Source organism: Alkalicoccobacillus porphyridii, assembly GCF_007293315.1.
Taxonomy (GTDB): domain Bacteria; phylum Bacillota; class Bacilli; order Bacillales; family Bacillaceae_D; genus Alkalicoccobacillus; species Alkalicoccobacillus porphyridii.
The window spans coordinates 346,029-403,699 of the sequence record NZ_VLXZ01000001.1 but is presented as its reverse complement, the minus strand read 5'-3'; the positions used below and the strand labels follow the sequence as shown (position 1 = coordinate 403,699).

At 42.5% G+C, this 57,671-nt stretch carries 47 protein-coding genes and 1 riboswitch (2 of these 48 cut by a window edge); of the genes, 44 read left to right on the top strand and 3 right to left on the bottom strand.

Annotated elements, in window-relative coordinates; all coding sequences use genetic code 11:
- The 9 genes from secA to FN960_RS01855 all read left to right on the top strand — a co-directional run.
- Window positions 1-1,109, top strand: partial view of a preprotein translocase subunit SecA gene (secA, locus tag FN960_RS01895; RefSeq protein WP_143846674.1) — the final stretch only. 1,414 nt of this gene lie to the left of the window's left edge; only the last 1,109 of its 2,523 coding nucleotides appear in the window; the start codon falls outside the window, past its left edge; the stop codon is at window positions 1,107-1,109.
- Window positions 1,110-1,144: 35 nt separating this feature from the next.
- Window positions 1,145-2,249 (top strand): peptide chain release factor 2 gene (gene prfB / locus FN960_RS01890; protein ID WP_143846673.1). Its coding sequence is split into 2 segments (ribosomal slippage): window positions 1,145-1,216 and window positions 1,218-2,249, totalling 1,104 coding nucleotides; the frame shifts between segments, so codons are not numbered across the junction.
- A 1,300-nt stretch (window positions 2,250-3,549) separates the two neighbouring features.
- Window positions 3,550-4,395 (top strand): YitT family protein, encoded by an 846-nt coding sequence (locus FN960_RS01885; protein ID WP_143846672.1) that lies wholly within the window; start codon window positions 3,550-3,552, stop codon window positions 4,393-4,395.
- A 295-nt stretch (window positions 4,396-4,690) separates the two neighbouring features.
- A complete protein-coding gene (gene ftsE / locus FN960_RS01880) occupies window positions 4,691-5,377 on the top strand; it encodes a cell division ATP-binding protein FtsE (protein WP_143846671.1) in 687 nt (228 codons plus the stop codon).
- Window positions 5,367-6,260: a permease-like cell division protein FtsX gene (gene ftsX / locus FN960_RS01875; protein ID WP_143846670.1), complete on the top strand. Its 894-nt coding sequence runs from the start codon at window positions 5,367-5,369 to the stop codon at window positions 6,258-6,260. The genes ftsE and ftsX overlap by 11 nt, the downstream gene beginning before the upstream one ends.
- 46 nt (window positions 6,261-6,306) lie before the next feature.
- A complete protein-coding gene (locus FN960_RS01870; RefSeq protein ID WP_143846669.1) occupies window positions 6,307-7,713 on the top strand; it encodes a murein hydrolase activator EnvC family protein in 1,407 nt (468 codons plus the stop codon).
- A gap of 120 nt (window positions 7,714-7,833) precedes the next feature.
- A complete protein-coding gene (locus tag FN960_RS01865; RefSeq protein WP_143846668.1) occupies window positions 7,834-9,498 on the top strand; it encodes a YndJ family protein in 1,665 nt (554 codons plus the stop codon).
- A gap of 107 nt (window positions 9,499-9,605) precedes the next feature.
- The gene (locus FN960_RS01860; protein WP_306461596.1) at window positions 9,606-11,078 is read left to right on the top strand and encodes a S41 family peptidase; all 1,473 of its coding nucleotides are present in this window, start codon (window positions 9,606-9,608) and stop codon (window positions 11,076-11,078) included.
- A gap of 175 nt (window positions 11,079-11,253) precedes the next feature.
- Complete coding sequence (locus FN960_RS01855) at window positions 11,254-12,438, top strand: PDZ domain-containing protein (protein ID WP_143846667.1); 1,185 nt, start codon at window positions 11,254-11,256, stop codon at window positions 12,436-12,438.
- Between the two features lie 117 nt (window positions 12,439-12,555).
- On the opposite strand, the gene FN960_RS01850 is transcribed toward FN960_RS01855, so the two are convergent.
- Complete coding sequence (locus tag FN960_RS01850) at window positions 12,556-13,428, bottom strand: TetR/AcrR family transcriptional regulator (RefSeq protein ID WP_143846666.1); 873 nt, start codon at window positions 13,426-13,428, stop codon at window positions 12,556-12,558.
- Window positions 13,429-13,567: 139 nt separating this feature from the next.
- Here FN960_RS01850 and FN960_RS01845 point away from each other — a divergent pair, with 139 nt between their 5' ends.
- Window positions 13,568-16,705, top strand: a complete 3,138-nt coding sequence (locus FN960_RS01845) for an efflux RND transporter permease subunit (RefSeq protein WP_143846665.1) — start codon at window positions 13,568-13,570, stop codon at window positions 16,703-16,705.
- A gap of 80 nt (window positions 16,706-16,785) precedes the next feature.
- On the opposite strand, the gene FN960_RS01840 is transcribed toward FN960_RS01845, so the two are convergent.
- Entirely contained in the window at window positions 16,786-18,399 is a 1,614-nt protein-coding gene (locus FN960_RS01840; protein ID WP_143846664.1) for a PucR family transcriptional regulator, read from the bottom strand.
- Between the two features lie 163 nt (window positions 18,400-18,562).
- Here FN960_RS01840 and uraD point away from each other — a divergent pair, with 163 nt between their 5' ends.
- The 11 genes from uraD to FN960_RS01785 all read left to right on the top strand — a co-directional run bounded on the left by uraD (window position 18,563) and on the right by FN960_RS01785 (window position 29,852).
- Window positions 18,563-19,057, top strand: coding sequence for a 2-oxo-4-hydroxy-4-carboxy-5-ureidoimidazoline decarboxylase (gene uraD / locus FN960_RS01835; RefSeq protein ID WP_260681892.1), 495 nt, complete (start codon window positions 18,563-18,565; stop codon window positions 19,055-19,057).
- 101 nt (window positions 19,058-19,158) lie between these two features.
- The gene (allB, locus tag FN960_RS01830; protein WP_260681891.1) at window positions 19,159-20,529 is read left to right on the top strand and encodes an allantoinase AllB; all 1,371 of its coding nucleotides are present in this window, start codon (window positions 19,159-19,161) and stop codon (window positions 20,527-20,529) included.
- Between the two features lie 39 nt (window positions 20,530-20,568).
- On the top strand, window positions 20,569-21,546 hold the full coding sequence (pucL, locus tag FN960_RS01825; RefSeq protein ID WP_143846661.1) for a factor-independent urate hydroxylase: 978 nt from the start codon (window positions 20,569-20,571) through the stop codon (window positions 21,544-21,546).
- A gap of 1 nt (window position 21,547) precedes the next feature.
- Window positions 21,548-21,904 (top strand): hydroxyisourate hydrolase, encoded by a 357-nt coding sequence (gene uraH, locus FN960_RS01820; RefSeq protein WP_143846660.1) that lies wholly within the window; start codon window positions 21,548-21,550, stop codon window positions 21,902-21,904.
- A gap of 30 nt (window positions 21,905-21,934) precedes the next feature.
- Window positions 21,935-22,960: an XdhC family protein gene (locus FN960_RS01815; RefSeq protein ID WP_143846659.1), complete on the top strand. Its 1,026-nt coding sequence runs from the start codon at window positions 21,935-21,937 to the stop codon at window positions 22,958-22,960.
- The gene (locus FN960_RS01810; protein ID WP_143846658.1) at window positions 22,957-23,574 is read left to right on the top strand and encodes a nucleotidyltransferase family protein; all 618 of its coding nucleotides are present in this window, start codon (window positions 22,957-22,959) and stop codon (window positions 23,572-23,574) included. The genes FN960_RS01815 and FN960_RS01810 overlap by 4 nt, the downstream gene beginning before the upstream one ends.
- Window positions 23,555-24,427 (top strand): FAD binding domain-containing protein, encoded by an 873-nt coding sequence (locus FN960_RS01805; RefSeq protein ID WP_143846657.1) that lies wholly within the window; start codon window positions 23,555-23,557, stop codon window positions 24,425-24,427. The genes FN960_RS01810 and FN960_RS01805 overlap by 20 nt, the downstream gene beginning before the upstream one ends.
- A 20-nt stretch (window positions 24,428-24,447) precedes the next feature.
- A complete protein-coding gene (pucD, locus tag FN960_RS01800; RefSeq protein WP_143846656.1) occupies window positions 24,448-26,706 on the top strand; it encodes a xanthine dehydrogenase subunit D in 2,259 nt (752 codons plus the stop codon).
- A complete protein-coding gene (locus FN960_RS01795; protein WP_143846655.1) occupies window positions 26,693-27,205 on the top strand; it encodes a (2Fe-2S)-binding protein in 513 nt (170 codons plus the stop codon). Before pucD ends, FN960_RS01795 begins: the two co-directional genes overlap by 14 nt.
- 172 nt (window positions 27,206-27,377) lie before the next feature.
- Window positions 27,378-28,619, top strand: coding sequence for an allantoate deiminase (allC, locus tag FN960_RS01790; RefSeq protein ID WP_143846654.1), 1,242 nt, complete (start codon window positions 27,378-27,380; stop codon window positions 28,617-28,619).
- A gap of 15 nt (window positions 28,620-28,634) precedes the next feature.
- Complete coding sequence (locus FN960_RS01785) at window positions 28,635-29,852, top strand: pyridoxal-phosphate-dependent aminotransferase family protein (RefSeq protein ID WP_143846653.1); 1,218 nt, start codon at window positions 28,635-28,637, stop codon at window positions 29,850-29,852.
- A 1,143-nt stretch (window positions 29,853-30,995) separates the two neighbouring features.
- On the opposite strand, the gene FN960_RS01775 is transcribed toward FN960_RS01785, so the two are convergent.
- Entirely contained in the window at window positions 30,996-31,958 is a 963-nt protein-coding gene (locus tag FN960_RS01775) for a DMT family transporter (protein ID WP_143846651.1), read from the bottom strand.
- Between the two features lie 171 nt (window positions 31,959-32,129).
- Window positions 32,130-32,269, bottom strand: a riboswitch (FMN riboswitch).
- Between the two features lie 240 nt (window positions 32,270-32,509).
- On the opposite strand from FN960_RS01775, the gene uvrB reads away from it, so the two are divergent.
- The 23 genes from uvrB to trxB all read left to right on the top strand — a co-directional run.
- Window positions 32,510-34,495: an excinuclease ABC subunit UvrB gene (uvrB, locus tag FN960_RS01770; RefSeq protein WP_143846650.1), complete on the top strand. Its 1,986-nt coding sequence runs from the start codon at window positions 32,510-32,512 to the stop codon at window positions 34,493-34,495.
- 4 nt (window positions 34,496-34,499) lie between these two features.
- Window positions 34,500-37,376 carry an excinuclease ABC subunit UvrA gene (uvrA, locus tag FN960_RS01765; protein WP_143846649.1) on the top strand — a complete coding sequence of 959 codons (2,877 nt, stop codon included), beginning with the start codon at window positions 34,500-34,502 and terminating at the stop codon, window positions 37,374-37,376.
- 86 nt (window positions 37,377-37,462) lie between these two features.
- Entirely contained in the window at window positions 37,463-38,554 is a 1,092-nt protein-coding gene (locus tag FN960_RS01760; RefSeq protein WP_143846648.1) for a DUF4097 family beta strand repeat-containing protein, read from the top strand.
- A gap of 50 nt (window positions 38,555-38,604) precedes the next feature.
- Window positions 38,605-38,799 (top strand): PspC domain-containing protein, encoded by a 195-nt coding sequence (locus FN960_RS01755; protein ID WP_143846647.1) that lies wholly within the window; start codon window positions 38,605-38,607, stop codon window positions 38,797-38,799.
- Complete coding sequence (locus FN960_RS01750; RefSeq protein ID WP_143846646.1) at window positions 38,799-39,152, top strand: phage holin family protein; 354 nt, start codon at window positions 38,799-38,801, stop codon at window positions 39,150-39,152. Before FN960_RS01755 ends, FN960_RS01750 begins: the two co-directional genes overlap by 1 nt.
- A gap of 186 nt (window positions 39,153-39,338) precedes the next feature.
- Window positions 39,339-40,274, top strand: coding sequence for an HPr(Ser) kinase/phosphatase (hprK, locus tag FN960_RS01745; RefSeq protein WP_143846645.1), 936 nt, complete (start codon window positions 39,339-39,341; stop codon window positions 40,272-40,274).
- A gap of 43 nt (window positions 40,275-40,317) precedes the next feature.
- Window positions 40,318-41,145: a prolipoprotein diacylglyceryl transferase gene (gene lgt / locus FN960_RS01740; RefSeq protein WP_143846644.1), complete on the top strand. Its 828-nt coding sequence runs from the start codon at window positions 40,318-40,320 to the stop codon at window positions 41,143-41,145.
- A gap of 18 nt (window positions 41,146-41,163) precedes the next feature.
- A complete protein-coding gene (ppaX, locus tag FN960_RS01735) occupies window positions 41,164-41,811 on the top strand; it encodes a pyrophosphatase PpaX (RefSeq protein WP_143846643.1) in 648 nt (215 codons plus the stop codon).
- Complete coding sequence (locus FN960_RS01730; protein WP_143846642.1) at window positions 41,808-42,302, top strand: acyltransferase; 495 nt, start codon at window positions 41,808-41,810, stop codon at window positions 42,300-42,302. Before ppaX ends, FN960_RS01730 begins: the two co-directional genes overlap by 4 nt.
- Before the next feature lie 168 nt (window positions 42,303-42,470).
- Window positions 42,471-44,150, top strand: a complete 1,680-nt coding sequence (locus FN960_RS01725; RefSeq protein ID WP_143846641.1) for a PucR family transcriptional regulator — start codon at window positions 42,471-42,473, stop codon at window positions 44,148-44,150.
- Window positions 44,151-45,304: 1,154 nt separating this feature from the next.
- On the top strand, window positions 45,305-46,498 hold the full coding sequence (locus tag FN960_RS01720) for a M24 family metallopeptidase (RefSeq protein ID WP_143846640.1): 1,194 nt from the start codon (window positions 45,305-45,307) through the stop codon (window positions 46,496-46,498).
- Between the two features lie 160 nt (window positions 46,499-46,658).
- The gene (locus FN960_RS01715) at window positions 46,659-47,870 is read left to right on the top strand and encodes a cystathionine gamma-synthase family protein (protein WP_143846639.1); all 1,212 of its coding nucleotides are present in this window, start codon (window positions 46,659-46,661) and stop codon (window positions 47,868-47,870) included.
- Window positions 47,867-49,069, top strand: coding sequence for a M20 metallopeptidase family protein (locus FN960_RS01710; RefSeq protein WP_143846638.1), 1,203 nt, complete (start codon window positions 47,867-47,869; stop codon window positions 49,067-49,069). The genes FN960_RS01715 and FN960_RS01710 overlap by 4 nt, the downstream gene beginning before the upstream one ends.
- Window positions 49,070-49,236: 167 nt before the next feature.
- Entirely contained in the window at window positions 49,237-50,427 is a 1,191-nt protein-coding gene (locus FN960_RS01705) for an ATP phosphoribosyltransferase regulatory subunit (RefSeq protein WP_143846637.1), read from the top strand.
- A complete protein-coding gene (hisG, locus tag FN960_RS01700) occupies window positions 50,420-51,052 on the top strand; it encodes an ATP phosphoribosyltransferase (RefSeq protein ID WP_143846636.1) in 633 nt (210 codons plus the stop codon). The genes FN960_RS01705 and hisG overlap by 8 nt, the downstream gene beginning before the upstream one ends.
- A gap of 2 nt (window positions 51,053-51,054) precedes the next feature.
- Window positions 51,055-52,335, top strand: coding sequence for a histidinol dehydrogenase (gene hisD / locus FN960_RS01695; protein WP_143846635.1), 1,281 nt, complete (start codon window positions 51,055-51,057; stop codon window positions 52,333-52,335).
- Window positions 52,328-52,924: an imidazoleglycerol-phosphate dehydratase HisB gene (hisB, locus tag FN960_RS01690; protein ID WP_143846634.1), complete on the top strand. Its 597-nt coding sequence runs from the start codon at window positions 52,328-52,330 to the stop codon at window positions 52,922-52,924. The genes hisD and hisB overlap by 8 nt, the downstream gene beginning before the upstream one ends.
- On the top strand, window positions 52,925-53,563 hold the full coding sequence (gene hisH / locus FN960_RS01685) for an imidazole glycerol phosphate synthase subunit HisH (RefSeq protein WP_143846633.1): 639 nt from the start codon (window positions 52,925-52,927) through the stop codon (window positions 53,561-53,563).
- Entirely contained in the window at window positions 53,560-54,294 is a 735-nt protein-coding gene (gene hisA / locus FN960_RS01680) for a 1-(5-phosphoribosyl)-5-[(5-phosphoribosylamino)methylideneamino]imidazole-4-carboxamide isomerase (protein WP_143846632.1), read from the top strand. The genes hisH and hisA overlap by 4 nt, the downstream gene beginning before the upstream one ends.
- A gap of 4 nt (window positions 54,295-54,298) precedes the next feature.
- Entirely contained in the window at window positions 54,299-55,057 is a 759-nt protein-coding gene (gene hisF, locus FN960_RS01675; RefSeq protein ID WP_143846631.1) for an imidazole glycerol phosphate synthase subunit HisF, read from the top strand.
- Window positions 55,054-55,680 (top strand): bifunctional phosphoribosyl-AMP cyclohydrolase/phosphoribosyl-ATP diphosphatase HisIE, encoded by a 627-nt coding sequence (hisIE, locus tag FN960_RS01670; protein WP_143846630.1) that lies wholly within the window; start codon window positions 55,054-55,056, stop codon window positions 55,678-55,680. The genes hisF and hisIE overlap by 4 nt, the downstream gene beginning before the upstream one ends.
- Window positions 55,681-55,948: 268 nt before the next feature.
- Window positions 55,949-56,983: a tetratricopeptide repeat protein gene (locus tag FN960_RS01665; RefSeq protein WP_143846629.1), complete on the top strand. Its 1,035-nt coding sequence runs from the start codon at window positions 55,949-55,951 to the stop codon at window positions 56,981-56,983.
- A gap of 107 nt (window positions 56,984-57,090) precedes the next feature.
- On the top strand, window positions 57,091-57,671 hold the 5' portion of the coding sequence (gene trxB, locus FN960_RS01660) for a thioredoxin-disulfide reductase (RefSeq protein ID WP_143846628.1). 364 nt of this gene lie beyond the right edge of the window; the window shows 581 of its 945 coding nt (coding positions 1-581); it begins with the start codon at window positions 57,091-57,093; its stop codon lies beyond the right edge, outside the window.

Here is a 57,671-nt window from a genome sequence, read left to right as displayed (position 1 = left end):
TTGAAAATGCTGGTCAAAAAGGTGCGGTTACAATTGCGACTAACATGGCAGGTCGTGGTACAGACATTAAGCTAGGACAAGGTGTCTTGGAGCTTGGTGGATTACATGTATTAGGTACGGAACGACATGAAAGTAGACGTATTGATAATCAACTGCGTGGACGTGCTGGACGTCAAGGGGATGCAGGTTCTTCACAATTCTATTTATCAATGGAAGATGAGTTAATGCGCCGCTTTGGTTCGGATAATATGAGAACGATGATGGAACGCTTAGGAATGGAAGAAGACCAGCCAATTGAAAGTAAAATTGTTTCTAAAGCTGTAGAAACCGCGCAAAAACGAGTAGAAGGAAATAACTTTGATGCTCGTAAGCAGATTCTTCAATATGATGATGTCATGCGAGAGCAACGTGAGATTATTTATAAGCAGCGTATGGAGCTCTTGGAATCTGATAACTTAAGTAAAATCGTTGAAGATATGATGACATCTGTGATTGAACGAATTGTCACACTTCATACACCTGAAAGTGAAGTACAAGAGGATTGGGATCTTTCAGCCATTGCTAATTATATGAATACGCAGCTCCTAACCGAGGGTGAGCTTACTGAAAGTGAAATAAAGGGTAAGGATACACCAGAAGTAATTGAGATTGTGACGGAAAAAGTTCTTCAGGCGTATAAGGCTAAAGAAGAGCAGTTCACGCCAGAGCATATGAGAGAATTTGAAAAGGTTATTCTTCTTCGTACGGTTGATCGTAAGTGGATGAATCATATTGACCAAATGGATCAACTACGCCAAGGAATCCATTTACGCGCGTATGGTCAAAATGATCCACTCAGAGAATACCGTTTTGAAGGCTTTGAAATGTTTGAAGCGATGATTGCTGATATTGAAGAAGAAGTTTCTATGTACATTATGAAAGCACAAGTGCAACAAAATCTTGAGCGCCAGAAGGTGGCTGAAGGAAAAGCTGTACAACAGAGTGTGGATGGAGAAGGTAAAAAGCCTAAAAGAAAACCAATTCAAAAGGGCGAGGTCATTGGAAGAAATGATCCGTGTATTTGTGGTAGTGGAAAAAAATATAAAAATTGCTGCGGCCAAAATCAATAAGATTCAGGTACGGTAATTGCGGGGGTCAAAAAGCAATGGACATGACGGAAATCAAGCAAGAGTTGGCTTTAATTGAGAAGCGTATTGTAGACTTTAGGGGGTCACTTTGACTTAGATGAAAAGCAAGAGCGAATTGCTGAACTTGAAGAGAAAATGACAGATCCTGAATTTTGGAATGATCAAGATGCTGCTCAATCGGTTATTAATGAATCAAATGGATTAAAGGAACAGGTAGATAAATTCCTTGCAATGGAAACTACGTATGAGGATCTTGAGGTTTCCTATGAATTAGTAAAAGAAGAAGGCGACAAAGAGCTTGAAGTGGAGCTTGCGTCAGGTGTAACTCAGCTCATCAAAGATATTGACCAATTCGAGCTTCATCTTTTATTAAGTGAGCCTTATGACCGGAATAATGCCATCCTTGAACTACACCCGGGCGCAGGCGGAACAGAGTCACAGGACTGGGCCTCCATGCTATTACGGATGTACACAAGATGGGCGGAGAAAAAAGGCTTTAAAGTAGAAACAATGAACTATTTGCCTGGTGATGAAGCTGGGGTGAAAAGTGTCACTCTTTTAATCAAGGGCCATAATGCGTACGGGTATTTAAAAGCTGAAAAGGGAGTTCATCGTCTTGTGCGAATTTCTCCTTTTGACTCTTCAGGACGCAGACATACCTCCTTTGTTTCTTGTGAAATCATGCCTGAATTAGATGAGAATGTAGAGATTGAGATTAACACAGAGGATTTAAAGGTAGACACGTATAGGGCAAGCGGGGCAGGAGGTCAGCATATCAATACAACGGATTCAGCTGTTCGAATTACCCACTTACCCACAAACACGGTGGTTACCTGCCAAAATGAACGTTCTCAGATTAAAAACCGTGAACAAGCCATGAAGATGATGAAAGCCAAGCTATATCAGCTTAAGATTGAAGAACAGCAGCAGGAACTTGCTGAAATTAGAGGAGAACAGAAAGACATTGGCTGGGGAAGCCAAATTCGTTCGTATGTTTTCCATCCGTACAGTATGGTTAAGGATCATCGCACAAACCATGAGATAGGTAACACTAGCTCGGTTATGGACGGCGACATTGATCCATTTATTGATGCATACCTTCGTTCAAGCTTAGCTCTATAAAATGTTGAGTCTGTCGACAAAGTATAAGTGTCGACAGGCTTTTTTTAATGGAGTCCTTCTATATATAGAGCTTCTGCACTTTCTCCCTCTAGGTATTCCATCTGCTTAGGGAGAGGATCATGTTATTTGAGGGGGTATAGCTTTGGTATGATCGCAGTTTTAAAAGTCTGATTAGCTATCACTTGCACTAGTTACGGTGTATGACCTTATGAAGGAGGCTTCGGCGCCGCTCCCTGGATAGGGGCACGCTTTCCTAGGGCGGGCGTTGAACTAAACTGGCTGGCGCCAGTTCATTTCAACTCTGCCCGTAAATCCCTTAGGAGTCGGCCCCTATCCCGTCCGCTGAGGGGGGAGGGTTAAGTTTATGTGGAATTTAGCTTTGGTATGATTGCGGTTTTCAAAGCTTATGCTAACAAGTTACTATTAGTTATGGAGTATGGTCTTATGATTAGGACTTCGGCGTCGCTCCCTGGATAGAGCACGTAACCGCGGGCGGGCGGTGAACTGACGTATTCAGCGTCTACATGTATTAACCTGAAACTTAACCTGAAGTGAGTAACACTTAATTAGAGTAGCCAGAATCCTAGAATCCTGCTCCTACGGGCAAGCACGAGTCTGGTCAAGTCCTTATTATTGTAAAAATAATCATCTCAATGCTTATCTAAAATAAGCGAACAAAATAGGAGGGCCGACATCTACGGGATAAAAAGGAGCGCACTGAAAAAGAAGCTTTTTAAGACTGTAAACCTTCATCAATTGGTTAAGTCAGAACATAGCGGAAGGAGAACCCGAAGACTCCTGCGGAACAGAACGCGTCTGAAGACATTGAAGTGGCGCCCTTCCACTTCAAGGGCTGAGGCCGTTCCCGCGGAAAGCGTAGGGTTCTCCTGTAGCGGCGCCATTCAGCTCATTTTCACATGACTTTTCAGTGACCACGATGTAGAGGTTCATTGAGATAAATCGACGGAGTCGGGTTAGCTCATTACCTTCCCGCGGTAAGTGTCCCCCCTATTTTGGGAGCGACGGACGAAGAACGAATCATGAGCAGACCTCTATTCATAAAACCTTAGATTCATTTACGCATAAATGGGTAGCCGTTCACTATGGAATAACAGTGACAGGCTGAAATTGAAGAGGTTGTCACTCTTACTTCTGTCTGATTTTCGGAGTGTTTGGTGAAACTAGTAATACACTACCATGCTAACGCGTCACCAAAGGCGCGTTTACAGCTCTAGTAGGCAATGCTATACTACTTTCGGACTTTTAATAATTATGTGATACATATAGAAGGAGCAGCAACATGAATTCGGTACAACGAAAGCTTATAGATTACCTATATATTTTAACGGGCTCTGCTATTGTAGCGATAGCGTTTAATTTGTTTTTGCTACCTAATCAAATTGCACCAGGTGGAGTTAGTGGTATTAGTACCATTCTAACGAGTCTCACAGGTATAGAGCCGGCATATATTCAATGGGCGTTTAACATTCCATTATTTCTAGCTGGGCTTATTTTGCTGGGCGGACTTAATTATGGTACAAAGACCCTTGCCGGAACACTTTTTTTGCCATTGGTAGTTTTTTTAACGCGAGATTGGGATGTAGGATTTACAGACCCTCTTTTAGGAGCACTGTTCGGTGGTATTGGAGTAGGAGCTGGATTAGGACTTGCCTTTAAAGCAAGAGCTAGCACTGGAGGAACAGATCTTGCTGCACAGATCTTACAGAAATATACAGGGCTCACTGCCGGTTTTTGTGTTGCATTAATAGATGGGCTTGTTGTCATTTCATCAGCTGTTGTGTTTGGGATGGAGCTGGCTCTATATGCGTTAATTTCCCTCTTTGTCACAGGGAAAACGATTGATATCGTGCAAATGGGCTTTGGCTACGCAAAAATAGCATACATCATCTCAAAAAAAGAAGAAGTTGTGAAAGAATATATTATCCGAGATATTGATCGTGGTGTTACAAAATTAAGTGGATATGGCGGCTATACTAATGAAGAAAGACCCGTGCTTATGTGCGTAGTCAATCAAACTGAAGTAACAAAGCTAAAAGAAGTCGTTCGCCTTGCGGATCCTACCGCTTTTGTCATAGTGTCGAATGCAACAGAAGTCCTTGGAGAAGGATTTAAAGAGCCGCATTAAATGACATGAAAGTATCAGATTGTGTTGATTTATGCGAAAAATTTAATGGGTATTTATTACTATTTAATATAAAGGATGTTTAAAGTCGGCCATGTTGCACAGTTGTTTAGTCCTGAAAAAAGTAAGGATTTACATAAAAACAATCGCTTTATGTCATAAACTGAAATAAAACTGTAATAAAACTTTTCGGCTATGAATGTTATAATAAACGTGCATTACGACAAGAGCTTTTACAATTAGTGTTTTTTCTACAATGACACACAAGGTTTAAGCATGACTGCAAGGAAGTGAATGTATGATTGAATTGAAGGATGTATGGAAGGTCTATCCAAACAATGTTAAAGCCATTAATGGAATGACCCTTAAAATAGAAAAAGGCGAGTTTGTCTACATAGTTGGACCAAGTGGAGCTGGTAAATCTACTTTTATCCGATTACTATATAGAGAAGAAAAAGCTACTAAAGGTGATGTCATTATTGACACAACCAAGCTTAATGCCATTAAAGAACGGCATGTTCCTAAGTTAAGAAGAAGAATAGGTGTCATATTTCAAGATTTTAAGCTGTTGCCAACTTTAACGGTCTTTGAAAATGTAGCCTTTGCACTTGAAGTTATCGAAGAACCCTCAACTTCTATTAAAAGAAGAGTCATGGAAGTACTCGATATCGTAAAGCTAAAAGGGAAAGCTAAATTTCTTCCCGATGAATTATCTGGTGGTGAACAGCAACGAGTTGCTATTGCTAGAGCCATTGTGAATCGCCCAGAGGTTTTAATTGCGGACGAGCCCACTGGTAACCTTGACCCTGATACAGCGTGGGGGATTATGGATATCTTAGACGATATAAGTCACCGCGGCACCACTATTATTATGGCTACCCATAATAAAAGCATTGTAAACACATTAAAACGACGAGTTATTGCAATTGAAAGCGGACGGGTTGTCCGTGATGAATTAAGGGGGAACTACGGTTATGAAGTTTAGAACCGTCGGCCGCCATCTTAAAGAAGGAACTAAGAATTTAGGGCGTAACGGCTGGATGACTTTTGCATCCATCAGTGCAGTTGCTGTCATGCTTTTAGTAGTAGGAATGTTTCTTCTGCTTATTCTGAACATGAACCATATGGCCACTCAGGTTGAAGATGATGTTGAAATCAGAACCTACATAGAGCTTACGGCGAATGAAGAACAGCAGGAAGAGTTAAGAGCAAACATAGAAGAAATAGGCGATGTACAAAGTGTTACCTTCTTAGGGAAAGATGAAGGCTTATCTAATTTAATTGATAGTTTAGGAGACGGAGGACAAGCATTTGAATCCGTTCGTGAAGAAAACCCGCTTAACGACATGTTTGTCGTAGAAGCAAATAGTCCACAGCTAATAGAGAGCGTAGCAAACGAGATCTCAGAGCTTGGCTACGTTGACACAGTTAATTATGGACAAGATGTTGTAGAAAGACTTTTGCAGGTAACAAATGTTGGTCGATATATTGGACTTGGGCTTGTTGTGGCGATGATGCTAACCGCTATGTTCCTCATAGCTAATACAATTAAGCTAACTATACTTGCCAGAAGAAAAGAAATACGAATTATGAAACTGGTAGGAGCAACAAATGGTTTTATCAGATGGCCGTTTTTTGTAGAAGGACTTCTGTTAGGTTTAATTGGTGCGCTACTACCAATTCTACTAGTGATATATGGTTATAGTTATATATACGATAATTACGGATCGCAGATTGAAGGTCAATTCTTTGCCTTGTTGCCAGTTTATCCATATATGCTACAAATCGCATTGTTGTTGTTAGCGGTTGGGCTATTTATCGGAGTCTGGGGCAGTACGATGTCCGTACGGAAATTCCTGAAAGTATAATCCAAAATTAATTATTGTGCAGATACCTTAAGGAGGAAATGAGTTAATGAAGAAGCAAGTAGGATATGTGACACTAGCTGCAGCAATTACGTTCTCAACGGTTGGGTTTGGTGGTTTAACAAACTCAGCCTTAGCAAATGATGAGATTAAAAATAAGATTGCTGATGTGCAAAGTGAACGCGAACAAAATCAAGAGCTAGCAAACCAAAAAGAAGCTGAGGTAGCAGGGCTTAAGCAAGAGATGGAAGCATTAAGTAATGAAATTCGTGAGCTTGAAAAACAAGAGGCTGAAACTGCTGAGAAAATCTCAGAAAAAGAAGCTGAAATTGCGGAAGTAGAAGCTCACATTGAACAGCTAAAAGAAGAAATCATTGAACTTGAAGAACGCATTGCTGAACGCGACGAATTATTAAAAGATCGTGCTAATACGATGTATAAATCAGGTGGCGAAGTAAATTACCTTGAAGTTATTTTAGGGGCAAAAGATTTTGGTGATTTACTTGACCGTGTGAACGCACTAAGTACTATTGCAACTCAAGATAAATCAATTCTTGATGCACATGTTGCTGATCATGAAGCCTTAGAAGCTGCTAAAGCAGAGGTAGAACAAGAGCTTAGTAATTTAGAAGGGCATCTAAAAGACTTAGAAGATCTAAAAGCAGATCTTGAAGTACAACGTTCTGAAAAGGACAACAAACGTGGCGACCTTCAACATAAGGAAGACGAGCTAGAAGCTGAACTTGGTGAAATTGAAAACGAAGATCAAATTCTTAGCCAGCAAGAAGCTGCTTTTGAGCAAGAGCTTAAGGAGTGGGAAGCTGAACAACAGCGTATAGCTGAAGAAAAGAAACGTCAGGAAGAAGAAGAGAAAAAACGCCAAGAGGAAGCGGCAAAAGCAAAAGCTAAGCAAGAAGAAGCTACAAGTAACAGCACAGCGTCTCAAAGTAGCTCTAGTGGTGGAAGCGGAAACTCAAGTTCTGGTTCAAGCTCTTCACAATCAAACCCTGCTCCTCAGGTGAAAAACGAAACAACGGAGCAACGCTCAGCAAGTGGATTCGTTAGACCAACAACTGGTTCTGTTACATCAACTTATGGACAGCGTTGGGGTAAAATGCATCACGGAATCGATTTTGGTAAAAATGGACGTACTGGTGATGTACCGGTTGTTGCCTCAAGAGAAGGAACTGTTTCTTCTGCTGGGTGGATGAATGGGTACGGTAACACAGTCATTATTACTCATGTGGTTGATGGTCGCACAGTCACTACTCTTTATGCCCATCTTGATCGAATTGACGTAAGTGCTGGTCAAAGAGTTTCAACATCGCAACAGGTTGGACTGATGGGGAATACAGGGCAATCATTTGGTGCTCACCTTCATTTTGAAGTTCATGAAGGAAGCTGGAATGGCTCAAAATCTAACTCTGTTAATCCGTTAAACTATGTATCTAGATAATTAATCTCATATAAAAGCAGACAAGCACTATCTACCATTTTTGATCTCCGCTTAAGGATGATACAATCATGGTGTAGATAGTGCTTATTTTATACGAATACATAATTCAGGGGGAAGCTTTTGATACAGAAACAATGGATTTTAGGGTTTGGTTTTTGGATTATCCTAGCATGGTTGATGCCAACCTCTATTCATATTTTATTATCTTTTTCGATTCTTGTTTTATTCCCGATGGTTTTGCTGCTTGCTTATCATAGAAGCAAGAAACATGATGCCTTTCTATTGATGCAGCCTCTGTTTTCACTTACAGGTGCAATTAGCTTACTTATTGAGCCTGGACTTTATGCTGCGATTCTTGCAAGTGTATGGTTTGCTTACACCCTATGGGCGGCCGCTAAAGGTTTCTCAAGAGCGGCGGTCAGGGGTTTTAGACGAGCTGAGGAGAATGCAATCGACGCAGCGTTCATATATATGCCCGCAGGTGGGTTATGGCTGCTGCTAAGTCAGTCAGGCATTGAGGGGCTGCCTTTTTCTCCTGTGATTGTGTTATTAACTGCTGTTCATTTCCATTACTCGAGTTTAGTTGTCCCTATTGCTGCTGGTATGCTTGGGCGTTATGTAGCTGCACTAAACATTCGAATAAAAGGGTTTGTATTTTTAACAACAGGAATCATAGTGGGGCCGATCCTCGTAGGATTGGGAATTACCTTGGGTGGTATCTTTGATATTAGCTTTGTTGTTTTTTATACAGCGATGATGATGTGGTTAGCAATAGAAAGCATTCGATTGATGTTAACTCAAAAAGGGATAATACTTGCGAGGATTTTCGTTGGGTTAGCTGCTAGTTTATCTGTGGCAGCGATGCTTTTAACTGTGATTTATAGCACGGGTATCTCTTTTGGAAACTCTTACATCGCTATTGATATGATGGTTAGATATCATGGATATGTTCAAGCATTTGGGTACAGTTTTTTAACTCTAGCTGGCTGGAGCTTGTTGAGGCCGCAACCACCGTTTCATTTTGGACAGTTTCGACTCAGTCAATTACGTGGAGGCTTTAAGATAGGTAACGGGTTTCTTGAGAAAAGTCGCATATTAAATAAAGAACGAGCTGTGTCTGGACTTGTAGATCGCTTCTCGGTTTTTAATCAGCCTAGCTTTAACTCAGAGGTTGTTGATCGTCGTATTCTTCAATTTTATGAGAACACCAATGATTATGATATGGTGGCTGTTACTTCTTGGCATGGGGTGTATAAACCGCTATCGCACATCTATTCTTTTGTTACTGGTAAGATAGCGCAGCTCCATCTGCAACCTAATCGAAAGCATCCTATGAAACAGAGAATGAAAGCTATAATTTATAACATAGATGAGTCAATTGACGGTCGACATCCAGTTAGAGCCTGGATTCGTCAAGATCATTCAACAGAAAAAGAAATCTTTGTGGCTTTTTATGCTTATTATCAAACAGATGAAAAAGTATATATGGATATTGCTCTTCCATTACCTGGATCCGTAATGACCGGTATATTGCGGCCTCAGCACGATTCTAACAATGGATTAATTTTAACTAGTTTTAGAAAAAAGAATCAATTAGGGGACGAAGGCGTGTACCTTACGATGTTTGGTAATTGGACATTGCGTTTACCTATAGAAGAATATTTTCATGTGAAGGCGCACGAGAATTCGAATCGACTTACGGCCGTTCATCAGCTATATTTCTTTAAACTAAGGTGTTTAACGATCGAATATGAAATTACATGTAAGCTGGAAAAACAGCTTTGACTTCAAACTATTGAACGTCTAAAATGGTAGTAATCGAGAAGCGACATAATCAGTACAAGCTGAGCATAAAATGAGCGAGTACCGTGATGTTTTAAATAGTGGGAGTGGTGAACTTGAACAGTAAACGATTGTTTATTGTTGTTTTACTTATAGCAATACTAGGTGCCGGAAGCTATATTTTTACAGGGATGTTTAGCTCAGAGGCAACACCGATCCTCCAAGGGTCCGGGGATGGTGAGCAAACAGAGGTTGTAGAATTAGACGACGATGAGCTTATGAAGAAGTTCGAAAAGGCATTAGAAACAATTGAAAGCCAGTATGTCGAGGAAGTAGATCGACAGAAGTTAATTGAAGGTGCTATCTCAGGAATGGTAGGGGAACTGGGAGATCCATTTTCTGATTATATGGATCAAGAAACAGCGAATGAATTTGTTGAATCACTTGGGTCCGAATTTCAGGGAATTGGTGCTGAAGTAAGTATGATTAACGGAAAAGTGACGATTGTCTCTCCATTTAGGGAATCTCCTGCAGAGCAAGCGGGCTTACAGGCGAATGATCGAATTATTGAGATTGATGGAGAAAATATCGAGGGACTGTCCGTTAACGAAGCCGTATTATTAATTCGAGGCGAAAAGGGTACAACCGTACGTTTAACCATTGAACGAGATGGTTCATCTGAGCTACTTGAGGTCCCTGTTGAGCGTGATACCATTCCAATTGAAACGGTTAGAACGGAAACATTTGAACGAGACGGTCTAACCATTGGTAAGCTGGAAATTACGTCGTTCTCTGAGGATACAGCGATTGACTTTAGAGAGCAGCTTGCTGAGCTTGAGCAAGATGGTATTGATGCTTTATTAGTTGATGTGAGAGGTAATCCAGGTGGGTATTTAAATGCAGTGGAGCATATAGGAGATGAATTAATTCCTGATGGTAAACCTGTTGTGCAAATTGAAGATCGTGAAGGTGCTCGTACCAGCTACACATCAAAGCTAAATGATGCCAAAGACTACCCGATTATAGGATTAATCGACGAACGAAGTGCATCTGCATCTGAGATTCTTGCTGCAGCTCTGAAGGAGTCTGGTGGGTATGATTTAGTAGGTACAACTACGTTTGGTAAAGGTACCGTACAACAAACGGTTGATTTAGGTGACGGTAGTGATCTGAAGCTGACTATGATGAGATGGTTAACACCAGATGGAAACAATATTAATCAAGAAGGTGTCACACCAACTATTGAAGAAGAGCAGCCTGAATATTTCACTTCGACGGCAGTTTCAGTCGGAGACGATCCCATTGCTTTTGATAGTCTGGGAGAACAAGTAAAGAATGCACAATTTATTCTTCGAGGCTTAGGTTTTGATCCTGGACGGGAAGATGGATACTTTGATCAGCAAACCGTTGAGGCCATTGAAGCATTTCAAAATGATGCTGGTATTGAAGTAACAGGTGAAATTAATCAGGAAACTGCCACTGCTTTGCAGGAGCAAATCGTCGAAGAAATTCGTAAGCCTGAAAATGATAACCAACTGCAAAGAGCCATTGAATTAGCAGTTGAACAAAGAAACCAAAATTAAAACGCTTTTTCTGTGAAGATAATAAGACTTATTGAGTAAGGCTGTTCTTATGGAAAGTAGGTTATGTCTCTGCATGCTCCTGCATTCAGGTTATGCGGAGCATGCTTCCATTGTAAGACGGCCTTACTTGGTTTTTATTGGGGAAGGTAGATTTTGAGGCTGGGGGAGGTCGTTAATGGATATACTCAATTCAATATTACTTGCGTTTGGTAGTTTTTTTGCCCATCCACTCTTGTATGTTGGCTTACTAACCCTATACATAATGGCAACAAGACGAGTTAAAAAAGAACGTTCTTTTTTTCATACACGGGTGTACAGTCGGATGGCTGATGTCGTGGTTCCCTTTTGGTCTTCACTTGTAGCCGGTATCATCTTGTCCGTACTTTTTATTCTAATAGGACTTGTTATAAGCTGGCCGGTACTCTTAGTGATAGCGGTCACTTACATCTTATTATTTCTAACCTTACAATTGCGGTGGTTATCCCCCTCTTATACATTAGGTCTAACCATCATCATCATCACATTATTACCGTTCATGAGAGAATTTGAATGGGTGGCTCCTTATTACTCAGCTGTACATATAGAAACGGTTCTACCGGGCTTGGTCGTATTAATGGGAGCTTTAATCTTAACAGAAGGACTCTTAATTAATCGAAACGGGGCAGTCTACACCTCTCCAAGACTTGAGAGAGCAACTAGAGGCAGATGGGTTGGCTTTCACCTAGCGGAAAGACTGTGGATTGTACCTGTTGTTCTCTTGATTCCTGGTGGGCTTATCCCTGCCTTAGATTTCTGGCCGGTGATCCCGTTTTTTGGGATGGACTTTCAGCCGCTGCTCCTTCCATTTTTAATTGGATTTAAACAAAAGCTAACATCTACTCTACCAATGACGGTTCTTCCGAAAGTGGGCAGGGACGTGGTCATATTAGGACTGATTTTACTAGCAGTAGCGGTTGGTACAATGTATGTTTCGTGGCTTGCTTTAGTAGCTGCCATCCTAGCAATTTTAGGAAGAGAGTTTCTTTGGCAGCGTACCACCTATCTACAGGCAAAGGGCTCCGCTATTTTTGCAGAGAAAACGGACGGTTGTACGATTTTAGGTGTGTTGCCAGGAAGTTTAGCAGAAAAAATGAATTTAGAAATAGGAGAAACCATAGTAAAAGTAAATGGCCAACATGTTTCGGATGAGACAAGCTTTTACGAGGCTCTTCAGCAGAACTCGGCATTTTGTAAATTGGATGTCCTTGATTATGATCAGGAGGTTCGTTTTGAACAAGGTGCGCTGTATGACAGTGAACACCATCAATTAGGAGTACTGTTAGTGAAGACAGATAAAACGTTATCGAACTCCGTAACATAAATTGTAGGAATATAAATAGTCAAAAAAACAGTAGGCGAACGATCCCATTTAGAGGGACGTTCGCCTTTTGGATTGTTTACATAGCTTCTATAAAAAGATAGTAAGTGCTATGACCGGTTAGTCAGTGAACAATGAGTCATTGAGCTGATAATGTAAAACTAGCTTTTGGATAGCGGGTTGTAAAACCTCTTCACTTCGCAAGTTAAGAAGCATCCCCTGAATAATGGGCAATCTTGGTGCAGGTTGTCCTAACTCCTCTTCTAATATTTCCATGGATACGAGTAATTCTTCCTTATTTTCTAAAGTAGAAATGCTTGATCGAATCTCGGAAAGAGCCAATGCTACAGTCTTTTGAGAAGGTTCATCAAAGAAATCAGATAAAAAAGGATCTATAAGTTCATCTGATAATAACGCATGTTCAGCTGAAAGGTTTTGGGCGATTGAATCAATTCGACCTAAAACAAACTCAACCATTTGCCGAACCTCTATCACAGGAGCGTAAATTAAAAACTTCAGATATGAGTGGAAGATGCCATCAATCATAAACGTCAAATCCCACCTAATCGATTTAGCTTCTTTCCCATATAGCTGGAGTAGATAGGACTGATGAAATTGCGTTAGTTTGAAGTTTAACTTTCGTAATTGGCTTGTCATCTCTTCGGTTAAAGGAATGGTAGGTTCCTTTAATTGAACCAAAATGAAATCTTTATGTTTAATAATAGACGAGAAAAGGTCGGTTAGCTTATGGATGTACTGATCTCTTGGCGTTAGCTTTTCGTAAGCATTTGTTTGAATCGTTTCAGTAATCATATTTGAATAATAGTCAATAATCGCAACAAGTAGGGCATCCTTAGACTTAAAATGAAGATAAAAAGCCCCTTTAGAAATGCCACTCTCTGTAGCAATATCTTGAATAGATGTTGAGGATATACTATTTTTTGAAAAAAGCTTGATGGCGTTTTCAATAATTAGCTGAGGTTTTTCAGACATGACGGTTCAGCTCCTTTGTCATTTTTTACTTGACTAATGACTATCCGGTCAAATAATATAAGAGAATATTGACTGTATGGTCATATTGTATATGTGTTTTTGAAAATAAGTCAAGATTAAAGGATCTGAGGGGGTTCTAATGAAAAAGATCATTGAGTTTTCTTTAAAGAATAAGTTTGCTTTATGGCTACTCACAATCATGGTAGTGGCAGCTGGACTTTATTCTGGATTGAATATGAAAATGGAAACAATACCTAATATTAATACACCTATCATTACGATTACAACTACTTATCCTGGTGCTACACCAGAAGAAGTATTAGATAAGGTGACAGAGCCAATCGAACAGAAGGTTGAAGGCCTAAATGGTGTGGCCAATGTAACTTCGAGTTCTTTCCAAAATGCATCATCCATACAAATTGAATATCGATTTAGCAAGGATATGGATGAAGCGTTAACTGAAGTGAAAGATGTGTTAGATGGAGAATCATTTCCGGAAGGCGTGTCAGATCCAAGCATCTCTCGACTCAGTCTATCCGCTTTTCCAGTTTTAACATTAAGTGCATCGAGTGAAGAATCATTAACAGATTTAACGGATTTGGTTGAAAATGAAGTAGCTCCTGCTCTAGAAGGGCTGGATGGCGTTTCTTCTGTTAGTCTAAGTGGGCAAACGGTAAAGGAAGTTCAACTTCAATTTAATGAAGAGGAGCTAGCTGAGAACGGTTTAGATGAAGAGACAGTGCTTCAAATCATTCAGGGATCTGATATAAGGTTTCCGCTTGGTTTATACACATTTGGAGACAAAGAGCAGTCAGTTGTTATAGATGGAGATGTTCACACAGTTGAGGATTTAGAAGCGATTTTGATTCCTGTAAGTTTGGGTGGCAGCCCTGAGGTAATGCCGGGGGCTGAGGAGATGGTTCCTGGTGGAGAGATCGATCCAGAAACACCAGTAGGATCTGAGCTACCGGCAAGCTTCGATATTCCCACGGTTACGCTTGGGGAACTTGCGAATATTGAAGTTGTAAATGAATCTCAATCGATTTCAAGAACAAATGGCAAGGACGCAATTGGTATCCAAATTGTAAGTAATGCGGATGCAAATACAGTGGATGTTGTGGACCGAGCAATGGAGACTGCCAGTGAGCTTGAGGAGAAGCATTCTGGACTAGAGATTGTATCGACGCTCGATTTGGGTGAACCAATTAAAGAATCGGTTGAAACCATGATTAGTAAAGCGTTGTTTGGCGCTTTGTTCGCGATGATCATTATTCTTTTGTTTTTACGTAATTTCAAAACAACGCTGATTTCGGTTATTTCTATTCCGTTATCCTTGTTAATTGCGATCTTACTATTAAATCAAATGGATATTACCCTAAATGTGATGACATTAGGTGCTATGACCGTTGCAATTGGTCGAGTGATAGATGACTCTATTGTGGTCATCGAGAATATATTTAGACGAATGGGCATGGCTAGTGAACCTTTAAAAGGAAAAGCATTAATTGTTGATGCCACAAAAGAAATGTTTATGCCGATCCTTTCATCAACAATTGTGACCATTTCCGTATTTTTGCCTTTAGGGTTAGTGGAAGGAATGGTTGGTGAACTATTTCTGCCGTTTGCTTTAACCGTTGTATTTGCTCTTTTGGCCTCGCTTTTAGTTGCGATTACGATTGTGCCGATGATGGCTCATTCAATGTTTAAAAAAGGGTTAAGTCAGGCCAATCAATCGCATGCTGAGAAACCAAGCAAATTAGCGAATGCATATAAACGTATTTTAAATTGGTCTTTAGATCATAAGTGGATCACGTCCCTCGTGGCCATTGCGTTATTAGTTGGCAGTTTGTTTTTAGTTCCAGCGGTAGGTGTTAGCTTCCTTCCTGCTGACGAAGAAAAAGCAATGTATGTAACATTTAATCCAGAACCAGGTCAGACAACTGATGAAGTTGAAGAGCTTGCGGGTCAGGCAGAAACCTTGCTTGAAGAACGAGAGGGCATTGAGTTAATACAGTTATCTATTGGTGGAGAAAACCCGTTAAGTATGGGGCCGTCAAACTCTTCTATATTTTACATTCAATATGCAGATGACTTTGTAGGATTTGCTGCTGAAAAAGACGAGGTTATGGATCAATTAACGGCTCTTTCTGACAAGGGTACGTGGGCAAATCAAGACTTTTCGGAAATGTCAGGGGCATCGAGTGAACTATCCGTTCAAGTTAGTGGTCCATCACTTGAAGTCATTCAGCCAGTGGTCACGGAAGTAGAACAGCTACTTGCCGCTCAAGAGGATTTATCAGATGTAGAGACGAGTTTATCTGAGCAGTACGAAGAATACAATCTCGTTGCAGATGCTGAAGAGCTTAGCAGAAACGGTTTAACAGCAGCGCAGGTTGGGATGACGCTTTCTAACTATGGGCAACGAGAAGTGTTAACAACAATTAACGAAGAAGGCGCAGAGCTTGACGTTTTTGTTGAAAAAGAAGAAGAATCCTATGCATCCATTGAGGAACTGCTTGATCGTACGATTCTTACTGCATTAGGAGAAGAAGTAGAGATTCGTGATCTTGTAACAATTGAAGAAGGAACAACACCAGATACAATTACAAGACGTAATGGCGAGATCTACGCAGATGCTTCAGGAAACATCACTAGTAATGATGTCGGTGCAGTCTCATCAGCGGTTCAGGCAGAGCTGGATGAATTAGACCTGCCAAGTGGTGTTGACGTATCGATGGGTGGAGTGTCAGCAGATATCGAAGAGTCCTTCACGCAGCTAGGCCTTGCGATGCTAGCGGCGATAGCCATCGTGTACTTTGTGCTTGTGCTAACCTTTGGAGGAGGACTTGCACCTTTTGCCATCCTCTTCTCCCTTCCATTCACAGTGATTGGAGCCTTGGTCGCTCTATTAATTGCTGGTGAAACCATTAGTGTATCATCCATGATTGGTGCATTAATGCTCATTGGAATTGTTGTGACAAATGCTATTGTGTTAATTGACCGTGTTATTCATCAGGAAAACGAGGGACTTTCAACAAGAGAAGCCTTGCTTGAAGCAGGATCAACTCGTTTACGACCAATTTTAATGACCGCTCTTGCAACCATTGGAGCCCTATTACCACTCGCATTTGGGTTTGAAGGTGGCGGATTAATCTCTAAAGGACTAGGAGTTACGGTGATTGGAGGGTTAACAAGTTCAACCTTATTGACTCTGTTAATTGTGCCTTTAGTATATGAATTATTAATGAAGATGAAAAAGCGTGCAGTTAAGGAATAGGACCTGAGCGTAAAGCGAGAGCCGAGTGATGATGTCACTCGGCTCTTTTTATATCTAAATACGTACCCTAGCATCGTTTCTTATCCTTCTATGATCTGTCTTATTCTCATGGCTGTTCGAATTTGTAGGGTGAACTCGGGATCTTTTAGAGAGGTCCTTAGGAGTTCTTCGCATTTTTCGAGTCGGTACACCACAGTGTTTCGATGAACAAATAGCTGTTTCGCCGTCTCTGATATTTGACACTGACACTCCATATACATAAACAGCGTATGTAGGAGGGTTTTATCTTCATCAAGTTGATCGAGTTTGAGCTGCTTAAAGGTTTGGTCATAGTAAGAAGAAAGTTCTTTTTCAGGGATCAACCTTAATAAACCGCTAATATCGGTGGTTTGGTAAAAATAGATAGAGGAGGGCTGTCGCCACCCACTTGCTGGTTGAAAGGCTTTTTGCGCTTCCTGATACCCTTGATGTACGGCAAGAAAGGAAGGGCAAACATGGCTAACACCAAATGACAATGTAAGATGGTAAAAGCGAGATAACCTTAATTGAAGTAGCTCAAGAAAAGAAGCACAGAATGGTTGCACATCTTCCGTTAGATCATTGACTGCAATTAAAAGAATTAGTTGCCCTCCTTTCGTGAACAAGTAACATGGTACACCCAAGGACTGCAATTCATTTTCAAGGAAATCATAAATTTGATCCAATTCCTTGTGATGGCTTTGATAGTTCCAAAATTCATTCTGTGGATCCATTTCACCAACTGCACAGATATATTCCTGATCTACGGGCATATCGAATTCATTTGCTTTATTTGTCATTTCTTCATCACTTGTGTAGCTTTGGTCGAGAAAATTTGCAAAAAATTCATTTCGTATTCTTCGTGTTGTTTGTTTAATGGCCTCTTCCCTTAATCGTTCAAAGGAAAGCACATTGACCGCCTGTTCAATAATGAGACGGCTCACATGGTCTGACTCGGAAATCGCTCCTCTCACAAAGAGAAGATCGGGTTGATTGGTATGTTTATGAACAGGGTAAACGGTGTAGTCGGTTTGAGTTTGAACATCTGAAAAACAAACTTCCGTAGAGTGTGGCAATAATAAGTATCCGTATTGAGCAAGCTCGGTGATATAAGGTAGCTGGTCTAGCAGATCAGACTTACCTGCGATAGGCGAAATGTATGGATTGGTTAATATGACTTCACGATTCAATAGCTGAGTAAGATGCTTCATAAGTGCGACTAGACCATTCCCATTCATGATGTGGGAAGTGAATTGCCGGTGTGTATCAATGGCATGTCTTAGTTCACTCGTTCGTTTGTCTAAAATAATCGTTAACAATTGATTCATGGTATCACCAAGTGACCATTCTTCAGGTAGCTCAATAATAGGGAACTGCATTTGATCAGCTGTCTCCAATACGCATTGGGGCAGGGTATGCAAAAATCGTTCCGTTTTTATAAAAATAGCGGAACAGTGGAGGTTGGCCATCTCCTTGATTAACTCAGTAAATACCTCCGGCTGATCCTTTAAGTGATAACCGGTTGTCAGCAGAAGATCATTCGATTTGAGATAAGGAATGATGTCTGGCGCATCCATCATCGTCACATGATTGACCTCTTGATGCAGTCCTTTATGACCAGCCAATATTTTCAGCTGAGAAAATGGTTTTTGTGACAGTAAGGTAGTAAGCTTCATTTCTTCCCTCCGAGCCTTTGTACTCTATATCCTTCATGGTAGCATAGTGAACTCCTGACTGGAAGAATTGCCTGTTTTTTTTAAAGATTTAGTGATTATAACCAATGACCTTAGAGCTCGATGCTTATAAACTAATAGAAATCCAGAATGGAAAGGAATCGCTATGGTGACACTGACGGAATTAAATGGTGCGAGTGACGAAGCGTTTGTTCAAACGTTATCTAGTATTTATGAACACTCAAAGTGGGTAGCTGAGCTGGCGGTGGAGCATAGGCCGTACTCATCCGTTTCGGAGCTCCGAGCAAAAATGAAGGAAATCGTAGACCAGTCATCTGTTGAACAAAAGAAGAGGCTGCTTCTGGCGCATCCGAATCTAGGGGAGCGTATTCAAATGACGGATCTGTCTAAGCAAGAGCAACAAAATGCTGGGCTGACAGACTTAACATCTACAGAATATGACCAGTTTCTGCGCTTAAACCAAACGTACATGGATACCTTTGGATTTCCTTTTATCGTTGCAGTGAAAGGCATGGACAAAGCAGCCATCTATCAACAAATGCAATCGCGGGTGAAGAATTCGGCGGAGGAAGAATTTTCAACTGCTATTGAAGAGGTTCATAAAATTGCTCATATTCGACTGCAAGCGCTTTGTTCATAAAAAACAGTGTGAGATTTTCTTATCCTGGACAAATGTTCTAGCGGTGAGGATGCTACGATAAATATATTTCAATAGGTTAGATGTTTTTAGGGGGAAATAAGATGTATGACGTTATTATTCGTAATGGATCAGTGGTATTGGATACAGGTATCTTACATGCTGAGATAGGTATCCAGAATGGCTCTATTGCTGAGGTTGCACCATCTATTAGTCAAACTGCAGCAGAGGAAGTGGATGCGAGTGGCATGTATGTCTTTCCAGGTGCGATAGACGTTCACGTTCACCTAGATGAACCAGGGCGGACTCATTGGGAAGGCTTCAAAACCGGAGCGGAGATGCTTGCAGCTGGTGGAGTTACCACATTTGTAGATATGCCGTTAAATGGCATACCCTCAACAACAACAAAGGATGCTTTAGTTACAAAAGCACAGCTCGGTATGGAGAAATCTATCATTGATTTTGGGCTTTGGGCTGGACTTGTACCGGGCAACACTCATGAGCTTTCTGCTTTAGCAGAGGCAGGCTGCCTTGGTTTTAAGGCATTTCTTTCTCCCACTGGAAATAAGGAGTTTGAGTCAGTGAATGACGAAGAGCTCTTACTTGGTATGAGCCATATAGCAGGGCTTGGCAAAGTGCTTGCTTTGCATGCAGAGAGTGGTCCGATGACGACGTTTTTAACAAATCAGAAACGCCAACATCAACAAGTAACGGCTGATGATTATTTAGAATCAAGACCAATTGCCGCAGAGGTTGAAGCAGTGGAACGAGCACTACATTATGCTTCCATCACCGGCTGTCCCCTACACTTTGTGCATATTAGTAGCGTCGAGGCTGTTGCTGTAATTGAAGGAGCCAAACAAAAGGGGATGGATGTGACGCTTGAGACGTGTCCACATTATCTTCTATTCTCTCATCAGGACTTGCATGAAAAAGGGAATCTTGCAAAATGTGCCCCGCCATTGCGTCATATCTCAGATCATAAAAAGTTGAGGGCGGCAATGAAAATGGGTAGGGTTGATTTTTTAACATCTGATCATTCTCCGTGCGATCCGGAACTAAAGGATGAAGAGAACTATTCCTTATTTGAAGCATGGGGTGGAATTAACGGTGGTGGCTGCACCTTGCTCGCTGCCCTTCAGTTTGCTCTTGATGAAGAGATTGATCTTCATCACGTCGCGCAATGGACTGCTAAAAAGCCCGCGGAACGATTCGGTTTAGCTGATCGAAAAGGCGACATAGCAGAAGGCAAGGATGCTGATCTTGTGATGGTTTCTATGAATCAGCATGTGGTGACGCTTGATAATTATTACGCAAAACACCCTTTATCGCTGTATACGGGGAAACAGTTCTCAACAAGGGTTGAACAGGTTTTTTCATCAGGTCAGCGAGTATTTACTAGGCAAGATGGTCCCATTCATTCGAGAACGGGGCAGTGGCTGAAGAGTCTAGAGTTAGCCAAAAATGAAGTATAAATAACCTTCATTTCTACTAATCGGAAAAGAGGTGTATTGATGGGAGAGTCAGAAAGAGGATTGTCGTACGGAAAGGGAAACGTGTTGGCTTATCGAACCTATCTTAAGCCTTTGGCAGGCGTATTAACCATTCCGGAATCAGATTTTACAGGTAGATCAAACATATTGTTTGCTACTAATATTCAGGTGACAATTGGAGGCGGTGCATTTCTCTCGTCCTTTACAGAAGGAGATAACAGCCTGGTTGTAGCCACCGATTCCATGAAGAACTTTATTCAGCGTCATCTTGGCTTATATGATGGTGCGACACTTGAAGGCTTTTTGGATTTTACGGCAAGAGCATTTCTAGATCAATACCCACATATATCAACGGTGGAGTTAGCAGGCAATCTGTTAAGCTTTGAAAATACATCTGCTTTAACAGGGGATAAAGCCAGGGAAGAGAGCTCTCTTGTTTTTAAGCAGTCTCATAATGACCACTCCACCGCATTCGTAAAAATGGAGCGTTCTACACTTGGTTACACGTTGGTAAACCAGAAGAGTGGACTTAAAAACCTCGAATTAATAAAAGTTCAGGGCAATTCGTTTTCAGGCTTTATCCGAGACGAATATACGACCCTGCCAGAGGATTCCAATCGTCCCTTATTTGTTTATTTAACACTGGATTGGACATACGAGCATGAGCATGAGGCGCTTGGTGATAACCCGAAAGTCTATGTGGCATCTGAACAAGTCCGCGATCTGATAACGTCTGTTTTTCATCAAACAAAAACAAAATCAATTCAGCATCTTATTTACGTCTTAGGGTGTGAAATTCTCACGCGCTTTCCGTCATTACGAGACGTCTCATTTCAATCGCAAAATCATACATGGGATCTTATTGTAGAAGACATTCCAGATTCTGATGGAAAGGTCTTCACAGAGCCAAGACCACCGTATGGCTTTCAAACCTTTACGGTCAAAAGAGATGATATAATGGCTGAACCGCTTGAACAAATAGCTAAGGGGCAGTCTTAATATGACAGAAGTGACCACACATGTCTTAGATTTGTCACGCGGCTGTCCAGCTGAAGAGGTTGAGATTAATGTATATTATGTCCTATCTGAGTCGCATAAAGAACATCTGACGAGAATAAAAACGAATGGAGACGGGCGTGTGAATCAGCCGCTTGTGAATGTAGAACAATTTCGTGATGGAGAATACGAATTCCACTATTCCGTTGGTCCATATTTTCGCAAGAACCAGCTCATTTTTGAAAGACCACATTTTCTCGAAGTTGTTGTTACGAGGGTGTTTCTATCTGAAGACGTGAATCAATACCACATCCCGTTGCTCATATCTCCATGGGGGTATCAGGTTTATCGCGGAAGTTAAACCGCTATTAACAAAAAAGGAGTGGTTTGCTTGGACGATTTTTATACCATTTTAGATGTGTTGGAAAGGATAGACTATCCTGCAACTCTGGCAACTATCGTACAGGTAGATGGATCAGCCTACAAAAAAGAAGGGGCCTCCATGGTTATTCAGCATGATGGAGAGAGGTTCGGCATCTTAAGCGCTGGTTGTTTAGAGGAGGATCTTACTGCACGCGTACTCCAAGGGGAAACCGCTCGAAAGCTAACGTATGATATGAGCGAAGAGGGTGATTTCTCCTATGGAGCCGGAGCGGGCTGTAATGGCACGATTCACGTCTTGCTTGAGCGGCTGGACGAACAATATGTCCAAGATCTAAGGAAGGTAAAAGAATGCTTGGATCGTGGACAGTCTGTTTTAATCGTTAAGCAGATTACGAGTGTAGGTCATTTGTTTTTACTAGATTCTGGTGAAGTGTTAGCCTCTAAACCTTCAATCGCAACTAGCGACATTACAAAGCTAGCTCAATGTTTTCACGATCCTCTTATTTTGAAGGGGATCAATACATCTGACTTTATAGAGCCCATTTATGTCCAGCGTGTATTGCCTAAGCCGAGACTTATCGTATTTGGTGCAGGTGAAGACGCCAGGCCACTAGTCTCAATGGCGGCCAAGATTGGCTTTGAGGTTTGGGTATCAGATTGGCGCCCTGCCCTTTGCAATAACGAAAGATTCCCCAGTGCAAAAAAGCTTGTTCAAGGATTCCCTGCAGAATTAATCCAATTGTTATCCATTAACTCCACGGATTCTATCGTCGTCATGTCCCACCATTTTCACCATGATCAAACATTCATTCAACGACTCAAACAAAAGAATATTCGCTACCTTGGTATTTTAGGCTCTTCAAAACGTACAGCTCGTCTTTTTCATGGTATGGGGGTGCCCGACTTTGTTTGTTCTCCGGCGGGACTTTCAATTAACGCTCAGGGTGCAGAAGAGATAGCTGTTAGCATCATTGCCCAGTTAATTCAAATTCATCGTACAATTCCCCAAGCTAAGCAGGTGTTAGCTCAATGAAGGTTATTGGAATCATTCTTGCCGCGGGTCAAAGCAGGCGAATGGGCATGGATAAGCTTTCACTTCCAGTAGGAAAACGGACTATGGTCTCGACAGTCATTGATACAGCGGCCATGTCTAATTTAACAAGCATAAAGATTGTGACGGCTATGAATAATCGTTCACAAACATTTGCTGGTCATTCACTCATTCCTTGCAGGGATTCTATAAAAGGTCAATCTCATTCTCTTCGCTGTGGCGTTGAGGAAGCGGAAAGGCAAGGAGCTGATGCAATCGTTGTGTTACTAGCAGACCAGCCTTTTATTCAAACAAATACCATTAATGCCCTCCTCGAGATGTTTAAGAACAATGGCGAGTTGGATTTTGTGGCTTCTCGCTTTAAGGGGATTGCACAGCCACCGGTTTTATTTTCAAAAAAAGCTTTTACCGTAATCAAACAACTACGAGGCGATAAGGGTGCCGGAGTCCTTATCAAAGGACCGTACCGTCTTCCAAAGGGAATGTATATTGACTATAAGGATCCAAAGATTTTAGCGGATATTGACACAAAAGAAGTATATACGCGCTATTGCTTAGACGAGGGGAGGACCACTCATGCAGCAACTATTTACTAACCAAATCAAGGTGTGGACTCCTCAAAGTGTGGAAGAGGCATGGAGCTTAAAACAAACATACGGGGAAGATGCAGAATATGTGAGTGGTGGGACACTCATTCAGCTACGAAGAGAACAAACAGGATTCATGGCCAAGCATTTAATTAGTCTTGATTTTATAACAGGTTTTCAAGAAGTGGCTCATGAGAAGAAGAGCTCTCAACTAACGATTGGAGCAGGAGTAAGGCTACGTGCTGGTTCACTAAACCCTGACATTCAGTCCATGTTTCCGATCCTTCATCAGGCATTACGAACAGTTGGCGCTCGTGCGATCCAAAACCAGGCTAGCGTGGGAGGCAATATCGCTTACCGTAAAGGCGATATTATCCCCGCTCTATTAGCACTAGATGCTCAGCTGACTCTGTATCATGAAACGGGCTATCAACTGGTGCCTATTTCTGAATACATGTCTACCCCCTTAAATTCTCCTGTCCTTATTACAGCCATTCATCTGCCCGTACCAAATAAGACCGCAGGCGAAATGTATTTTTTTGAAAAGCTTGGACGCAGAGAAGCCTTTGTTCCCTCTACATTAACCGTGAGTATATACATCAAATGGAATGAGTTAGGTGAAATCGTATATGCAAGATTGGCCGTTGGAGGAGGAGACCACTCCCCCCAACGATTAACGAACTGTGAGAGTCTTTTGATGCAGCAAGCGGTAAAAAGCATTGTTGTAAAACAAATACACCGACTGATTAAAAACGAACTAGTCATTGAAGGCAATGACTTTACGTCGGGAGACTACCAATCGATGGTAGCAGCTAACCTTATAAGTGCGAGTTTATCTGATGCGGCACAGTCAATTGGCTGACCAAGAGGGGGAGTGGATAGATGAGCTTCGATACACAAGAAAAGCGGAATAGACGCCGGCCGGATGGAAAAGAAAAAGTGAGTGGTACACTCAACTATTTAACTGATTTGGATGTTCCGAACATGGTTTATGGAAAAATTCTACGAAGCCCTCATCCTTATGCAAAAATCATCAAACTCTCGACTGATAAGGCTGAACAGCTACCAGGTGTCCACGCAATCATCACCCATAAAGATGTGCCGGGATTGAATGGTTTTGGCATCATTATGCCTGATCAACCTGTATTCTGTCATGATGTCGTTCGCTATGTTGGCGACGCCGTGGCAGCAGTAGCAGCAGATTCAATAGAGCTTGCTGCCTACGCACTACAATGTATTGAGGTGGAATATGAGGTGTTGCCTGTGATCGATTCAATGGAAAAAGCTCTTGCTCCAGATGCACTTGCCCTTCATCCAGGCGGAAACATCTTGCACCAAGCTTCACACGAACGCGGAGAGGTCGAACAGTCCTTTCAACAGTGTGAGGTCATTGTAGAGGAAACCTACGAGCTACCACGTCAGGTGCATGGATATATGGAAACAGAGGGGGGCGTCGTAGTTCCGGAGTTAAACGGCACAATAACCGTGTATATCGGAACTCAGCATGGGTTTAAGGATCAATTCCAGCTTTCACGTATACTGAATCTGCCCCAGGAAAGCATTCGTATTGTTTCCTCCCCTATGGGTGGGTCGTTTGGGGGAAAGGATGAACTGAATGTCCAGCCTTATGCCGCATTACTTGCTTTGAAAACCAAAAGACCCGTTAAAATACACCAGACGAGGAGCGAGTCGATTCGCTCAAGCATCAAACGACACCCCATGACGATTACTATGAAGACGGGAGCAGATGCAGCTGGAAACATTTTGGCGCATGAAACCTCTATTCTTGCTGATACAGGAGCTTACTCCACGTTAGGTCCAGCTGTTCTGGATTTTTCTGTTGAGCATGCTTCGGGACCATATCGAATTCCTTCCGTCAGGACAAAAGGCATGTCTGTTCTCACCAATAACGGAGTAGCTGGAGAATTTAGAGGGTTTGGTGGGAATCAGGTTACGTTTGCATTAGAGGGTCAAATTGATCGATTAGCTGATGCGTTAGACATCAACCCAATTGAGATGCGGCGGAAGAATTTACGAAACCCATCAGACGTTGGACCAGTTGGACAGCGAATTGCTGAAACAAATGGTGCAGCCCTCGTGCTAGAAGAAATTTCAAATCTTCAAAATCAGCATTCAAAACCAGTCACCAATCATAAGCATGTTGTAACGGGGGTCGGCACGGCTATCACTATGCATGGAGGTGGTCTCGGTTATGGGAGACTGGATCCAGCTGGGGGGAGGTTGTCCTTACAGCGTAACGGTAAGATCGAAATGGCCTTTGGCTTTGAAGAAGCGGGACAAGGAATTCTTACCGTCATAGAAACGATTGTCCTGGAGGAGCTAGGCTGTGGAGTGGATGATTTGTCTATTGTTATAGGAGATACATCTCATGTCCCTGCGTCGGGTTCAACAACGGCTTCACGTGGTACAAGTATGGTTTGGCAGGCCTTACAGAACCTCAAGAATCCATTTAAACAAAAGCTGATTGAGAAGGCGGCAACCCTATCTGGTATTCACCAATCAGAGCTCCGTATGGGGGGTGGTGGTATTTTTCTTATCCACGAAAAGGGGGACCAACCTGTAGTGACTTATTTAGATTTAGCAGGCAGCATAGAACCAAAGCTAGAAGTTGAAACAAGCTTTGATTTTCCAACATCTCCTGACCCGATTGAAGGCGGGCATTTTTTGTATTCTTTTAGTGGCGTACTGGCTGAAGTCGAAATAAATATGTTAACCGGAAAAGTCAGGCTTACACAGCTTGATCAAGCCATTGCGGCAGGACCTGTCATCAACCAGAATGGATATATTGGTCAAATTGAAGGCGGAGGGGTGATGGCTGCTGGATATACATTGATGGAAGAAGCCATCATGAAACATGGTCACTATCTTACAACCGACTTTGACACCTACCTGATGCCAGGCGTAAGTGATGTTCCATTAGCGATGAAGACCATTCCTATTGAAACGTTACCTGATCAAGATTCATATGGTCCAAGAGGCGTAGGAGAAATAGGGACTGTAGGCGTGGCACCGGCTATTGCTAACGCTGTGTATGATGCCATTGGTGTAAGGGTTCATCAGCTTCCTATTTCTCCCGAGTGGGTGTTAAAGCAGCTCAAAGGAGGGAATGACCATGAGTAAGTCATCAGATGGCATACACAAGAATAGAGAGCAGACTGAGACTATACAAATAAGCTGTACAATCAACGATAAACACATGTTAATGAATTTGGCGCCCGCTACTCGTTTAGTGGATGTATTAAGAGAGGATCTCCAGTTAACGGGGACAAAGATATCATGTGGAATTGGCCGGTGTGGAGCCTGTACGGTGCTTATTAATGGTGAGCTAAGAGCCGCATGTTTAACGATGGCGTACCAAATGCAAGACACAGAAATTACAACAATTGAAGGGCTGAGCAAGGAGGATGAGCTTCATCCTGTACAGACAGTCTTTTTAGAGGAGGGTGGGTTCCAGTGTGGATACTGCACTCCAGGTATGGTGTTGGCAGTGGCGAGCTTGCTTAGGTCTGTTAAAAAGCCTTCAGATGAACAAATAAAAGAGGCTCTCTCGGGTAACCTTTGTCGATGCACAGGCTATGGCGGGATCATTCGTTCAATAGAGCATCTCAAAAGTACATGAGCAAACTGACTGATACAGAGGAGAGGACCTTGCATATGGTAAGGTCTCTTTTTTATGCTTTAGTAACTTTATATAAAAAATCACTATATATTTAGCAAAATCACCAATGTAACTAGCTGAGAAAAAAGATACGATGTTCACTATAGACGGTATGCTAAGGAGGTAGACGACCATAGCACAACATGATGCAATTCCTGATCAACCTTCAATAAGTCATTGGATAGAATGGTTAGCCACTTATGGGCAAACGGAAAACGGTGGTGTGACACGATTACTATATTCCGAATCCTGGCAACGAGCTCAGGAAGCGATGAAAGAGCTTATGCTTCAACACGGATGTCAAGTTAGGTTCGATGAAGTCGGGAACCTTTTTGGGCGATATCCAGGTAGAGAACAGCCTAAAGCAATTATACTTACAGGATCTCACATTGATACGGTGATAGATGGAGGGAAATACGACGGAGCCTATGGAATCTTAGCGAGTATGCTAGCAGCTCATTTGCTGTATCTAAAATATGGTCCCCCGAAAAAAACAATAGAAGTGGTATCATTGGCTGAAGAAGAAGGCAGTCGATTCCCCTTTACCTTCTGGGGATCAAAATGGGTCACGGGTCAAGTTGAGTTGGAAGAGGCAAAGGCCTTGTTGGATTCAAACGGGTTTTCCCTTGAGGAAGCGATGAAACAAGCGGGATTTGGCCAACCTACATTGGCTTTAAAGGAGAAAGAAAAAATTGAGGCGTTCTTAGAGGTGCATATTGAACAAGGTGTGATGTTAGAAAGAAAGCAAAAAGAGATCGGTATTGTCACGGATATTGTTGGTCAACGACGCTATACATTGCAATTTCAAGGAGAAAGCAATCACGCGGGCACCACACCAATGTCGATGCGAAAAGATGCACTCCGGCTAGCGGCGGCATTTATTACCCACGTCACAGAGGAAGCAGAGCGTTTGGACGAATCGTTAGTGGCTACCATTGGCAAGGTAGTTGTTTCTCCTAACACGCCTAATGTAATTGCAGGTGGGGTTGAATGTAGCCTTGATGTTCGCCATGCTAATGTTGCTTATTTAGATGCCTTTGAGAAGATCGTCTTTGATTATAGGGAAATAGCCAAAAAACAAAACATGCAAATGGATATCAACCGTTGGCTAAATATAAAGCCTGTGCATCTCAGTGATAAGCACGTACAGCTGACACGTCAGCAAGCGGAGGAAGCCGGTTTTTCCTACGATGTTATGGTAAGCGGTGCGGGTCATGACGCTCAGGTATTTGGAACATTCTGCCCAACAAGTTTGATTTTTGTTCCCAGCCATAAAGGCATAAGTCATTCACCCGAAGAATATACCCATTGGCAAGAGCTAGAGAAAGGCGTAGAAATATTAAAAAGACAGCTTTATACACTTGCTTATGAATAAGGAGGAGACGAGGAGATGTATCAGGATTTATCTACACCATTACGAACGATCCTAACTCCTGGGCCGGTTGAAGTAGATCCAAGAGTACTAAGAGTTATGTCGACCCCCATCGTTGGACAATTTGATCCAGCTTTTACTAGCATCATGAATGAAGTGATGGGCATGCTCCGTTCATTATTTAAAACGAAAAATCAGTGGGCCTTTCCTGTTGATGGGACCTCCCGTTCAGGAATCGAAGCGATGCTGTGCAGCGTAATCAAACCCGGTGATCGAGTGCTTGTCCCTGTCTATGGCCGCTTTGGAAATTTGCTCATTGAAATATGTGAGAGATATGGGGCCAAGGTGGACATTCTGGAGCAAGAGTGGGGGAAGGTTTTTGAACCGGCAGAGATCATTCAGGCCATCGATGATAAGCAACCTGATATCGTCGCACTTGTCCATGCCGAAACCTCTACTGGACGCATGCAGCCTCTAAAAGATATAGGAGAGGCCTGTCGCAAAAAAGACGTGTTATTTATTGTAGACGCCGTCGCTTCAATTGGTGGAGTAGATGTGCGAGTAGACGAATGGTGCATAGATGGATTAATCGCGGGAACACAAAAGTGTCTCTCCGTACCATCGGGCATGGCCCCGCTCACCTATAATGAAAGAATTGAAAAAAGAATAGCATTAAGGAAAAAAGTAGAACGTGGAATTGCAACAGAAGAAGAGCTTCAACAGACGAACTCACTTTATATTAAAAGCAATTATTTTGATCTAACCATGCTGCAGGATTACTGGGGACCAAGAAGATTAAACCATCACACAGAAGCCACATCCATGCTCTATGCCTTACGCGAGGGACTACGACTCGTTTTAGAGGAAGGACTCGACGAGCGCTTTGCTAGGCATCAATATCATGAAAAAGCACTAGTTGCTGGTCTAGAAGCCATGGGTTTAAGTTTATTTGGAGACCCCAATGTGAAGCTGCCAACCGTCACCTGTATCGCTGTTCCAGAGGGAATAGATGCAGACGCCGTAAGGAAAATGCTGCTAGACATGTTTGGCATTGAAATAGCAAGCTCATTTGGTCCCTTACACGGAAAGATCTGGAGAATTGGAACGATGGGCTATAGCTGTAGAAGGGAAAATGTACTTGCCGTTCTCGGCGCACTCGAAGCCGTTCTCGTCTACTTCGGAGCCCCCATACACAAAGGCGAAGCATTAAAAACAGCGATCAACTATTACGCATAACAAAACGAGGGTCCCTGCGAGGACCCTCGTTTTGTTATGTTTATGGAGTGAGCTTTTATTGAGAAAGAACCTCTGCACAGCAAGAAGAACGAGCGCAGTATGAAGAGCCAGACTACGGAACCAAGAAAGAAGCTCCGCATACCAAGAAGAACCAGCACCATACCAAGAGCCAGAGCTCAATACCAAGAAAGAAGCTCCGCATACCAAGAAGAACCAGCACCATACCAAGAGCCAGAGCTCAATACCAAGAAAGAAGCCCCGCACACCAAGAAGAACCAGCACGTTACCAAGAGCCAGAGCTCAATACCAAGAAAGAAGCCCCGCACACCAAGAAGAACGAGCGCCTTACCAAGAGCCAGAGCTTGTACCAAGAAAGAAGCCCCGCATACCAAGAAGAACCAGCACCATACCAAGAGCCAGAGCTCAATACCAAGAAAGAAGCTCCGCATATTAAGAGGAAAGAGCGCCTTACCAAGAGCCAGAGCTTGTACCAAGAAAGAAGCCCCGCATACCAAGAGGAACCAGCGCCTTACCAAGCCCCAGAGCTCAATACCAAGAAAGAAGCCCCGCATACCAAGAGGAACCAGCACGTTACCAATAGCCAGAGCTCAATACCAAGAAAGAAGCCCCGCACACCAATAGGAACCAGCGCCTTACCAATAGCCAGAGCTCAATACCAAGAAAGAAGCCCCGCATACCAAGAGGAACGAGCACCATACCAAGCCCCAGAGCCCGAAACCCAGAAAGAAGTCCCGCACACCAAGAAGAACGAGCGCCTTACCAAGAGCCAGAGCTTGTACTAAGAAAGAAGCCCCGCACACCAAGAAGAACCAGTGCCTTACCAAGAGCCAGAGTTCAATACCCAGAAAGAAGCTTTGCATACCAAGAAGAACCAGCACCAAACCAAGAGCCAACGCTCAATACCCAGAAAGAAGCTCCGCATACCAAGAGGAACGAGCGCGTTACCAAGCCCCAGAGCCCAATACCAAGAAAGAGGCGCCGCATATTAAGGAGAACCATCACAATACCAAGAACCCAGAGCACGAAACCTGTTCAAACTCCCACACTACTTTAAAATAAAAAAAGCTTGTCGACTGCCACCATGGTGACAAGCTCGACAAGCTGAAAGCACTGAACGCATTTTTATGATGTTTTCGATAATATCGGCGCTTGTTCTTTAGCGATAGGTGCAATAATTTCTTTTTGCTTTGAAATCGTAAATAGAACAACCCATATGAGCACAAACCCTGTAAACTGGGCAATTGTCACGCTTTCCTGGAAAACAAACCAGTTTACAACCATGCCTGTCATTGGGAAACTCAGTTCTGCAAGTGTTGCGACAGATGCTTTTGTGTTGGTTAACCCTTTGTAATAAAGCAACATACTGAACAGCCCAGGAAGTAGAGCAGATAATAATAGGTTAATCCCGATTAATGTAAATGCCGTAGAGTCAGCTGGTATATTCCAAACTGCATTCTGAATTAGCATGACCGCTGTAATGAATGGGATCGCAAGGACAAACCGTAATGAAGTCACCGTTTCAAACTTCATTTGTTTAAGCAATATTCTTCCCATTACCGTAGACCCGCCCCACAACGCAGCAGCAGCCAGTGAGAGTAAACTTCCCATTTGAATGACTTCGCCTACATGACCTATTGGAAAAGAGAATCCAAATGTTAAAAAGTACGTACCAATAAGTGCAACAGATACAAGTGTGGCAAAATGCTTCGGTAGCATTTCCTTTAGTAAAAAGCGTGCTAATATAATGGCGAACAGTGGTTGCATTTTCTGAAGTAATAATACTGCATTAATATTCCCATATGTTAATCCTGCGGTGAAAAGTAAGGTAGCTAGTGCAGATCCACCCCATGATATAAATAACAATGCACCGATATGACTTTTCTTTAATCCTTTTAGCTCATGCCTGTTTATCCATATAATAGGTACGGCAATAAACGCTAATAGTAGATGTTCAATGAACACAATTTGAGCGGAGGTTAATGTATCCAGTAGCATCACGCGGAATAACGGATTAATTCCCCAAAATGCTGCTCCGATCACAATTAGCCAAAATGTGTTCTTAGACTTTAATGTTGTTCCTACCATTATTCAAACCCCTTTTAGTTTGAATATGGGATCATCTGTAAAGATATAAAAAAATACATGAATGCCTCTCGTTCTGATTTACCCGATCAGGTTACTTTGCATTCGGGTCAGAAAGAGAAAAAGTCATTCATGCATCTTAAAGATAGGCACACCTAAAAGGATGTTCCTATCTCTTATCTTCTCCCATCCGGACTTTAACCGTCGGCTCTGGAATTTCACCAGATCAGTCCAAGCTAATATAGCATGGAGTCGCGGGCTTGTTTTAAAAAACTTACCGCCGGTCAGGAGTTTCACCTGCCCCGAAGATCCATATTCTATTTTTGGTTAGTTAATATTTCATATCATAGCCCCAAATCTTTGATTCGTCCAGTAAAAAGTTTTGCCATTTTTATAAGTGAGTGAAACGGGTATAGGTAGAAAAAGCTTGTATCAAGCTGGATAACATTGGCTACAATTATGGGTACGAACGTTCGCTTTTTTTGTGTTTGACTTAGGAGTTTATGCTATACTAATTTTATGTGATCATATGTTCGATAATAGGAGGCTGGCTTGTGGAGCAGAGAGAATTTGAACTCGTTTCTGATTATGAGCCTCAGGGTGATCAGCCCGAGGCTATACGGAAAATTGTAGAGCAACTGAATAAGGGAGAGAAATTCCAGACATTGCTTGGTGCAACAGGGACGGGAAAAACCTTTACAATGTCCAATGTAATTAAACAAGTAAATAAACCAACGCTGATTATGGCTCATAACAAAACACTTGCAGGTCAGCTGTATAGTGAATTTAAAGAGTTTTTTCCAAATAATGCAGTGGAGTACTTTGTTAGTTATTATGATTATTATCAGCCGGAGGCCTATGTGCCGAGCTCTGATACATTTATAGAGAAGGATGCAAGTATTAATGATGAAATAGATAAGCTGCGTCACTCTGCAACGAGCTCATTATTTGAGCGCAATGACGTTATTATTGTGGCGAGTGTTTCATGCATTTACGGTTTAGGTAACCCAAATGAATACAAAGATTTAGTTCTTTCTCTACGAGTGGAAATGGAGCTAGATCGCAATGAATTGTTGCGCAAATTAGTGGATATCCAGTATGACCGCAATGATATTAATTTTACACGAGGTACATTTCGAGTGAGGGGAGATGTCGTCGAGATTTTTCCAGCCTCTCGTGATGAACAATGTATTCGTGTAGAGTTTTTTGGTGATGAAATAGATCGGATCACTGAAGTCGATTCACTTACGGGTGAAGTCAAGGGTGAGCGAAAGCATGTGGCCATCTTTCCAGCCTCTCACTTCGTCACTCGTGAAGAAAAGCTTAAGCTAGCAATGAAAAACATTGAAATTGAGCTTGAGGAGCAGTTGAAAAATCTTCAAGAGGAAGGGAAATTACTCGAGGCACAACGCTTGGAGCAACGTACACGTTATGACTTAGAAATGATGGCCGAAATGGGATTCTGTTCGGGAATTGAGAATTACTCCCGCCATCTAACATTACGTGAAGCGGGAGCGATTCCGTATACGTTGATGGACTTCTTACCTGAAGATTATTTACTTATTATGGATGAGTCTCACGTGTCATTACCACAGGTGCGTGGGATGTTTAATGGGGACCGTGCACGAAAAGAAATTTTAGTTAATCATGGATTTAGATTGCCTTCAGCTTTAGATAATCGTCCGCTTCGGTTTGAAGAGTTTGAGAATAAGGTTAATCAAGTTGTGTATGTCTCTGCCACACCTGGACCCTATGAGCTTGAAAAGACTCCAGAGATGGTTCAGCAAATTATTCGTCCAACAGGTTTACTTGACCCTACTATTGATGTACGTCCAATTGAAGGGCAAATTGATGATTTGGTTGGAGAGATCCGAGAGAGGTCTGATCGGAACGAGCGTGTGCTTGTGACTACATTAACAAAGAAGATGTCAGAGGATCTGACAGATTACCTCAAAGAGCTCGGAATTAAGGTACGCTATCTTCATTCAGAAATTAAAACACTCGAGCGTATTGAAATTATTAGGCAGCTTCGATTAGGAACATTTGACGTTTTAATCGGAATCAACCTTCTTCGAGAGGGCCTTGATATTCCTGAGGTTTCCCTTGTGACAATATTAGATGCGGACAAAGAAGGATTTTTACGTGCAGAGAGATCTTTAATTCAAACGATTGGTCGTGCTGCTCGAAATGCAAATGGCCATGTTGTTATGTATGCAGATAAGATTACAAATTCTATGCGTGTGGCGATTGATGAGACACAGAGAAGGCGTACATTACAAAAAGAATTTAATGATAAACACGGAATTACCCCTCAAACCATTCAGAAAAAAGTTCCGGAGCTTATTCAAGCGACCTATGCAGCTGAGGATGGCGTAGAGTATAATACACCAACGGCCCCTAAAACGAAGCTAAGTAAACAGGACAAAGCAGCAATGATTGAGCGACTTGAAGCAGAAATGAAACAGGCTGCTAAAGATCTTAACTTTGAAAGAGCTGCAGAGCTACGAGATGTTGTTATTCAAATGAAAGCGGAAGGGTGAGGGTATGGCACAGGAAAATATTGTTGTTAAAGGTGCTAGATCAAACAACTTAAAGAATATAGATGTAACAATTCCACGAGATAAGCTAGTGGTATTAACGGGGCTTTCCGGGTCAGGAAAGTCCTCCCTGGCTTTCGATACGATTTATGCAGAGGGACAGCGGCGATATGTTGAATCTTTATCTGCCTATGCGAGGCAGTTTCTAGGTCAAATGGACAAGCCAGATGTGGATTCAATTGAAGGGCTTTCCCCTGCCATTTCGATTGACCAGAAAACAACCAGTCGAAATCCACGCTCAACAGTAGGTACGGTTACAGAGATTTATGATTATTTGCGTCTATTATATGCAAGAATTGGGCGGCCTATTTGTCCGGAGCATGGCACTGAAATCTCTTCACAAACCATTCAGGAAATGGTAGACCGTTTACTAGAATTCCCTGAAAGAACAAAGATGCAAATTCTAGCTCCCCTTGTCTCCGGTAGAAAAGGAACACACGTAAAAGTACTGGAGGACTTAAAAAAACAAGGGTACGTGCGTGCAAGAATTGATGGGGAAATGCACGAGATAGCTGAAGAAATCCAGCTTGAAAAAAATAAAAAACATTCGATTGAAGTGGTTATAGATCGTATTGTTGTGAAGGAAGGCATAAATAGCCGAATTGCTGATTCACTAGAAACGGCGCTTCAGCTTGCGGATGGTCGAGTCCTTGTTGATGTGATTGATGGCGAAGAGCTTCTGTTTAGTCAGCATTATGCTTGTCCTATTTGTGGATTCTCTATCCCTGAGCTTGAACCTCGTCTATTTTCATTTAATAGTCCTTATGGTGCGTGTGGTGGCTGCGATGGTCTTGGAACAAAGCTTGAGGTTGATCAGGATCTGGTGATTCCAGATCGATCCAAAACATTACGAGAGCATGCAATCGCCCCTTGGGAGCCAATTAGCTCACAATATTACCCGCAGTTATTAGAGGCGGTCTGCGATCATTTTGGTATTGATATGGATACACCGGTCGAAAAGCTACCTGCTACACAAATGGATAAAATTCTGCTTGGAAGTGGCAAAGAAAAGATCTTTTTTCACTATGAAAATGAATTTGGTCGAGTCCGCGAAAATACGATTGAATTTGAAGGTGTATTGAGAAATATTTCTAGACGCTACCATGAAACGAGCTCAGATTATATTCGCGAGCAAATGGAAGGCTATATGCGTCAAAAACCATGCCCGACCTGCAAAGGCTATCGTTTAAAAAAAGAAGCCCTTGCTGTGAAGGTGAATGATAAGCATATTGGTGAAATTACATCCATGTCAGTCAAAGATGCGCAGTCATTTATTACTCATCTTGAATTAACTCCAAAGGAACAGTCCATTGGAGCAATGATTATAAAGGAAATCTACGATCGATCTGACTTTCTAATTAATGTGGGCTTGGATTACTTAACGTTTTCAAGAGCGGCCGGTACACTGTCTGGTGGCGAGGCTCAACGAATCAGGCTTGCCACTCAAATTGGTTCGTCTTTAATGGGAGTACTTTATATTCTTGATGAGCCTTCTATTGGACTACACCAAAGAGACAATGATCGGTTAATTAGTGCACTTGAGCATATGCGAAATCTTGGTAACACACTAATCGTGGTAGAGCATGACGAAGATACGATGCTCGCGGCAGATTATATCATTGATGTTGGTCCAGGAGCAGGTGTACACGGTGGCGAAATTACCGCCGCAGGAACGCCAGAGGAAATTATGAAAGACCAGGACTCATTGACCGGAAAGTATCTGTCAGGGGAGAAGTTTATCCCTGTTCCTGAAAAACGCAGAGAATTAACAGGTAGATCATTCTCGGTCAAACGCGCTTCAGAAAATAATTTGAAGAACATCAACGTTACCTTCCCACTTGGCGTATTTACTGCAGTAACCGGTGTCTCTGGCTCTGGGAAAAGTACACTTGTGAATGAGATTGTGCATAAATCCTTAGCTCAGGCGATTCATCGTTCTAAAGACAAGCCGGGTGCGCATAAAGAGTTGGTGGGCATCGAAGAAATAGATAAAGTGATAGACATTGACCAATCTGCTATCGGTAGAACGCCACGCTCAAATCCTGCGACCTACACGGGTGTATTTGATGATATTCGTGATGTGTTTGCAATGACTAACGAAGCCAAGGTTAGAGGCTACAAAAAGGGACGATTTAGCTTTAATGTAAAAGGCGGGCGTTGTGAAGCTTGCCGAGGTGATGGAATTATTCGCATTGAGATGCATTTCCTCCCGGATGTTTACGTACCTTGTGAGGTTTGCGAAGGAAAAAGATATAACCGTGAGACATTAGAGATTACGTATAAAGGGAAAACCATTGCAGATGTGCTGGAAATGACTGTGGAAGAGGGGCTTGAATTTTTTACTAATTTGCCTAAGATTAAAAGAAAGATTCAAACGCTTGTGGATGTAGGTCTAGGTTACATTCGTCTTGGTCAATCTGCCACTACCATTTCTGGCGGAGAAGCTCAACGAGTAAAACTAGCTTCTCAGCTGCATAAACGAGCTACAGGGCGTACTCTTTACATTCTTGATGAACCTACAACGGGTCTTCATACAGAAGATATTGGTCACTTGCTAAATGTCCTGCAAAGACTAGTTGATAACGGAGATTCAGTTATGGTTATTGAGCACAACCTTGATGTGATTAAAACGGTAGATCACATTATTGATCTTGGCCCAGAGGGTGGAGATAAAGGTGGCCAACTCGTGGCCCAAGGTACTCCTGAAGAGGTCGTTAAGGTGAAAGGGTCCTACACTGGACAATACTTAAAGCCGATTCTAACTCGTGATAAAGAAAGAATGCGTGAAAGACTAGCACAAAAGGAACTTCAGAAACAATCATAAATCTTTGAAACATTTTCTTTCGTTTCTCGTATAACAGGTAAGAACCAATTTGGTGTAAAACCCAACATACTTGAAGGAGTGATAGCATGGAAGAGAAGAAGATGATTCTGAAAATGATTGAAGATGGTAAAGTCACGGCAGAAGAAGGTATCAAACTACTTCAGGCTATTGAAAAAGACGAGTCTGTATCCAGCTCCACCAGCTTATCGACCGAGGTAAATTGGGATAAAGCAAATGAGTCAAACAAACAAAAAGCTAAATCGGAAACGGAAAATTACGCAACAAAATTTACAGATTTTGTAGAGTCCGCTTTTAAAAAGATTAAAGATGCTGACTTTGACTTTAATTTCGGCTCTCATGTCGTAGTGGACCATGTGTTTCATCATCGCAATGAAACACCAAGTGTCATTGATGTCTCCCTTGAAAACGGATCGATTGAATTGGTTCCTTGGGAAGAACCGGATATCCGAGTGGAATGCCAAGCACAGGTTTATCGTGTGAAGGACACAGAAGAAGCGAGACGCATCTTCTTGCAGGAAACTGCCTTTGCGGTCGAGGATGGGACGTTGAAGTTCCGTTCGAAAATCAAATCATTAAAAATTAAAACCGTTATACATGTTCCTAGATCTACCTTTGATCGCGTAAAGCTTTATAGTTTTAATGGAGAGATCTCATCTTCTAATTTGAGTGTGGATACGCTAGAAGTGAACACTCTAAATGGAGCACTCTCATTTACCTCTGTCCGTGCAAAAAAAGCAAATGTCGAGACAGTGAATGGAAGCATCCATTTGAGAGATTCAAACATTCATTTAGTTGATGCTAAAACATTAAATGGAACAGTTTATGTAAGTGGTAAGGTACAAGACGCTGATATTGAAGCTATTAACGGCACCTTAACCTATGAGCTACACTCTCTGGACGAAGCCGGTTTTGCTGAACTCAAAACCACCACTGGGACCATTCATGTAAAAGTAAATCCAGAGATTCGAATCGAAGGAAAGTTTAAAACAAATGTTGGTGGCTTTACAAATGAGATGGTGGACTATGAGGTTCTTGAAGAAAAGAAAGACTTTGCAAACCGATTGCTTCACTTTGTAGGGAATTCGAGTTCATCGCCGCGTGTAAAAGTAAGTGCGGTAACAAATACAGGTTCTATTAAAGCAAAAGATTTAGCATAACGTGATGGGGTTTGACGAGGCAGATATAGAAAAGAAAAGGTGATGCAAATATGAAGAAACTATATAGATCACAGCATGACAGGAAGCTTGCAGGTGTATGTGGAGGGTTAGCAGAGCATTTTAATCTTGATGCGACATTGATTCGTATTATATGGGTGCTGCTTGCTATCTTTACTTCAGGTACGCCAATTATTATCTATCTTGTTATGGCTTTTGTTGTACCAAATGAAGAGGATGTCATCTGATGATTAAATTTATTGTCAGCCTGATCTTAAATGCCTTTGTTCTAATGCTCATAGGTTTTTTATTTGAAGGTATTCAGTTGTCTGGATATGGTGCAGCATTTATCGCTAGCTTTATTCTTGCGATCTTAAATGTGACCATTCGTCCCATTCTTATCCTGTTAACCTTACCAGCTACGATTTTGACATTAGGTCTTTTCCTGCTTGTTATAAACGGTGTGACTTTGTCCATCGCATCGTGGTTAATGGGTGACGCCTTTGTGATCACCAGCTTTGGATTAGCCCTACTAGCCTCGATCATCCTAACGATTTTCCAGACGTTATTGATTAATCCAATTCAATCAAACCGATCATAGACATTAGCCCGCTATTCCATTTACAAGGGATAGCGGGCTTTTTATATGAATATAAAGCTGATAATGATTGTCTTTTCAGTTACACTTTCGGTAAAATCAATGAAGGCATGAATGTTATATGAGAAAACGTGCTAAAATGAGTTTGTACATCGTCAACGAATGATGCTTGTTGGAGGGAGTAAGAACATGGCTAAGGTAACAGCAAATGATATTTTAGAAAAGTTTCAATTTGAGCTAGTAGCTGGGGAGGAAGGGATTTATCGCCCAATCACCACGAGTGATATCTCCAGACCTGGAATAGAGATGGCTGGTTTTTTTACCTATTACCCAGCTCGTAGATTGCAATTAATTGGCCGCACGGAGCTTTCTTTTTTTAAACAATTAAGTGATCAAGAAAAAAAAGAACGCATGCTTAAATTATGTACATACGATACGCCGGGAGTTATTCTTTCGCGAGGACTTGAAGCACCAAAGGAATTGATTGAGGCAGCAGAAGAGGTTGGCGTACCTGTGCTTCGTTCGACTCACACCACAACGCAGCTGAGTAGTCGACTCACAAACTTCTTAGAGGGACGATTGGCTCCTTTAACTGCGATGCATGGTGTGCTAGTTGATATCTATGGAATCGGTGTTATGATCACGGGTAGCAGTGGTGTTGGTAAGAGTGAAACAGCCCTAGATTTAGTACGACGAGGCCACCGCTTAGTAGCAGATGATTCGGTGGAAATTAGACTCCAAAATGAAGACACATTAGTGGGTCACCCACCTGAACTGATTAGACATCTGCTCGAAATTCGTGGACTTGGTATCATTAATGTCATGACTTTATTTGGGGCTGGCGCTGTTCGTCCGTTTAAACGAATCAGCCTCTGTATAAACCTAGAGAACTGGGATCAGGGCAAGGCCTACGATCGTTTAGGGCTCGATGAAGAAACACTTAAAATCTTTGACGCAGAGATTCCAAAGCTTACAGTCCCAGTAAGACCAGGGCGAAATCTTGCTGTTATTATTGAAGTGGCAGCAATGAATTTCCGTTTAAAGCGTTTAGGATTTAATGCAGCACAAGAATTTTCTGAGCGTCTAACAGAAGTCATACAAGATGGAGACCGCGACGAATATTAAACAAAGCGTGTAAACGCCGTTAGAAAATTGAGGTGTTATAAATATGGATGAAAATATACAAGCTATTAATCGAGTCTTTATAGATATTGGTCCATTCACAATATATTGGTACGGAGTCATTATCGGTTTGGGTGTATTGGCAGGTTACATCCTTGCTTCAAGAGAAGGAGTCAAGAGAGGGTTACCAAAGGATATATTTGCGGATCTCTTATTATTTGCGCTGCCGATCTCTATTATTAGTGCGCGCATTTATTATGTCATCTTTAGATGGGATCAATTTGCGGACAATCCTGTTCGGATGTTTTATATCTGGGAGGGTGGTATCGCCATACATGGTGCGCTTATCGGAGCGGTTATTACAGCAATTATTTTTGCTAAGGCACGTGGCGTCTCCTTTTGGAAGCTTGCAGATGTCGCGGCACCTAGTATTTTATTAGGTCAAGCCATTGGTCGTTGGGGGAACTTTATCAATCAGGAGGTTTACGGGGGACCAGTTACACGTGAATTCCTTGAAAGTCTCCAGCTTCCTGCGTTTATCATTGATCAAATGTATATTCAAGGGACCTATTATCACCCGACCTTCCTATATGAGTCGGTTCTAAGCTTTATTGGTGTGGCCATTTTATTATGGTTGCGACGTGTGAATCTTCGCGAGGGAGAGCTGTTCCTTTTCTATGTGATTTGGTACTCCATCGCTCGCTTTTTCATCGAAGGTATTCGATTAGATTATCTATTAATTGGTGATGTGCTTCGAGTCGCGCAACTATTATCAGTGGTGTTGATAGTTGGTTCCTTAGCATTAATCATCTATCGACGAATCAAGGTTAATCCTCCAGGCTATTTGGAGAGTACAGGGAAAATAAAAAGATAGTTAGGAAGGGATCGTCTTATGAAAAAAACAACCCTACTATTTGATTTAGATGGCACATTAATTGATACCAATGAATTAATTATTGCCTCCTTTTTACACACATTGGACAAGTACCGTCCAAATCAATATACGCGTGAAACGGTATTGCCATTTATCGGTCCGCCTCTACAAGATACCTTTCAAATGATAGATCCTGAAAAATGGGAGGAAATGGTTGAGGTATATCGTACGCATAATCACACGTTTCATGATCAATTAGTGACAGATTATCCAGGTGTATATGAAGGGATAAAGAAATTACATGATCTAGGCTATAAGCTTGCGATTGTCACAACAAAGAAAAATCAAACGGCTCAAATGGGCTTGAAATTAAAAGGATTAGATCTCTTCTTTGATGTTGTCATTGGGCTGGATGATGTATCGCGAGCGAAACCAGATCCAGAGCCGATTGAAAAAGCACTTGCTGCCTTAGGTTCAACAAAAGAAGAGGCTATCATGATTGGTGATAACTCACATGATATTCTAGCAGGTAAGAATGCAGGTGTCACAACGGCTGCCGTTGGATGGGCCATTAAAGGTCAAGAATACCTGAAATCGTACCAGCCAGATTACATCCTACAAACCATGGATGACCTTTTGGACATCGTGGGTGTGACACAAAAGTGAGCAGGAAAACCAAACGCTATCCTGTTTCATCGGCGAATTCTCTCTGGCACATTTACAAAACAGTCCCGTTCTGGAAAGTGATGCGAAACTTTATCGTGATCCAATTAGCTAGGTACACCCCATGGCTCCGTTTGAAGAACAAGCTATATCGCCATGGGCTTGGGATGAAAATTGGAGACGAGACCGCCATTGCCTTAATGGTCATGATGGATATCATGTTCCCTGAAAAAATTCAAATTGGCCGGAATTCGATCATCGGCTATAATACAACGCTTTTGGCCCATGAATATCTCATCAAGGAATACCGACTGGGCGACATTATCATAGGGGATCAAGTGATGATTGGAGCGAACACAACAATCTTACCCGGCGTTACGATTGGAGATGGTGCAGTCATTTCAGCAGGCACTCTAGTTCACCGTGATGTTGAGCCCTATACATTTGTTGGCGGCAACCCCATGCAAGTGATCAAAGAGCTTCCAAAAGAATAGGATCTATGGGCCTCTTAAATGAAAATGAATAAACTAACTCGCACTACGGCATGCTCCGTAGTGTTTTTTTTGAATCAAAAAATAACTAGAATGAGCTGTAATAGAGGAAAAAAGGATTTTAAAAAAGAAGTAATATATAAGGAAATAGGGCCGTAGGGGGGATAACTTATGGTATTGACGATGAAAGAAATTATGGAGCTAGATATTATGGAGCCGGCAGTGGTCAAAACGGCTTCAGCACACTTAGATGAGCAGATGGTGGAGTGGGTTTCCATCACGGAAGCACCGGTAGAAAACTTCGTGCGGAAAAATGAAATGGTTTTAACAACAGGCATCAGTTATGCAGATACGCCACATCAATTTTATCAATTTGTACATGATGTGATCCAATCAGGCGCTGCCGGCTTAGGGATTGCTACAGGTAAATACATATATGAACTGTGTGATCGCTGCATTGAGCTTGGGGAAGAGTATGAATTCCCTATTCTACTTATGCCGTGGGAAATACGTTTCGCAGATGTCACACAAGCCATCACACAAAGAATTACCGATCTAAAACAAGGGTATTTATTTGAGCTGCAGTCGATTCAACAGGAATTGCTATCAATGGTTTTGGAAGGGGCGCCTTTATCAAAGCTAGCTAGCCACGTGGCAAATCACATCCAAGCTGATGTGTATATGACTGATTTATATGGGTCGATTAAAGGGACAAACAACGATAAAGAGTTAACGTTTTGGGAGAGCTTTTTTTCTCGCGAAGTAGAAGACTTAGTAAAACCACTCGAGCAAAAAGATCACCCGCTCTTAGTAAAAGTAGAATTAATTGAGAGTGAAAAAGGTGCATTTATACGATTGCCCATTATTCAAAGTAATAACCTTGTTCAGGGCTACGTGTACAAAAGATTAGCAGAGAATCAAGATACCCTTTCCGCTTCGGTTTGTGTTACTTTAGAGCATACCGCAACCGCAGCAGCTTTTTGGTTTTTAAAAGAGAACGCTCTACTCGAAGCGGAGTCAAAAGTAAAAAATCATTTTGTCTGGGAATTAGCAAAGGATCAAATAGAGTCAAATGAGCTAATGATAACCCGTGCAAGAAAGCTAGGCTATGATTTAGAGCTTTCCTATGAAGCCATCGTAGGCTATCCAGAAAAGATGAAAGAAATATTTAACGAAGAAGTCGCTCAATCCTCTTATTTGGAATGGACGCAAAGTATGGCCCATTATATTGAAGAAGAAGTAAATCACGCAGCCCAATCCATAAAGCGTAAGGCAATGGCCACCTTCCAGGCCAATCAAGTCATTATTTTTCTTGAGGTACCTGAGGAAGCAAGTCGAGAGACGATCAACAGTTTTCTTGATCTTCTAAACCGTCGATTCGCTCATTTATTCCCCGGTGTACATATGATGTGGGGCATCGGTGACGGAAGCGACAGCATCTTTTCCTTTAGCAAAAGCTATGAGCAAGCCAATCAAGCATTAGACATCGGTCAAAAAAGACGGGACCTCACTAGAAAAGTTTTTTATTCAGAAACAAGAGTAGACAGAGTCTTACAAGCAATGGCAAATTATGATGATTTAAAAGAAGTCATCCTAAGCGTGATAACCCCTTTATATAAATATGATCAGCAACGAAATATGGACCTTATTCATACATTCACAACCTATCACCGCAACCAGAGTAAAGTCAGCCTAACAGCCAGAGTCCTTCACTTGCATAGACAATCGTTATTATATCGACTGCGAAAAATAGAAGCCTTAACGGGACTATCCCTGGCTAACCCCGATGACGTCTTTTTATTAGAACTGAGCATCCGTATATGGGATTTGCAGCCTGTGAGCGAACTTTAAATGAGTGGATGAAGATTAGGGAATAGTGGAAAAAGGATTTTATCAAGAGCCGGTGTGCGATAGCAAGGGAGAAGCGGGGTATATCAAGAAGAATGAGCGTAAAACCAAGAACTGGAGCGTGATGGTAAGGAAGAAGCTCAGCAAACCAAGAGGAATGAGCTCCTAACCAAGAGTCGGTGTGCGATACCCAGAAAGAAGCATCGCAAACCAAGAAGAATGAGCTCCTAACCAAGAGCCGGAGCTCGATACCCAGAAAGAAGCCCCGCATACCAAGAGGAACGAGCGTCTAAGCAAGAGCCGGAGCTCGATACCCAGAAAGAAGCGCCGCATACCAAGAGGAACGAGCACCAAACCAAGAGCGGGAGCCCGATACCCAGAAAGAAGCGCCGCATACCAAGAAGAACGAGCACCAAAGCAAGAGCCAGAACCCGATACCCAGAAAGAAGCTCAGCATAGCAAGAGGAACGAGCGTCAAACCAAGAGTCAGAGCTTGATACCCAGAAAGAAGCCCCGCATAGCAAGAGGAACGAGCGTCAAAGCAAGAGCCGGTGTGCGATACCCGGAAAGAAGCATCGCATACCAAGAAGAACGAGCGTCTAACCAAGAGCCGGAACCCGATACTCAGAAAGAAGCCCCGCATACCAAGAAAAACCAGCATCAAACCAAGAGCCCGAGCTCGATACCCAGAAAGAAGCGCCGTATACCAAGAGGAATGAGCACCCAACCAAGAACCAGATTCCGATACCCAGAAAGAAGCTCCGCATACCAAGAGGAACGAGCACCCCACCAAGAGCCCGAGCTCGATACCCAGAAAGAAGCCCCGCATACCAAGAAGAATGAGCGCAATACCAAGAGCCAGTGCTGATACCCAGAAAGAAGCCTCAGCACCCAACCAAGAATCAAAGCACCCCACCAGAGATTCGCCCGCACATTTAATCAACCTCCTCACACCATGTTAGATTATCTGCACTGTTTAAAAATGTATACGTTTTCATTCTATTGGATTAGCTAATCTGACTACAATCGGGCTGATATTTTCTTACACTTTACGTATTGAACAGTCAGAGGTGGATTGCATATACTTTAAATATTCAAACAATTAAATAAACAGGGTGTATGTTTGATGATCCAGGCATTTTTAAGGAGGAATGGCGATGCTTTCATTCACATTGGAAGAATATCAGGAGAGATTGGGTAAAACAAAAGAGAAGATGGCGGCAGCAGGGATAGATGTTCTTCTTATAAGTGATCCGGCAAATATGAATTATTTGTCTGGTTATGATGGATGGTCTTTTTATGTGCATCAGATGTTAATTGTGATTATTGATGAAGCACAGCCGATATGGCTTGGACGTTCGCAGGATGCGAATGGCGCAAAGCTGACAGTCTGGATGCATCAAGATTTTATTATTCCGTACCCTGATGAATATGTTCAGTCTTTACCAAAGCACCCGATGGATTTTGTGGCTCAAATCTTAACTGAAATTGGTCAGTCTAATCGAGCGATAGCTGTAGAAATGGATCATTACTATTTTACAGCAGCTTGTATGGAGCATCTTAAGCAGCATCTTCCAAACGCTTCATTTAAAGACGGTACAAATATAGTAAATCGAGTGAGAATCATAAAATCTGATCAGGAAATTGAATACATGAAGCGGGCGGGAGCGATTGTTGAGAGGGCGATGCAGGCTGGCATTGATGCTGTTCAGACTGGTGTAAGAGAATGTGATGTAGCGGCTACCATTTTCCATGCGCAAATATCTGGAACAGAAGCATATGGCGGGGATTACCCGGCCATAGTCCCCTTGATGCCTTCGGGAATTAAAACGTCGGCTCCACATCTTACTTGGACGGATGGTACGTATAAACAAGGTGAAACAGTGATTCTGGAAATTGCCGGTTGTTATAAACGCTATCATAGTCCTTTAGCACGCACGTTAGTTGTAGGGCAGCCAGCGTTGCAGGTTGTAGAATTGTCCGAGATTGTCATTGAAGGGCTAAATGAAACCCTCCAATTTGTAAAACCTGGAGTAACATGCGAGGAGGTAGAAGCGGTCTGGAGAAAAAGTATTGCCAAACATGGGCTAGAGAAGGAGTCGAGGCTTGGGTATTCAATGGGGCTGAATTATCCGCCAGATTGGGGCGAGCACACCGCCAGCCTGCGACAAGGAGACAAGACCGTTATTCAAGAAAACATGACCTTTCATGTCATACCAGGCATGTGGTTTGATAGCTTCGGCGTTGAACTAAGTGAGTCGATCCGCGTAACAAAAACGGGATGCGAGACATTAGCTAACTTCTCACGGGAGCTATTCATTAAGCATCCGACTATCCACTCCGCATCTTAATTTTTTACAGGCACTTATGTCAAAGCACTAGTCATAGAAAACACCTATTAATCAAACATTTTCTTTTATCATTAAGGCTTTTCTTAATAGCTAGAAGGCTCTTAATCTAGAGCCTTTTTACTATGAATATACGAAATAACCACCGAGGGGAGAGGTTCATGTGAAAAAAGAGAATCAAGCTCAAATTGGAACAAAAGCCGTCTGGGCGGGCGAAAAAGACTATTTAGTGCACGGTGCTACTCAGGTGCCGGTCATACCAAGTGTAGCATTTGGCTACGATGATATGGACGAGTGGTATGATGTAGCGATTGGCAAAAAGAAGGGCCATATATACGGTAGAAACACAAATCCAACCGTTCAGGCATTTGAGGATAAGGTAAAAGCACTTGAAGGAGCAGAGGCTGGTACAAGCTTTTCAACGGGCATGGCAGCTATTAGCAATACGCTTTATACATTCTTGTTCCCGGGTGATAAGGTTGTCACAATTAAAGATACGTACGGAGGAACAAATAAGCTATTTACAGAGTTTTTGCCTAAGCTACAAATTGAGGTTGTCTTTTGTGAAACAGGTAATCATCAGCAAATAGAAGAGGAGCTTCAAAAAGGCTGTAACATGCTATATCTTGAAACGCCAACTAACCCAACCGTCAAAATTACGGATATCAAACGTTCAGCCGAAGCCGCAAAAGCAGTGGGTGCCTTGGTGGTTGTAGATAATACATTCGCCACACCGATTAATCAAACACCACTTGAGCTTGGAGCGGATCTTGTCATTCATAGTGCGACCAAATTTCTTGGGGGGCACGCAGATGCTTTAGGTGGAGTGGTTGTGGGAAACGATTCTTCCTTAGTTGAATCTATCTATCACTATCGGGAAATTAATGGGGCGACTATGGATCCATGGGCTGCTTATTTACTGCTGCGTGGCATGAAGACGCTCGATCTTCGTGTGAAGCGTCAGGCTGAAAATGCGGGTAGGCTAGCAGAATTTCTTGAGACATCGGACTTAGTTGAATCTGTTTATTATCCAGGGTTACCTACTCATCCTAACCACGAGATCGCCTGTGAGCAAATGAGGGGATTTGGCGGCATGTTGAGTTTTGCAGTAAAGGGTGGAGTTGAGACGGTGCGTGAGCTACTTCCAAAGCTCGAATATGCCAATCGGGCAGCCAATCTAGGTGCAGTCGAGACGACCGTTGGGCCGGCGAGAACAACGAGTCATGTTGAATGTACACCAGAGGAGCGGGCGGCAATGGGCATTCCGGAAGGGTTGATTCGAGTTTCGTGTGGGATTGAGGATGGAGAGGATATTGTGGCTGATTTTAAACAAGCGATAGAAGCAGTGAGCTTGCTTCTGAAAATAGAAGGATGAAGCACGCAAGCGTTCAAATGGCTGAGGCGATGTCAGATCGTTTAATAGAGTGGCGTAGATACATTCATCAGCACCCGGAGATAAGCTTTCAAGAGAAGTATACGGGAGAATACATTGCCTCTGTGTTGGCTGAGATACCTGGCTTATCTATCGAAAATGGTGTCGCTGGATATGGTGTGGTCGGTCGCTTCTCTAATGGAGAGGGACCAACCATTGCTTTACGTGCAGATATCGATGCCCTTCCCATTGAGGAGGAGAACATTTGTGAATATGCATCACGGCATAAAGGGGTGATGCATGCCTGTGGCCACGATGCCCACACAGCCATCCTACTAGGGGCTGTGCATATTATAGCGGATCAGCTACGGGCGCTCGATTGGAGAGGCACTGTTCTATTCTTATTTCAGCCGGCAGAAGAGGCCATTGATGAATCTGGTCGCTCAGGTGCTGTGTATATGATAGAGGAAGGAGCGCTTGAAAAGGTAGATGCTGTGCTTGCTTTACATATGTGTCCCTGGCTCTCGGTTGGTGAAATGCAAGTTCATGACGGGGCTAGCATGGCAAGTGTAGATGTGTTTTCTGGAACTATTGAAGGAACGGGTGGTCATGGGGCATATCCTCATTTTGGGACGGACCCCATTTGGATGATGAGCCGTGTGCTGGATACGTTATATAGCCTTGTGAACCGACGTATTTCCGCTTTAGACCCTGCCGTTATAAGTGTAGGAAAAATAGAAGCAGGGCATGCCAGCAATATCATTCCAACGAAGGTGTTGATAGAAGGGACCATTAGAGCCTATCACGAAGAGACACGTGAGCAATTACACGACCATGTAAAAGCAAGTTTTCATTTAGCTGATCAGCTAGGAGGGAAGGGAGACTGTACCGTAACTAGAGGAGAGCCTGCTTTATATAATGATGCTGCGATTAATCAAGCTTTAAAGGAGACGGTAACGACTCTATACCCAGATATCATCATTCATGATGCTCCTTTTGGTATGGGTGGGGAAGACTTTTCCTATATGACAAAAAAAGCTCCTGGAGCGATGTTTTTTCTAGGGTGTGGGTTCTCGGATGGTATGAATCGGGATCTTCATACGCCAATTTTTGATGTGAATGAAGACTGTTTACAAATGGGGGCAGCTATTATGGCGGAATCTGCCATCAGATACGTAACATGCAAAGAACCTGTTGAGTGATGCTCATCGGGTTTTTTTATGGTTTAAATTCCGATGAGAAATGGTTGACGCTGGAATATCAGGCATGTAAACTATAAACAAACACTTTACTTCGCTATTGATTTAGCGAACTAAAGCAACTCGTTGTGATATAATAGGCTAACTAATTAAGGATGGTGCGTAAGACAATGTCAAAGTTATTCATGTTTGAGAAACCTCTTGGCATGCGAGATACATTGCCAGAGTTATATGAAACAAAAAAACAATTAAGAACGGAAATAGTAAATGAAATGAAGCAGTGGGGCTATCAAATGGTAGAAACACCCACGGTTGAGTATTATGACACGATTGGTGCCTCATCTGCTATATTAGATCAGCAATTATTTAAGCTGATGGATAGTCAGGGCTATACGCTTGTTTTGCGTCCTGATATGACAGCACCGATTGCTCGATTGGTTTCTTCCAGTTTAAAAACTGAAGCATATCCAATACGACTTGGCTATCATTCTAATTTATTTAGAGCCCAGCAGCACGAGGGAGGAAGACCTGCAGAGTTTGAGCAAATCGGTGTTGAACTAATTGGGGATGGGACTGTTAGCGCAGACGCAGAAACGATTGCGTTAATGATTGAATCTTTAAAACGAGCTGGACTGGAGTCATTTAAGCTAGCAATCGGGCACGTTGGATTTGTTGATGCGTTGCTTGTAGATATCGTAGGAAATAAAGAACGAGCCGATCTCTTACGGAGATTTCTTTACGAAAAAAACTATGTTGGTTTTAGATCACATATTAAAGGCTTAAACCTTTCATCTATAGATAAAAAAAGGTTGGAAGGTTTACTTAAGCTTCGTGGGGGCCAGCATTTATTTAATGAAGCAGAAAAGCTTGCAGAATCAGAGCAAGGTCAGGCGGCTCTTAGAGAGTTAAGGGAATTGTGGGATGTTTTAGAGCAGTACGGCTTATCCCAATATATTACGATCGACTTAAATTTGGTTTTGCATATGAGTTATTACACCGGCACCGTATTTGAAGTTTACAGTCAGGAGCTTGGTGTGCCACTTGGAAGTGGTGGTCGTTACGATGAGTTGCTACAGCAGTTTCATCGTCCAGCACAGGCCATTGGCTTTGGTGTGCGTCTAGATTTGTTAGCAGAAGCCATAGGGCAAACGGTGCCACCTGAAAGGCGACAATGCGTCATCTTTAGTCGTGAGCGCCGTAATGAAGCGATTGAGAGAGCACAAAAGCTTCGTTCAGAAGGAGAGATTGTTGTCCTTCAAGACTTGGCTGGTGTGGATAATGTAGATCAAATGAGTGATGAGTATGATGAAATTATCTACGTTATTGGAAAATCTAAACGAGGTGATTCAGCCCATGAGTAATGTTTTGACGATGGCCATGCCAAAAGGGCGCATCTTTGAAGAAGCCGTCCAGCTTCTTCGTAAGGCAGGGTATAATCTACCGGATGAGTTTGAGGACTCAAGAAAGCTAATTATTGAAGTGCCTGAAGAAGAATTGCGTTTTATCCTTGCCAAACCTATGGATGTACCAACCTATGTTGAGCATGGTGTAGCAGATGTTGGTGTGGCGGGGAAGGATGTTATGATTGAAGAAGAACGAGATGTCTATGAAGTACTCGATTTAAAAATCAGTGAATGTTACATGGCAGTAGCTGGTTTACCGGGATATCAAAAAAAAGACATTAATCCTAAGGTGGCATCTAAATACCCAAATCTCGCCGCGCATTATTTTAAGAAGCAGGGAGAACAGGTTGAAATTATAAAGCTAAATGGATCGATTGAGCTCGCACCGTTAATTGGACTTGCTGATCGGATTGTTGATATCGTCTCATCAGGACAAACCTTAAAGGAAAATGGACTCGTTGAACTGGAGACGATTGAGCCAATTACCTCACGTTTTATTGTGAACCCAGTTAGTTATAGAATGAAAGCAGAACGAATTGATAAGATGGTAGAACGACTGTTTGACGTGGTGGAGGGAGGATAAATATGCGAATTGTTAAAGTGGATGAAGCGTTTACGGTTAAACGAACAGTAGAAGCAGGTAAAGAAAAAGAACAGCAAATCGTTGACGGCATCATTAAGCAAGTTCGTGAGCAAGGGGACGAAGCATTATTCTCCTTAACACGGGAGCTTGACGGGGTAGACTTGAACCAATTTAAAGTGGAGCAGTCAGAAATAAAGGCTGCTTACAATGATCTGGAACCCAATGTCGTCGAAGCCATTCGTGAGGCCATTGAGCGCATTCGTGACTTCCATCAACGACAGGTTTCACAATCATGGTTAACAACAAAACCAGATGGCGTAATACTGGGTCAAAAAGTAACTCCGTTAGACCGGGTAGGGGTCTATGTTCCTGGAGGCAAGGCGGCTTATCCTTCTAGCGTCATTATGAACGTAGTGCCAGCACAGGTAGCTGGTGTTGGAGAGGTAGCGATGGTCTCACCAGCGCTATCAACGGGTCAGTTACCAGCTGGAGTGCTTGTCACTGCGAATGAGCTAGGGATCAAAGAGATTTATAAAATCGGTGGCGCACAGGCGGTAGCAGCATTAGCATACGGAACAGAGACAATTGCACCTGTTGATAAAATTACGGGACCAGGTAACATTTATGTGGCCTTAGCCAAACGTGCCGTGTATGGTGTGGTGGACATTGATATGATTGCCGGACCAAGTGACATTACGGTACTTGCTGACGAGACAGCGATTCCCGCTCATGTCGCCGCTGATCTACTTTCTCAGGCAGAACACGATGAGCTAGCAACAGCTGTGTTAGTGACAGATTCAAAGAGTCTTGCAGAGGCTGTATCAGAGCAAGTTGAATATCAGCTTCAGTCCTTGCCAAAAGAAGACATTGCTCGAGCTTCGATTGAAAATCAAGGTGTGATTTATCTGACTGAAAACCTTGAGCAATCCATTCGTACAGTGAATCAAATAGCTCCTGAGCATTTGGAGATCATCGTTCAGAATCCAATGGATCAGCTAGGTAAAATTCGTCATGCAGGCGCCATTTTCTTAGGTCCTTATACAACGGAGCCTGTTGGAGATTACTTTGCTGGGCCCAATCATGTATTACCAACAGAGGGAACGGCACGTTTCTCAAGTCCGTTAACTGTTGATGACTTCGTAAAAAAATCGAGTGTTCTGTCGTATTCAAAGGAAGCACTGATTGCTCAAGCGAATTCGATTACAGCACTTGCTCGCTTAGAAGGGCTAGAAGCACATGCCCGTGCGGTTGAGATACGTTTAGGAGATGATTCGGATGAGTGAAGAACAACGACATGCAGAGATTGAACGTAATACAGGCGAGACACAAATAAAGCTTTCGCTAGATATAGATGGAGATGGTACAACCGATCTAGATACGGGCGTACCTTTTATGAATCACATGTTGGATTTATTTGCTAAGCATGGACAGTTTAACTTATCTGTGCAGGCAAATGGAGATACAGATGTCGACGATCATCATACCACTGAGGATATTGGTATTTGTCTGGGTCAGGTGATCAAAGACGCGCTTGGTTCTAAAAAAGGGATAAAACGCTATGGGAATTCGTTTATCCCAATGGATGAAACACTGGCTCAAGTGGTAGTGGATCTCAGCAACCGACCGCATCTAGAGTTTAGAGCAGAATTCCCCTCACAAAAAGTAGGAACCTTTGACACGGAGCTTGTACACGAATTTCTTTGGAAGCTGGCACTTGAGGCACGTATGAACCTCCATGTTATCGTTCATTACGGACATAACACACACCATATGATTGAAGCGGTGTTTAAAGCACTGGCACGCGCATTGGATGAAGCGACACTTATCGACCCGCGTGTAAAAGGAGTACCTTCATCGAAAGGAATGTTGTAGATGATTGGCATTGTTGATTATGGCATGGGTAATTTGCACAGCGTCAGTAAAGCGATGGAGCGAATTGACCTTCCCTATATCATTTCAGAAGATCTAGAGGTTTTAAAAAACACAGATGGATTGCTGCTCCCGGGAGTTGGAGCGTTTCCGGATGCAATGGATATTTTGAACCAAACAGGTAAAAGTGAATTTCTCCGCCAGTGGGCTACTGATGGCAAACCGCTAATGGGCATTTGTCTCGGCATGCAGCTTCTATTTGAAGGAAGTGAGGAGCATCGTCACACGTTAGGTCTTGGCCTGCTACCAGGGAAGGTCGTTAAATTTTCAGGACAGTCAGAAGCAGGACAGACATATAAGGTCCCACATATGGGCTGGAATCAGTTGAAGTTTCACCAGGAACACCCTCTGTTACATGAGGTAGAAGAGGGTCACGTGTATTTTGTTCACTCCTTTGTGGTACAAACGGAGGATAGTGAGATACTGCTCGCGACCTCTGACTATCATCAGGACGTCCCAGCTATTGTGGGTAGAGGCTCAGTGGTTGGTACACAATTTCACCCGGAAAAAAGTAGTGTTGTGGGCATGGATTTACTTGCTAACTTTGGGGAGCTGGTTGAAAAAGGAGTGAAGCTTTCATGAATGAATCAATCATTTACCCTGCAATTGATATGAGAGATGGTAAGTGTGTTCGTCTTGTTCAAGGCGATTATAACCAAGAGACGGTGTATGGTGATTCGCCTTTTGATATGGCGAAAGCTTTTGTTGATGCAGGGGCAGAGTGGATTCATATGGTTGATCTTGATGGGGCAAAAGCCAAAAAACGAGTAAACCATGAACATGTCGTTCGTGTCGCCAAGGAGCTTGATGCTAAGGTGCAAATTGGTGGTGGCATCAGAACAGCTGAGGATGTGGCGTATTATCTCGATCACGGTGTTGATCGGGTCATACTCGGAAGTGTGGCCGTTCAAAATCCGGATTTTACAAAGCAAATGCTCTCTACATATGGCGGAGAACGAATTGTAATTGGCATTGACGCTCGGAATGGCTATGTTGCGACAGAAGGCTGGCTTGAGACTTCGAAAGTTAAAGCAGAAGAGCTCGCTCGTGAAATGGTTCGGTATGGAGCGAAGACTTTTATTTTTACAGATATCGCTCGGGACGGCATGTTATCAGGGCCGAATACTGAAGCCATTGAAGCACTAGCTTTAGCAAGTGGTGCCAAGGTTATTGCCTCAGGTGGAGTCAGTTCTTTGCGGGACTTGGATGAACTCGCTGCCAAGCAAGCTTCTGGTATTGCAGGAGCAATTGTAGGCAAAGCGCTTTATACGAATCAGTTCACGCTTAAAGAAGCCTTGCAGAGAGGGAGGTAAGTAGATGCTAACTAAACGTATCATTCCATGCCTTGATGTGAAAGAAGGCCGCGTTGTAAAAGGTATTCAATTTGTTGGCTTACGAGATGCTGGTGATCCTGTGGAACTTGCAGCTTTTTATGATGGCCAAGGTGCCGATGAACTCGTCTTTCTTGACATCTCTGCCTCTCATGAAGGGCACGAAACGATGATTGAAGTAGTTGAGGAAGTTGCAGGTAAGCTTGCCATTCCGTTTACCGTTGGTGGTGGGATTCGTACACTTGAAGACATGAAACGAGTTTTGCGTGCTGGCGCAGATAAAGTATCCTTGAATACGGCTGCCGTGTTACGTCCGGAATTGATTAAAGAAGGTGCTGACTTCTTTGGCGCTCAGTGCATTGTGGTCGCCATCGATGCAAAATATGATGAACAGCTTGGGTCATGGCGTGTTTATACCCATGGAGGCAGAAAGCCAACAGAATGGGAAGTGGCTGATTGGGCGAAACACGCCGTCTCACTGGGCGCAGGAGAAATTTTATTAACGAGTATGGATCAGGACGGCGCGAAAACTGGTTTTGACGTGCCATTGCTAAAAAAAGTAGGCGGAGTGGTTTCAGTTCCGGTGATCGCCTCTGGAGGAGCAGGTAAGCAAGAGCATTTCCTTGAAGCCTTTACCGATGCAGACGCAGATGCGGCGCTGGCAGCCTCTATCTTCCACTATAAAGAAACCTCTGTGGCCGAAGTGAAAAGCTATTTAAAAGGGGAAGGACTGTCGATTCGATGAATCTAGATCTTGTGAAATTTGATGACCGTGGCCTCGTGCCGGCAATCGTGCAAGACGCTGTAAGTAAAGAAGTTTTAACCCTTGCTTATATGAACAAAGAGTCTTTAGCAAAGTCGATTGATACTAAACAAACATGGTTTTATAGCCGTTCCAGACAAGAGCTTTGGCACAAGGGAGCGACATCAGGAAATACTCAAACCATTCATGGTATTCGCTACGACTGTGACCAGGATGCACTACTGGTTTTAGTGACACCCGCAGGTCCCGCTTGTCATAAAGGGAACTATACATGCTTCTCAGATTCCCTCTTAAATCAGCAAGTTTCAACCGATGAAACAAACTCAGCCGCAATTCTCACTGAACTTGAGCGTATTATTGCTGAACGTGAAACCGAGATGCCAGAAGGAGCCTATACCACCTATCTTTTTGAAAAAGGTGTGGATAAAATTCTTAAAAAGGTTGGCGAGGAAGCCTCTGAAGTCATCATCGCAGCAAAAAACCGCGATCGTGAAGAGTTAACCAACGAATCAGCAGATCTTTTGTATCACTTGTTTGTGTTGCTTCGTGAGCAGAAGGTTTCATTTAGTGAAGTAACAGATATTTTGAAAGCAAGGCATGAATAGAAAGACTCAGAACAAGGGGAGGCGATGGCCGTTCCCTTGTTTTTTTATGTGGATGTAATAAGGTTTATGGAAAATGAGGGGACTCTCTGGTTTGATTAAAATGCTACATTAAACGTCTCCCCCGCAATCAGAGGAACAGAAGTAATAATTCCTATCATTTCCATTAATCAAATTGTCGATAAATCAACCCGCCTCCCTTCCATTTTTTTATGCATATGATGTATACTGGACAAGCATATAGTAGACATCTGGAGGGAACACACGTTATATGGATGTAACGGTTTATCGAAAAAAACATGCTAAGGTTATTCCTTTTCTTCAAAATGGAGATTACTTCTTTCACCGAGGCATTGATGCATATAAGAAAAAGAATTTAAAGCGCGCAGTTACCTTGTTTGAGCGTGCCGTGAAGCTGACAGATAAAGAGCCTGTTTTTCAAGTTCAGCTTGCGGCTGTTTTATCGGAGCTGAATGAATACGAACGATCTAATGACATTTTGAGAGATGTGTTGATTGAAACAGAGGGTCAGCATCCCGAGTGCCATTTTTTTATGGCCAACAATTATGCCTATCTTGGGCAATTTCATCTGGCCGAACAAGAGGTAAGAACGTATTTACAAAGCACTACTGCTTCAAATCGTCTGGAAGGCGCTGAGGAATTACTAGAGATGCTGACAGAGGAATACGATGAGGTGGATGAGGAGACCGAGGATTTTGAAGACCTCATCTCGGGGCATGCCACTGCGGGATCCTTTTTAAAACAAAATAAACCTGATCAAGCCATTCCGGTCTTACAGGAAATGATTGAGGATCATCCGACATGTTGGACGGCCTATAATCACTTGGCGGAAGCGTATTTTCGTGCGGGTCAAAAAGAAAAAGCCTTTGATATATCAGAAAAGGTTCTTTCTGAGGATCAGGGTAATTTGTTTGCGTTAGCTAACGTTGCGTTGTTTTCACTTGATATGGGAGATCTTCAAGAAGCGGGGAGATATGCCGAAATGCTTCGCCGGGTCTACCCGATTGATGCGGATCATTACTTAAAGGTTGCCCGGGTGCTATGTGCACTGGGAGAATACCATGAAGCAGAAAAAAGGTTAAGTGAGGTCGATACGCTAACCTTTGATTTAGACCCTGAATTATATGATTGCAGGGGCGTGGCAAAGTACCAGCTCGGTTACAAAGAGCGTGCGAAGACACTGTGGACAAAAGCTGTAAAAAACGGGTTCGATAAAAGTGAAGAACGCGTAATGCATTTTGAACAACTTCAACAAAAGGATGTAAACTACCGCTTGTGGCCATAATACCTATGAGCAAATTGATAGACACACTTCATTGATTTCGTTACGATTACCTTAAAGAGCGTGATTAATGAACACGACTGAGAACGTGTAATTCAGGAGGATTTATAATGAGCGAAGAAACCATTTATGATGTAATAATAGCTGGAGCTGGACCAGCGGGTATGACAGCTGCGGTGTACACTTCTCGTGCACAGTTAAGTACTTTAATGCTAGAGCGGGGTATTCCGGGTGGTCAAATGGCAAACACAGAAGAAGTAGAGAATTATCCTGGGTTTGACCATATTTTAGGTCCTGATCTTTCAAATAAAATGTTTGAGCATGCGAAGAAATTTGGCGCTGAATATGCTTATGGTGATATTAAAGAGATTATTGATGAAGGCGAAACGAAACGAATCATTGCCGGTTCAAAGGAATATAGAGCAAAAGCAGTCATTGTAACTACAGGAGCTGAATACAAGAAAATTGGCGTGCCTGGTGAAAAAGAGCTAGGTGGACGTGGTGTTTCTTATTGTGCGGTTTGTGATGGAGCATTCTTTAAAAATCGTGAGCTTGTTGTCATTGGTGGCGGCGATTCAGCTGTTGAGGAAGCCGTTTATTTGACTCGCTTTGCTTCTAAAGTGACAGTTATTCACCGTAGAGATGAGCTTAGAGCTCAAAAGATTCTTCAACAACGCGCCTTTGACAACGA

What these genes read in the sequence shown, in the direction of transcription:
- FN960_RS01805 (WP_143846657.1), top strand. Translation starts at nt 23,555, where the DNA reads ATGCAGCAACTATTTACTAACCAAATCAAGGTGTGGACTCCTCAAAGT.
- FN960_RS01810 (WP_143846658.1), top strand. Translation starts at nt 22,957, where the DNA reads ATGAAGGTTATTGGAATCATTCTTGCCGCGGGTCAAAGCAGGCGAATG.
- hisF (WP_143846631.1), top strand. Translation starts at nt 54,299, where the DNA reads ATGCTAACTAAACGTATCATTCCATGCCTTGATGTGAAAGAAGGCCGC.
- lgt (WP_143846644.1), top strand. Translation starts at nt 40,318, where the DNA reads ATGGATGAAAATATACAAGCTATTAATCGAGTCTTTATAGATATTGGT.
- FN960_RS01885 (WP_143846672.1), top strand. Translation starts at nt 3,550, where the DNA reads ATGAATTCGGTACAACGAAAGCTTATAGATTACCTATATATTTTAACG.
- hisB (WP_143846634.1), top strand. Translation starts at nt 52,328, where the DNA reads ATGAGTGAAGAACAACGACATGCAGAGATTGAACGTAATACAGGCGAG.
- uraD (WP_260681892.1), top strand. Translation starts at nt 18,563, where the DNA reads ATGGTGACACTGACGGAATTAAATGGTGCGAGTGACGAAGCGTTTGTT.
- hprK (WP_143846645.1), top strand. Translation starts at nt 39,339, where the DNA reads ATGGCTAAGGTAACAGCAAATGATATTTTAGAAAAGTTTCAATTTGAG.
- hisD (WP_143846635.1), top strand. Translation starts at nt 51,055, where the DNA reads ATGCGAATTGTTAAAGTGGATGAAGCGTTTACGGTTAAACGAACAGTA.
- FN960_RS01775 (WP_143846651.1), bottom strand. Translation starts at nt 31,958, where the DNA reads ATGGTAGGAACAACATTAAAGTCTAAGAACACATTTTGGCTAATTGTG.
- ftsE (WP_143846671.1), top strand. Translation starts at nt 4,691, where the DNA reads ATGATTGAATTGAAGGATGTATGGAAGGTCTATCCAAACAATGTTAAA.
- FN960_RS01760 (WP_143846648.1), top strand. Translation starts at nt 37,463, where the DNA reads ATGGAAGAGAAGAAGATGATTCTGAAAATGATTGAAGATGGTAAAGTC.
- FN960_RS01755 (WP_143846647.1), top strand. Translation starts at nt 38,605, where the DNA reads ATGAAGAAACTATATAGATCACAGCATGACAGGAAGCTTGCAGGTGTA.
- hisH (WP_143846633.1), top strand. Translation starts at nt 52,925, where the DNA reads ATGATTGGCATTGTTGATTATGGCATGGGTAATTTGCACAGCGTCAGT.
- pucD (WP_143846656.1), top strand. Translation starts at nt 24,448, where the DNA reads ATGAGCTTCGATACACAAGAAAAGCGGAATAGACGCCGGCCGGATGGA.
- FN960_RS01845 (WP_143846665.1), top strand. Translation starts at nt 13,568, where the DNA reads ATGAAAAAGATCATTGAGTTTTCTTTAAAGAATAAGTTTGCTTTATGG.
- pucL (WP_143846661.1), top strand. Translation starts at nt 20,569, where the DNA reads ATGGGAGAGTCAGAAAGAGGATTGTCGTACGGAAAGGGAAACGTGTTG.
- FN960_RS01665 (WP_143846629.1), top strand. Translation starts at nt 55,949, where the DNA reads ATGGATGTAACGGTTTATCGAAAAAAACATGCTAAGGTTATTCCTTTT.
- FN960_RS01710 (WP_143846638.1), top strand. Translation starts at nt 47,867, where the DNA reads ATGAAGCACGCAAGCGTTCAAATGGCTGAGGCGATGTCAGATCGTTTA.
- FN960_RS01785 (WP_143846653.1), top strand. Translation starts at nt 28,635, where the DNA reads ATGTATCAGGATTTATCTACACCATTACGAACGATCCTAACTCCTGGG.
- uraH (WP_143846660.1), top strand. Translation starts at nt 21,548, where the DNA reads ATGACAGAAGTGACCACACATGTCTTAGATTTGTCACGCGGCTGTCCA.
- FN960_RS01840 (WP_143846664.1), bottom strand. Translation starts at nt 18,399, where the DNA reads ATGAAGCTTACTACCTTACTGTCACAAAAACCATTTTCTCAGCTGAAA.
- FN960_RS01850 (WP_143846666.1), bottom strand. Translation starts at nt 13,428, where the DNA reads ATGTCTGAAAAACCTCAGCTAATTATTGAAAACGCCATCAAGCTTTTT.
- ppaX (WP_143846643.1), top strand. Translation starts at nt 41,164, where the DNA reads ATGAAAAAAACAACCCTACTATTTGATTTAGATGGCACATTAATTGAT.
- FN960_RS01705 (WP_143846637.1), top strand. Translation starts at nt 49,237, where the DNA reads ATGTCAAAGTTATTCATGTTTGAGAAACCTCTTGGCATGCGAGATACA.
- FN960_RS01725 (WP_143846641.1), top strand. Translation starts at nt 42,471, where the DNA reads ATGGTATTGACGATGAAAGAAATTATGGAGCTAGATATTATGGAGCCG.
- hisIE (WP_143846630.1), top strand. Translation starts at nt 55,054, where the DNA reads ATGAATCTAGATCTTGTGAAATTTGATGACCGTGGCCTCGTGCCGGCA.
- uvrA (WP_143846649.1), top strand. Translation starts at nt 34,500, where the DNA reads ATGGCACAGGAAAATATTGTTGTTAAAGGTGCTAGATCAAACAACTTA.
- FN960_RS01720 (WP_143846640.1), top strand. Translation starts at nt 45,305, where the DNA reads ATGCTTTCATTCACATTGGAAGAATATCAGGAGAGATTGGGTAAAACA.
- ftsX (WP_143846670.1), top strand. Translation starts at nt 5,367, where the DNA reads ATGAAGTTTAGAACCGTCGGCCGCCATCTTAAAGAAGGAACTAAGAAT.
- FN960_RS01795 (WP_143846655.1), top strand. Translation starts at nt 26,693, where the DNA reads ATGACCATGAGTAAGTCATCAGATGGCATACACAAGAATAGAGAGCAG.
- allB (WP_260681891.1), top strand. Translation starts at nt 19,159, where the DNA reads ATGTATGACGTTATTATTCGTAATGGATCAGTGGTATTGGATACAGGT.
- hisG (WP_143846636.1), top strand. Translation starts at nt 50,420, where the DNA reads ATGAGTAATGTTTTGACGATGGCCATGCCAAAAGGGCGCATCTTTGAA.
- FN960_RS01750 (WP_143846646.1), top strand. Translation starts at nt 38,799, where the DNA reads ATGATTAAATTTATTGTCAGCCTGATCTTAAATGCCTTTGTTCTAATG.
- hisA (WP_143846632.1), top strand. Translation starts at nt 53,560, where the DNA reads ATGAATGAATCAATCATTTACCCTGCAATTGATATGAGAGATGGTAAG.
- FN960_RS01870 (WP_143846669.1), top strand. Translation starts at nt 6,307, where the DNA reads ATGAAGAAGCAAGTAGGATATGTGACACTAGCTGCAGCAATTACGTTC.
- FN960_RS01855 (WP_143846667.1), top strand. Translation starts at nt 11,254, where the DNA reads ATGGATATACTCAATTCAATATTACTTGCGTTTGGTAGTTTTTTTGCC.